The organism is Brucella anthropi ATCC 49188, from assembly GCF_000017405.1.
GTDB classification, from domain to species: Bacteria; Pseudomonadota; Alphaproteobacteria; order Rhizobiales; family Rhizobiaceae; genus Brucella; species Brucella anthropi.
Map to the genome: position 1 here is coordinate 1,832,079 of NC_009668.1, position 57,671 is coordinate 1,889,749.

The following is a 57,671-nucleotide window of genomic DNA, read 5'->3' on the forward strand; positions in this document are numbered from 1 at the left end:
CGAGCGAAATACCGGCAATGAAAGCTCCCTTGATCGAGCCAACGCCGCCGATAACCACGACCACGAAGGTGGCAAGCAGGATTTGCTCGCCCATACCGACCTGAACGGCAAGGATCGGTCCGGTCATGAATCCTGCAAGACCCGCAAAAGCCGCACCAAGCGCAAACACCAGCGTATAGAGCAGACGGATATCCACGCCGAGCGCGCGGACCATATCGCGGTTGGTCGAACCTGCCCGAACCAGCATGCCGATGCGGGTACGGTTGATGAGCAGATAAAGACCACCGGCAACCAGCAGGCCAGCCACAATGATGAGCAGCCGGAACGGCGGATAGCTCAGGCCTGAAAACAGTTCGATCGGCTGCGAGAGCGATGCAGGCAACTGCGTGAAAATCGGTTGGCGGCCAAAGATCAGCACGGTCAGCTCATTGAAAATCAGAATGAGCGAAAAAGTCGCCAGCACCTGATCCAGATGATCGCGCTGATAGAGCTTTCGCATGACGCCAAGCTCGATCACGATACCGGCAATCGTCGCGGCCAGAATGGCTGCGGGCAAGCCCAACCAGAAATTCCCGGTCTGCACGGCCACCCAGGTGCCGATGAAAGCGCCGATCATGTAGAGCGAGCCATGAGCGAGGTTGATGACGCCCATGATCCCGAAGATCAGCGTCAGCCCTGCTGCCAGAAGGAACAACATGACGCCGTAGAGAAGGCCATTCAAAAGTTGCTCGAAGATGAGTGTCATTGGAGGAAACGACCTTCATGAGAAATGAAAAGAAGCGTGGCGCGCACTTTCGCGCGCGCCGAACGGTGGCTGTTAGAGCTTGCACTCTGCAGAATAGGAATCACCGTAATTTTCGATCAGCTTCTTCTTGATCCTGGTGGTCGGGTTGCCGTCCTCGCCCTTGACGACATCAAGGAGATACCAGTCCTGCAACGGATGCTGGTTCGGACCGAAGGCAAAATTGCCACGCACCGACTGGAAGTCAGCCTTCCGCAACGCTTCGCGCACCGCATCGATATCGTCAACGCCGCCGGTCTGCTTCAAGGCAGAAGCAATCAGGCGAGCCACGTCGTAGCCTTGCGTGCCGTAATAGGTCAGAGGCCGGTCAGGATAAGCGGCTTTCCACTTTGCCACGAGTTCCTTGCTCGCGGCATTGTCCATATCCGGGCTCCAGTGGCTGGTGGCCATGATACCGACCGAAGCATCACCCAGTGATTTGAGGATCACCGCATCGCTGGACGGTTCGGAAAGAACCATCGGAATCTTGCCGAGAAGGCCTGCCTGCTGATACTGGCGCATGAACGCAATGCCCATGCCGCCCGGATGAAACTGGAAGACCACATCAGGGTTTGCGGCGCGAATTTGCGCCATCTCAGCCGAATAGTCGGTTTGGTCGAGCTGGGTGTAGATTTCACCGACAACTTCGCCCTTGAACCGGCGCTTGAAGCCAGCCAGCGCATCCTTGCCTGCCTGATAGTTCGGCGCAAGAATGAAGGCGCGCTTGAAACCTTCCTGTTCCGCAGCAATGCCCGATGCCTCGTGGAGCGAGTCATTCTGCCAGGAAACCACGAAGTAATTCGCATCGCAGCCCTTGCCCGCCATGTTTGATGGCGCGGCGTTGGCGCTGATATAGATACTGTCATTATCGATAATATCCGGCACGGTTGCGCCAGCTACATTCGAGAAGATGATGCCGGTAAAAAGCTTGACGCCGTCTTCCGACATGAACCGCTCGGCGATCTGTCGTCCGTTGCCGGGCTTGGCAGCGTCGTCCTCGACCTTCAGTTCAACCGGCACACCGCCGAGTTTGCCGCCTTCGGCATCAATGGCAAGCTTCATGCCATCGCGCACGTCCTGACCGAGATAACCTCCCGGACCTGACAAGGTCGTAATCACGCCGATCTTGACCGGTTCAGCAGCAGCAGCACCAGTCGTCAGCCCCGCCAGCAGGCCGATCATCAGGAGTTTGTTTTTCATTTCATTTCCCCTTGTCTTTTTATGGATGGGCGCCCGGCAGTTCCGCCGGGCATGCCTCATCAGAGCGCAACCCAGCCTTCCGGCGGGTTCTTGCCGGGGTGGACAGTATTGCAATGTGGGCAGGTCCGCAGTTTCTCATCGTTGTAGAAAGCAGCGTAGAGCGGCGGCAGATCGTCGACGATGGATTCCAGATCCACTTCGGCGCGATGAACGAGACCGCTGCATTCGAAGCAATACCATTCGACGGCATCGAGAACGCCTTCAGGACGGGCCGGTTCGATCACCAGACCGATGGAACCTTCTTGCGGGCGCTGCGGCGAATGACGGATATGCGCCGGCAGAAGGAAGATATCGCCTTCGCGGATCGGCACGTCGTAAAATTCGCCAGTCGACGTGTCATGCAGCTTCAGCAGCATGTCGCCCTTGAGCTGATAGAAGAACTCTTCGACCGGATCGTCGTGGTAATCGGTGCGCTTGTTCGGGCCGCCAACGACCGTCACCATCAGGTCCGCATCCTTGAACACCAGCTGATTGCCGACAGGCGGCTTCAGCAGGTGCTTGTGTTCATCGATCCATTTCTGGAAATTGAAAGCGCTGAGTTTTGTCATTCTTGTTCCCCTTTTCGGTTCGATCAGGACAGTTTGAGACCGCAGCTATCAAATGCCTCCCGGATTGCCCGTTTTTCAGCGTCGGTCAGCTCAAGCATCGGCGCACGAACAGGTCCACCAACCTGGCCGAGCAGCTCCTGCCAGTATTTTTGATGCGAAGTGGGCTTTTCAGCCGGTCGCGTCGACTTGAAGACATGACGGACAGGCTCGAGGCTCTGCCAGACGGCGCGCGCCTCGGCCTCTTTTCCCGCAAAGGCCAGGTCGGTATAATCGCGCATGCGGCGATCAACCTTGGTCTGCAGCGTGTAGGGCGGTGAAGAGCAGAGATAGAGCTGCCAGCCCAGTTCGAGAATATTATCCAGCCATTCGTCTTCCGATGCGGTCGAGACCAGAATGCGGTCGCCTGCAAGTTCCGTGAGCTTGCAATACATGTCGCGCGGGACCGAATATTTGATCGCGACAACCGTTTCGATGTCGGCCAGACGATTGCAGAGCTCAGGGCTCATCAGATAACCGCTATCTGGATGCGACCAGAGTGCAAGACCGATATCCACCTTCGAGGCAATGGTTTCATAGTAGCGCAGCAGCGTTTCGTCCTGCGCACGCAGGAAATGCAGAACAGGTGCATGGACGACGATATAGTCCGCGCCGCAGGCCTGCGCATGCTTGGCCAGATCGATAACCACATCCATGTTCTGGTCCGAGCAGGACATGATTGTCTGCGCCTTGTCACCTACTGCCGAGACAGCCAGATCGAACATGCGCTTGCGCTCGTCAACCGACATTGAGAAGAATTCGCCCTGCTTTCCCGCGACGAAAAGTCCGTCAATGCCCAGATCGTTGATCCAATGGTCGACATTCTTGCGAAAGCCGCCTTCATCGATCGATCCGTCCTGATTGAAAGGCGTGTTTGCCGCAGCCCAGATACCGCGCATCGTAGCGCGCGAATGGGCCTTGGCGTTCTGACGGTCATACTTCATCGGAATCCTCGCTTCGGGGCGGGTCACTCCAAACCCGCGTCTCCCTGATCGAGCCTGACTTTCTTTCATTCGAGAAGTCTTGTAAGTAGAATATATTCATAAACAAAAACTCATAAGTGAGCCGATGCGTCCCACTCTCCGCCAGATTGAATGTTTTCAAGCCGTGGTCGAACTGGGAAATTTTTCCCGCGCAGCCGAGCGTGTCAGGACGACCCAGGCCAATCTTTCCCACACGATCCGTGATCTGGAGACGGTGCTGGACGCGCGGCTTTTCGACCGGACAACACGGCGCGTCAGCCTGACGGATGCCGGACGTGCCTTTGCCGAAGGTGCGCTTGCCGGTCTTGCCGAAATTGACCGCGCCGCCGAAGTCGTGCGCGATCTGGGGAAGTTACGGCGCGGTCAGGTCAGCATCGCAGCCCCGCCTTTGCTGTGCACGACGGTGCTTCCGCATCTGGTTCGCCGCGTGGCTGATGAACACCCCAACCTCGTCATCAAGATCGAGGATGTCGGGCCTGAAATCGTCATCGAACAGGTTCGCAACGGGCGTTGCGACCTCGGCGTTGGCACGTTTTCCGGTGAAGATTCCGACGTCGAAAGCCAGATGGCACTGCGCGATCAGCTGATGATTTTCGTGTCGCCCCATCACGATTTCGCCGGGCATGAGCAGGTCCGTTGGGCAGAACTCGACGATCAGCCCATCATTACGCTTACCCAGAAAAGCAATATCCGGCTTTTGACGGAAATCGGCTTCGAACAGGCAAAACTGGCGCTTCGACCGCATATGGAGGTCAACCAGATTCACTCGGTGTTGTCGCTGGTCGAGGTCAATGCCGGTATCGCTGTTCTACCCGCCTATGCCTTTACCGCGCTGCGCGGTCGCGGCATCGTGGCCCGCCCCCTGACGGACCCAGCCATCGTGCGCGAGGTGCGCCTTATCACGCCCCGCGACCGCGAACAGTCTGCAGCCACCGTCGCCGTACGATCCATCCTGCGAAACCTGCTGCGTCAGATGATCCCCGAAATTCCCGGAACCGGCAGCGCCAGTTAAACCGCTTCTACGCATGCCTCCCGAGCCTTTTGAGCTTGCTTCACGAGCCTTTGCGCGTTCAAATGCTGCCGCACCGCTGTTTAGAATCATCTGAAAAAGTCGATACTGAACAACCCGTTGAAGGTCGGTCGCGTCGCAAGCAAGGGAATGCAGCCTCATGAATACATACGGAAAACTATTTTCAGCCGCGCTGGTCGCGGCTGCGCTCAACAGCACGGCGGTCGGACAGGTCTTTGCCAAGACGTTGATCTATTGCTCCGAGGCATCTCCTGAAATGTTCGATGCGGCGCAAACGACATCCGGCGCCGTGTATGATGCGTCGGCGCGCAATGTGTCCAACGGACTTATCAAGATCAAGCGCGGCTCGACGGAACTGGAACCCGGCCTCGCGGAAAGCTGGGACGTTTCTGCCGACGGCAAGGAATATACGTTTCACCTGCGAAAGGGCGTGAAGTTTCACACCACGAGTTTTTTCACTCCGACGCGTGAATTCAATGCAGACGATGTGATCTTCACGTTCGACCGTCAGGGGAACAAGGATAATCCCTACTACAATCAGGGTACATGGCCGCAATTCGGAGCCTATTCCTTCCCGTCGCTGATCGAGAAAATCGAAAAGATCGACGATCACACGGTCAAGTTTGTGCTGGCGCATCCCGAAGCGACGTTTATCTCGACGCTGTCGCTGACATTCGCCGTCATTCAGTCCAAGGAATATGCCGACAAGCTGGTCGCCGAAGGCCGCATTGCGGAGTTCAGCCAGCAGCCAGTCGGAACCGGCCCTTATCAGTTTGTCGCCTATCAGAAGGATAGCGCCATCCGCTATCAGGCCAATCCCGACTACTGGGCGGGCAAGCAGAAGATCGACAATCTCATCTTTGCGATCACGCCGGATGCGGCAGTGCGTTATCAGAAACTGAAGTCGGGCGAGTGCCATGTCATTGCCGCTCCCAATCCCGCCGATATTGCAGAGATGAAGAAAGACCCGGCCGTCGAAATGCTGCACAAGGAAGGTTTGAACCTGTCCTTCCTAGCCTACAACACCCAGCAAAAACCGTTTGACGATGTGCGTGTCCGCAAGGCGCTGAACATGGCAGTCAACAAGGCTGCGATCATCGATGCGGTCTATCTCGGCTCTGCGGTCGCTTCGGTCAATCCGCTCCCGCCCAGTGTCTGGGGCTACAACAAGAACGTCAAGGACGACGCTTACGATCCTGAACAGTCGCGCAAAATGCTCGATGAAGCAGGCGTCAAAGACCTGAAAATGAAGATCTGGGCCATGCCCGTGCAGCGGCCCTATATGCCGAATGCGCGCCGTGCAGCCGAGCTCATTCAGTCCGACTTCGCCAAGGTGGGAGTAACGGCGGAAATCGTCACCTATGACTGGGGCGAATATCTCAAGCGTTCGCTGGATAAGGACCGCGATGGTGCCGTCATGCTTGGCTGGACCGGTGGCATTGCCGATCCCGACAACTTCCTCGCCGCACTTTTGAGCTGTCAGGCCATCGGTAGCGCCAATCGCGCAAACTGGTGCGATCAGGACTTCGAGAAGCTCATTCAGGCGGCCAAGCTGACCACCGATCAGGCCGAGCGCACCAAGCTCTACGAACAGGCGCAGGTCGTGTTCAAGGAACAGGCTCCCTGGCTGACCATTGCTCATCAGATTGTCGAGCAGCCGATCAGCAAGAAAGTCAAAGACTTCCGCATCGATCCCTTTGGCGGCTATCTGTTCGAAGATGTCGACATCGAAGAATAGGCTTCGTCCTCCGCCGGTTTGATGACCGGTGATGAAATTCTGGGTAGCCGGCATAGAGCATAATCCGACCGGAGTGAAACGAGGATCGATAAGATTATGCTTGAAATATAAGAGGTTAGAGCGCCGATCTGATTGAATCAGATCGGCACTCCAAACGCCCGCTATTCTTCTTTGGTTCTCGGATCAAATCCGGGCCGATTCCGACCAATAACCGAGAAAATATAATGGATATCGTAGACCGCTTTCTAGCCTATACCCGCATCAACACGACCGCTGTGCCGAATGCAGGCAACCTCCCGTCGAGCGAGGGACAAACCGATCTCGCAAAGTTGCTCGCCAGCGAAATGCGCGCCATGGGCATGGATGTTGAAGAGCGTGACCACTCGATCGTTGTCGGCACATTGCCTGCCAATGTCTCGAATGCCGATCAGCAGTTTCCGACGATTGCATGGGTCGCCCATCTCGATACGTCCGGCGAATATACGACCGATACCCGTGCTCATGTGGTCGATTATCGGGGCGGAGATATCCTGCTCAACGAAACGACCGGTGCTGTCATGCGGCTTGCCGAGTTCCCGGAGCTGGAACGTTATGTCGGGGACCGGATCATCGTGACGGACGGCACCAGCCTGCTCGGCGCCGATAACAAATCTGCCATTGCCGAGGTCATGCATGCCATGCAGATCCTGACCACGCATCCCGAAATCGAGCACGGCACGGTCAAGGTTGTTTTCGTTCCCGATGAGGAAATCGGATTGCTCGGAGCCAAGGCGCTCGACGTCGCGTCCCTGAACGCCGATTTCGCCTACACGCTCGATTGCTGTGCGGTTGGCGAGATCGTGTATGAGAACTGGAACGCCGGTGAATTCCGCCTCACCTTCAAAGGCCAGCCAGCCCATCCGATGTCGGCCAAGGGCAAGCTGCGCAATGCCATTCTCTACGCCCAGCAATTCATTGCCATGATGCCGGGCGGCGAACGTCCAGAATATACGGAAGGCACCGAAGGCTATTATTGGGCCAAGGGCATTCAAGGAACAGTAGCCGAGACCAGCCTGATCATCGACATCCGCGATTTCACGAAGGACGGTTACGAAACACGTCGTGCATTCATCGAAAACCTCGCCGCAAGTTTCAACCAGCTTCATGGCGAGGGCACGGTTCATGTAGACTACAAGGCTGTCTACCGGAACGCTGCCGAGAGCCTGCAAGGCGAAAATCGCTATCCGGTCGTTCTTGCCCTTCAGGCCATGAAGGCAATAGGCGTGACACCGACACCGCTGCCGATGCGCGGCGGTTATGACGGTGCGGTGCTGTCCGAAAAAGGACTGCCATGCCCGAACCTGTTCTGCGGCGCGCACAACTTCCACTCGATTTACGAATTTCTGCCGGTCGGTTCGCTTAACAAAGCCTCCGAAATGGTCATCGAAATACTAAAGAGCGCACGGATAACCGACAAAAGCATTGGTTGATCCGACACAGACATTGAGGAGACGTGAATTCATCTCGTCTCCTCGCTCTGTCTATGCCTTCGGCCACCGGCAAAGCGGTTCTGTTTTAGAGCATTTCCTGTTTTGATTGAATCATTAGAAATGCTCTATCTGTTTGTTTTTACGCATGTCTCCCGAAACCGGTTCCCGCTTTCGGGAGACATGCTCTAGTATCCTATTGCAGCACCAGCGACGGCACGGCTGTCGATAGCGCCGTAGTAGCGGTTGTCGCCGCCCTTTTCGATTGCTGCCATATCCTTGCCGCCGACAAGAATGCCAGCTGCCTCGCCCCAGACCGGCCAGTCAGCGTCTTCTCCGACCGTATAGCCCATGCCGGTCAGCAACCGGATCGTATCCGGCGAAAGCGCGTTCGCTTCCATATAGACCCGATCCGGCAGCCACTGGTGATGGATGCGCGGGGCATCGATAGCCTCCTGAATGTCCATGCCGTGATCGATGACATTCATGATCGCCTCAAGCGTGATCGTGATGATGCGCGAACCGCCGGGGCTGCCGATGACCATGAACGGCTTACCATCCTTCGATACGATAGTCGGACTCATTGAGGACAACGGTGACTTGCGCGGTTCGATGGCATTGGCTTCGCCTTGTATGAGACCATAGAGATTGGCCACGCCCGGCTTGATGGTGAAGTCGTCCATCTCGTTGTTGAGAAGAATTCCGGTGCCCTCAGCCACCTTGGCCGTGCCGAACGATCCGTTCAGCGTATAGGTCACGGCGACAGCATTGCCGTCCTTGTCCACGATGGAATAATGCGTGGTTTCGTTGGACTCCTTGAATTCAGCTGGCTTCAGCGCCTCGCTGACACCAGCGCGATAAGGGTCGATACGACTGCGAATTTCTGCAGCATAGGCCTTGCTGGTGAGCTTCTCGATCGGATTGTCAACGAAATCAGGGTCGCCCAGCGCCGTGTTGCGGTCCACATAGGCGTGGCGCATCGCTTCCACCATCAAACGCGTGGTTTCCGCGGAACCATAGCCCAGATAGGAAATCGGGTAGCCCTCAAGCACGTTCAGGATTTCACAGATGATCAGTCCGCCGGAAGAAGGCGGCGGCGATGAGACGATGTCATAGCCGCGATAGCTGCACTTGACCGGTTCCAGCTCACGGACCTTGTATTCTTCGAAATCAGCCTTGGCGAGAATGCCGCCATTCTCCTTGCTCGATTTGACAATCAGATTGGCGATATCGCCCTGATAGAAGGCCGATGGCCCCTTTTCCGAAATGGCCGAAAGCGACTTTGCCAGATCCGGCTGGACAAGCTTCTCGCCCAACGGAATCGGTTTTCCGTCTTTCAGGAAGATTTTCGCCGCCGCCGGGTCTTTCGCCAGTCTTTCATTGCCGTCAGCAAAGGAGAGAATATCGCCCAATTCAAGCGTAAAGCCATCCTTGGCAAGTTTCAGTGCCGGGTCGATCAGCTCCTCGCGCTTGCGGGTGCCATATTTTTCGCGTGCTTCCTCAAGGCCAGCCACCGTGCCCGGCACGCCGATGGCGAGATAGGTTTCAGTGCTGGCGCCTTCGACCGGCTTGCCATCCTTGTCCAGATACATGGTCTTGGTGGCGGCGAGCGGCGCACGCTCGCGAAAATCAAGAAAGGTGCTCTTGCCGTCCTTGAAGCGGATCGTCATGAAGCCACCCCCGCCGAGATTACCGGCAGTCGGATAGACAACCGCCAGTGCATAGCCGACAGCGACAGCCGCATCGACGGCATTGCCACCGTTCTTCAGCACATCGATACCGACTTGCGACGCTAGATGCTGGGCCGTAACCACCATGCCGTTCTGGCCTTCTGCCGGCGCTGGTGATGCCGCGTAAGCCGAAGGCAGATGGCCTGCAACGGCAATGACAGCGGCAAGGGAAAGCGATTTCAGTCTGTAATGCTGCATGTCTTTCCTCCCATGTGTTCTCCCGAATGGGAGTCCGACAACAACGTCCGCAATATCTTGCGCAAAAGCAAGCGTGAGAATTTCTATCCAGCCGAACTTGCGAATAGAGCCTGGAGCGATAATAATGTGCAGTATTCGGTTCAGATGCTGCTGGAGTTGCAGCCGAACCCGAAGCCCTAGCCAGTTCCTTCCGGAACACTCTGGCCATTCGGGCTGTATTTCCATTCCATTTCTGATGATGCGATCTCACCATGCAGGAGAAATCCATGATCTATGCTCAATGCGCATGCGGAAATCTGACAGTAACACCCCACGGGCCACCGCAATTAACGGCACTGTGCCACTGCTTCGCCTGTCAGCGGAGAACAGGTTCGCCATTCAGTGCAAATGCCTTCTATGCGATAGGCTGCGTTGAAATTTCAGGCGCATCGACGGAATTCATTCGGACGGCGGAAAGTGGCCGCAAGGTCCGGATGCATTTTTGCCCGGCTTGCGGCTCGACCGTCTATTGGCTGCCTGATGCGGCCCCTTCCGTAATCGGCGTGGCGGTTGGCCTTTTTGCCGATCCGGCTTTTGCCCAGCCCACCCTATCTGTATTCGAGCAATCGAAGCATGAATGGGTGTTCCTTGATGAAACGATGGAGCACTTTCCACGTTTGCCGGAAAACGACTAGAGCATGTCTCTCGAAAGTGGAAACCGGTTTCGGAATAAAGACATGCGTAAAAACAAACGGATAGAGCATTTCCTATGATTCAATCAAAACAGGAAATGCTCTGGCGGTCTGCTTCCGACAGATCGTCAAACTATAACGATCATTCTTCTGGAACTTTACGCACCGGTCGTTGCCAGCGTTCGTAGCAGGGTTGAGAAAGTGAGGGAGCGGTTCGCGTCAGACTGGCTGTCGCTGACGCCGTCGTTTCGCGACAACGACTTGCGGACATTGCTCGGACTGTAGCCAAAATGCTGCGTGAATGCCCGCGTGAAATTGGCTGCCGTATCGAAGCCAAACAGCTGCGCGATGTCGGACACCCTGCGGTTTTCGGATGCATCCGCAAGCATCTCATGTGCTGCAAGCAAACGCTTCTGGCGAATATAGTTGAGTACCCCGCCCGAGCCTTCGAACAGCTGATAGAGATGTGTGCGTGAGATGGCGAGCTCCTTGCTCAGTGCATCGGGCGTGAGTTCACGGGACGTGAGATTTTTCTGGATGAAGCGTCTGGCCTTGGTCATCAACCCCAGAGAAGCCCCGAGAGACGCATTGTGTTCGCTCGCATCGTTTTCCTTTACCAAAGGGGCGATCGTGTCAAATACGATCTGGCGCAGGGCGTCGCGCAGCTCCGGCAGGTCTTCGCTTCTGATATGGTCAAGCCCCGCCTGGATCGTCGATACGAAGTCGATCAGCAGCTTGGCGCGATAGCCTCCGAGCGTCGCATTGTTGCACGCTTCCGGCATACCGCCCAGACCGGCGAAATGATCGACCGGAATGATCAGCAGCACCACGTCCGTTGCCAGCGCACGACCGCGAAACGGATAGCCAAACGAACGGATATTGATCATGCCGGGCTCGTTTTCCGCCACACGATCATCCACCGCCGTCCATGTGCGACCGCTTCGCAGAAAACTGATCTGCCAGTGATCAATCGGGCTGAAACGAACCTTTTCCGCTGTACGTTCATAGCTGAATGGAGGAACAGTCTGTTCTATCAGCAGCATGCCGCGCAGATCCCAGACTTTCTGGGTAACGGCAAAACCGTCTTCGGCGTTCACACCATCCGGCATCCGCACATCATAGAGGGGAGCCACGTGCTGTTGCCATGTGGGAAACTGTGCGCGGGGTTCCAGCTCTTCGGTCGTAAAGACCAGCGGGGTCAGAATATTGGTGCTTCGGGCATCTTCTCCAAGGGGCGCGAGTGGAACGCGCACTGACTGGCGGCGCTCCACAAAATCGGGCTTCAGATCACGCGAGGCCTTGTCGCTCGGGGATGTCACGGCAACTCCCTAAACCAACCCGGAGGCTCGAGGCGCGGTAATGGCGACCCAAGCCCTGCGTTGATAGTAGCATTTGCACGTATAAAAACAAAATAAGCTGGAACACTATCAGCCACGTAACCGTTCAGACCGGTAGCCGACGTTTCCTCTTACGCGCCGACAACCCCGCTTTCCCGGCCTTTTCCCAGATTTGGCCGGAAGTGTCGGAGCGCGCAAAACGGTCTCTGAAATGAGTTGATTGCATCCCATTTGATGAAAATTTTCAGGAAAATCCGGCCAGAATATTAAAACGCGTCCGATAGAAAGCACGGTAATAACAACCGGAGGCAATCGCATGAACAATGTATTTGCATATACTGTGCGCCGCGAAAGCTTGAAATGGGCTGCCGCTATTGTCGTTGGACTGTCCGCTTCATTATGCCTGACGGCAGGCGCCGAAGCCAAGGATGCCCGCAAGCAGAAAAGCGAAACGGTTTCCGTTTACCTCGTCAAGTACAAGGTGAATAGCCAAGCGCGCTACAACAAGCCTGCACCGGCCAAGGTCATCAGGGTTTCCGCCACGCAATATGCGGCCGGTACGCCCTATGTGTGCACGCCGAGCGGTTTCGGGCAGAAATCCCGCTGCTTCATCCGCGATTAGAGCACAATCCGACCGGCGTGAAACTGTTTTCGGAATGCGCTCCATGGCATACCGGCTCGCAAGAACTCCATACAGATCAGCGAGCCGGCATGCTTGCCTGGCGATTATCTCGCCTTGGCTTTCATGATTGCCAGCCCCTTACTGACACGGTCACCGCGCAGCAGCTTGGCGGCCTCATCGGTCGGGCGTGGCGGATTGTTGCGGAAGACATACCAGCTACCGCCCAGTGAGCGCTTCTGATAGATGACGCCATCTTTCTCGCGATGGAGAAAGCAGGTCGTATCGCTGCCGCCGCCCATCTTGTTGACCCAATAGGCCTGCAGGCAAAGCTTGCCGCGATTGGTGGCATACCAGCGCCCCTGCCCGTAAGACCACGCCCTGCCTTTCTGCGACCAGGCGATGAAACGATGTCTGTCGGCAGAGAAATAGCCGCCGCCATCCTTCCATTTCCATGACTTACCGGAATAGAGCGCCTCAAGCGCGTCGGCTGACAGCGGTGCAGCCGCCGCAGCCTTGATGGCGATCGGGTCCTCGGTTTTCTGTTTCGGCGCCGCATCGGCAGCGCCTGCCAGAAGAAGTACGGACAGCGCCGCACTTACGGTTCTCAAACGGATCGAAAACATTGTCGTATTCCTGTTCAGACGTTGGAGCATTTCCAGCAAAAGTGCGAAGCGGTTTTGCGTGAGGTAAATGCGACATCAATCAAGCGGATGGTTCGCAACCCGCCAGTCAGGCCGCCCGACACCCCGTGGCCACGGATAGACTTCGCGGTCGTTGAAGTAGACGGTCGCAGTCAGTTCCGGAAATTCGGGCTGCGGCTTGTTGGTTTCCTGTGCCCAGGCCCGGACATAGGCGTCGCTTCCTTCATAACCGAGCTCAGCGATAACAATCGGCTTCTTGAAGCCTACCACCCGGTCGTATCCCGGTTTTGTCCGTTCAACGAATGTGGACGCATGTCCCAGTTCCAGCATATCGTAAGGTTCGTAGCCGAACACCGACAGGCCGATCACATCGACATAACCATCGCCCGGATAATAGGCCTCAAGCCCCGCATCTCCCTTCGGCGACCACATATACTTGGCATTCGGCAATGACTTGCGGCAGACATTGACCGCATGCTGATAGGCACGGACGTAACCCTGTGCCGACCAGTAGGACCAGGTGAACTGGCCCGTCTTGTCGTCCATTTCCTGCGCCCAGCGAATGGTCACAGGGCTCTTCAGCTTCGAAGCAGCGGAGCAGACGGCAGCCATGTTTGTATCGTAATGCCCCCGCACGATTCCGCTCAGGAGATCATCCGGTGCAACGCGCCAGTCGCGAGCCCACGACCAGGGTTCGACGGTGATCAGCAGTTCGCGGCCCCGTTCCTGCGCATAGGCATCAGCGGTTGACAGGCTCGTCAGGTCCACATCCTCCCACGGAAGGAACAGATGCTCGATGCGGGAATTGGGATCGTTGGTGAAATCCCCGTGCGGATCATAGGCCCCGAACTTGATGGATTGCGGGGTAATGACCGGGCGCTTGTCGTGGAACATGTTGCGGGTGTCGACATTGGCACCCGAAACACCGCTCGCTGCGTAAACAGCGGTTGAAAGCAGCCCACCGCAAAGAATTGCTGTTGCTATTTTATATGAGGTTTTCATCGCCGCCTCCTTTATTGTACGGGCGATTGGGCAACGGGCAACGCCAGATTCAGCGCTTCCGTTTTGGGCGTTATTGTTTCGATGGAGAGGAGCTTGCGCGCCTCGTCATCCTTGTTTCCGCCAGCATGGCGGAAGACGTACCAGACACCGTCCGGCTCACGTTTCTGATAGATCGTCCCATCGGCGATACGGTGAGAGAAGCAGGTCTTGTTCGGGAAGACGCCATGAGCCAGATGCCATTTCGCATCGAAGCACATCTGGCCCGACCAGGTGATCCGCCAGCGGCCTTCAGCCCATGCCTTTCCCTTCTCGCCATCGACACGGGCGGTGAAACGGCGGTTCTGGCTTTCCATCCGGCCAGCGCCGTCAGCCCACTGCCAGTTCTTGTCACGATAGAGTAGGTAAAGCTCGGCAGGCGTCATCACACGGGCGCCGTCGGGCAAACCATCTACCGGAACCGTTGCCGCTCCAGCCGGTCCACTTAGCCCCGCAAGCAGGACAACCAGCGGCAGGACATATCTGCTCCGATCAGTGTTCCGACCAGATCGGGACCGTTGGCCTTCAAACATCACATGTTTCATTTGAACCTCCCACGACCTTCAGGTTGCGCGCACCCGCCAAGGGTTCTTGCGATTGACGGATGCGCGCGTGCGGCAGAACGTTTGTTGGTCTTGTTTCCTGCCGCAGTTGAACAGGACGGCCGATTGTCGAAATCCGGAAGCCCAGATTCTCGGCAACCGCCGGTGAAAAGACATTGCGCAAGTCAACGAGTACGGCGTCCCGCATGACCTGTTTCATCCGAACGAGATCAAGCTTGCGGACACTGTCCCATTCGGTCACGACCACTGCCGCATCGGCAGTGCTCAGGCACTCGTAAGGGTCGTCGTAAAACTCGACGTCGCTGAGAAGACGGCGCGCATTCTCCATTCCGGCCGGATCGTAGGCCCGGATGCTGGCACCGAAGCGCTGCAAGGTTTCGATAAGCGGGATGGACGGCGCATCGCGCATATCATCCGTATCGGGTTTGAACGTCAGGCCGAGGACGGCAATCGTCCGGCCTTCGACGCTGCCGCCGAGCGCATCCAGCACCTTCAGCGCCATGCGACGCTTGCGCGCTTCATTGACGGTAACCGTTTCCTCGACCAGCCGCAGGGCGACCCCGTGATCCTGCGCGGTGCGCAAAAGCGCTATCGTATCCTTCGGAAAACAGGAGCCACCATATCCCGGCCCCGCATTGAGAAAACTGGTGCCGATACGCTTGTCCAGCCCCATGCCGAGCGCCAGCTCGGTGACATCGCTGCCGACTTCCTCACACAGATCCGCCAGTTCATTGATGAAGGTGATCTTGGTGGCGAGAAAAGCGTTGGCCGCATATTTGATCAGTTCCGATGTCCGGCGCTGCGTGATCACGATTGGCGTCTTTGCGGCCTCAAGCGGTGGAGCGTAAAGGGCGACGAGCGCAGAACGAGCGCGCTCATCTTCCACGCCGATGACGACGCGATCGGGCTCCAGAAAATCGCGGATCGCAACACCCTCACGCAGAAACTCCGGATTGGAAGCAACAGAGAATGTGCCGGGTCGGCGCACCGAGCCGATGATCTTCTGCACCACATCGCCTGTGCCGACCGGAACGGTGGACTTGACCACGACGACGCTATGGTCTTCGATCAGCGGCGCAAGCTCGCGAGCGGCCATATAGACGAAGGACAGATCGGCATCGCCGTGCCCCGCCCGTGCCGGTGTGCCGACGGCAATGAAGACAAGCTCCGCACCCTTGACGGCTTCCGCCAGATTGGTCGTGAAGCTGAGCCGGCCAAAGGCGAAATTGCGTTCCACCAGTTCATCCAGCCCCGGCTCGTAGATCGGCACGATGCCGCGCTCCAGCCGGACAATCTTCTGGGCATCCTTGTCGACGCAGACGACCTCGTGTCCCCATGCCGCGAAGCACGTGCCACTGACCAATCCGACATATCCCGTACCGATGACAGCGATCTTCATAATCGTCGCGCCTTTCCCGCTAGTTCGTTCCACTGGCGGTATTCGTGCGCCAGCGTGGATTGAAAATTGTCCTGTGGACGTCGCGTCCGCCTACACCGGCACCGGCAACCGAGAAGCGGTCGTCAAATACCGTGAAGCTTTTCGTGCCCCAGCTCAGTGCCTCGATGCCGTCGCGTCCGCGCTCGACAGTGGTAAAGCCGGTCAGCGCGACCAGCGCCGTAAAACTGCATGCCATTGCCGGTCGATAGAGGCGGCTCGTCATCCGCACGTGATTTTCGCGTGTGTGCTGGATCACGATCATCGCCATCAGGAACAGGTAGAAACACGCATTGATGATGGCGAAGATGAAGAAGCCTCGTGTCTGATCAGCACCGCTGACCAGGAGGACCGGCAGAATGGACAGACCGGAGATCAGCGCATAGGGCGCGATCACCCGCAGTGGCACCGGATCGACCTCGGATGAGCCTTTCGGCGTGACACGAAAATCGACAAAGGAACCGGTCAGCCAGTCACGGAAAGCTGCGAAGGTTCCAGCCAGAACCCAGGGCCACCGCGCCAGCAGGAACAGCATCGCTTCCCAGCTGAAAATCCTGCCGTCGACAGGGCGGAACGTCTTGCTCGACCGCCACCAGAATGCCAGCGCCAAAATCACGAGCGATTGCGGCATGAAGTGCATCAGGAAAGCGGGATAGGTAACGCTGACGAAATTATCACCATAAGCCAGAATGGCTATCGGCAGAACGAATGTCAGTGCCAGAAAGAAAGCATAGAGAGGATACCAGAGCTGCGAGAACAGAAACTGGATCTTCAGGCGCAGCGGCAACCGTCCGATCAGCTTCGGCGTATATTGCAACAGGATCATCACGAGGCTGCGCGACCACTGGAATTCCTGCGTCACAAGATCGGCGAAGGTGCGCGGACCGTCGCCATGGGCGATGGCATCCAGCGCGTGAACACCCCGCCAGCCATGCGCGTTCATGAACAGGGTCGTGGAATGATCCTCGGCCAGTTCCGGCCCAAGACCGCCGATCTCCTTCAGCGCTGCCGTGCGTACCGCATAATGAGAGCCGATGCAGACTGGGGCAAAGCCGCCGTTGTAACCGGCCTGCAGCGAGCCATGCATGCTGGCTTCCACATAGAGACGCCCGCGGGCCGACCAGCTTTCATGCGCATTGCGATCACAAATGCTTGGCGCGGAAACATAACCGACAGCGGGATCAGCGAAGGGCCGCAGCATATTGAAGAGATAACCCGGCTCAGGCACATGGTCGGCATCGAGCTGCGAGACGAAATCATAGCGCTCATAGCCATAGTGATCGTAGAAGAAGGCGAGATTGCCTTCCTTGCACCGGGTACGGCGCGGCCAGGTCTGCCGATGATAGTCGGCACGGCCCTTGCGTGTGGAAACGAACACGCCATGCTCACGGCACCAGGCAAGTGTCGAGGGTGAAGGGTCCTCATCGGCAAGCCATGTATCGTGCGGCACATCCTGCGCCAGCATGGCGCGCAATGTTTCAGCCACCACCTCGAAAGGCTCAGACGGAGCCTTGGTGACGACCATGGCGACGCGGCTTCCGGCGGGGATGCGAAGCGGGCCGGTCGGGCGCGCTGCGTGGAAGAAAATAGTGATGAAATAAAGCGGCAGGATCGTGATCCAGGCCAGCAGCGCGGTCACCAGAATGGAGCCGAGCAGATGATTGTGCTTCGCGCTGATGAACCACCATTGCCAGAAATAGGTGATGGCGAGCGCCCACAGGATGATGCCCACCACATATTCCACCCGCTTGCGGCCAGTGAAGATGGGCGCCAGCAATGGTTCCCTTTCGCCGTTGTCGCCGTCAATGGCCGGATGAAATTCGCGCCGTGTCATGTCCGCATCTCCAGACCAAAGAAGGGCGCAGCCGTGCGGATGATCGTGTCGAGATCGGAATGGAGCGTGCGAAACCCAAGCTTCGCTGCCGCTTCAGCCGGGTCGGCATAAAGCACCGGCGGATCGCCCGCCCGGCGCGCGCGCATTTCGACAGGCACCTTGCGTCCGGTAAGCCGGTCTATCGCATCCACGATTTCCTTGATGGATGTTCCGCGCCCGGTTCCCAGATTAAGGACCAGATTGCCGCCGCCATTCAGCAGATGCTCGACCGCAAGCACATGCGCCCGTGCCAGATCGACCACGTGAATATAATCGCGAATGCAGGTGCCATCCGGCGTATCGTAATCATCGCCGTAAATTTCGAGGCAATCTGCGGTTCCAGCGGCAGCCAGCATGGCGCGCGGTATCAAATGAGTTTCGGGATCGTGCTTTTCGCCCAGTTCGCCATCCAGATCAGCGCCGCAGGCATTGAAGTAGCGCAGTGCCGCATAGGGCATGCCATAGGCTGCCGAATAATCGGCCAGCATATGTTCCGCAATCAGCTTTGTGCGTCCGTAAGGGTTGATCGGATTCTGCATTTCGCCTTCGCGGATCGGCAGCACATCCGGAATGCCATAGGTGGCGCAGCTCGACGAGAAAATGACCGGGCGTTCACCTGTCAGGCGGCTGGCCTCCAGAACGGACTGGATGCCGCCGACATTGTTGCGATAATATTTTGCGGGGTCCGTGACGGATTCACCCACATAGGCCGAAGCCGCAAAGTGGATGATGGCAGCCGGATCGAAGGTCCTGATAGCAGCGATAAGCTGTTCCTGCGAAAGCGTGTCGCCCTCGACAAACTTGCCCCAGCGCACGGAAGACCGGTGACCCGTCGACAGGTTGTCATAGACGACCGGCGAGAATCCGCTCTTGTGCAGAAGCTTGGCGGTATGGCTGCCAATGAAGCCAGCACCACCGGTGACGAGTATATTTTGCCGGGTCATCTCGCCACCTCGAAGAGCTCGCCCGATGGTCTGACCAGCTGGCGTTCAAAATAGGCGATCGTCTGCTTCAGCCCTTCGACAAGTGCAATCTGTGGTTCCCAGCCAAGTTCACGCTTGGCGAGCATGATGTCCGGGCGCCGCTGGCGCGGATCATCAGTTGGCAGCGGGCGATAGACGATGCGCGAGGACGAATTTGTCAGCGCAATGATCTGCTCGGCCAGCTCACGCACAGTGAATTCGCCCGGATTGCCGAGATTGACGGGCTTCTGAACCTGACTGCTCATCAAGCGGCTGAAGCCTTCGATCAGGTCATCGACATAGCAGAAGGAACGGGTCTGCGAGCCGTCGCCATAGATGGTGATATCTTCGCGCTCGAGGGCCTGAACGATGAAGTTCGACACGACACGACCATCGTCGGGTCGCATGCGCGGGCCATAGGTGTTGAAGATGCGCACGATACGGATGTCGACGCCATACTGCTTGTGAAAATCGTAGAACAGCGTTTCGGCCGAGCGCTTGCCTTCGTCATAGCAGGACCGGGGGCCGAAAGAGTTCACATTGCCCCAATAGGCTTCCGGCTGCGGATGTGTTTGCGGATCGCCATACACTTCCGACGTTGAAGCCTGAAAAATCCGAGCCTGATAATGCGCGGCAAGTTCGAGCAGATTGAGCGAGCCAATGACGCTCGTCTTCATCGTGTGCACCGGATCGGCCTGATAATGTGGCGGCGATGCGGGGCATGCGAGATTGTAAATCTCATCCACCGGCAGATCGATCGGGTTGACAATATCGTGACGCACGAAGCTGAACGTGTCGTAGCGCAGGAGATTGCGCAGGTTCTCAAGCCGCCCTGTCGAAAAATTATCGACGCAGATGACGAAGTTTCCTTCGTTCAAAAGACGTTCGCAAAGATGAGAACCGAGAAATCCGGCACCGCCTGCTACAAGAATGCGCCGTGTTGACATGCGCTCTGCAGATATACCCGATGATCTGAAGTTTATACTCACGAGAACCTCCAACGCTACTTCTTCACTTGCGTGATCCGGCAAAAAGCAAAGAATTTCCCTCAACGCACCCGAATAGAAGCGCGCCGGTCGGTGTTTTTCGATTGCTTTACTAGATGATTGAAGATAGCCGGGCTGAAGTCTTGAGTCGTTAGCGTAGAATCCGGAATCTTATCCTTGCGTCCATTTTTGAAATGGAGCGATTTCTGTTATCCGGTGCTTTCGTGCTGCTGTGAATGCGCTATTTCGCGCCATATTCCAGAGCATGTCACCCATAAGGGAAACCGCTTTGGGGAGACATGTTCTAGAGCATAATCCGACCGGAGTGAAACGAGGATCGATAAGATTATGCTTAAAATATAATAGGTTAGAGCGCAGGCCTGATTGAATCAAATCTGCGCTCTAACGCAGAATATCGGACAGACGCTTCTGTTCTTTTTCGACACGCTCGAGATTGAGGCCCGCCAGAAGATCAAGAATATGGGTCTTCATCAGGGCCGCAGCGTCGTCGCTCCTGTGCTCTTCGATGGCATCGACCAGCGCATGATGCGCGTCGCTCTGGCAGGTCGTCTCGCGCCGTTCCCAATAGAGCGAAATGATGAGCGAGGAACGCGGCAGCAGATCGCCGACAAAACCCGCCAGGATCGAGTGTCCCGAAATTTCGGCCAGATGCGTATGGAAAAGCGCCGACAGCATGATCGCCTCGCTGTCGCGTCCGGCATGAAGTGCTTCATGCTCGTCATGGAGATGCTGGCGCAGCTGCTTGACCTGCTGGGGCTTGATGACCTTCGCTGCAAGCGAAGCCACCTCCGGCTCGATCAGCAAGCGCGCCTCGAACACTTCGCGCGCTTCCTCGCGCGAGGGTTCGGCAACGAAGGCACCGCGATTGGGTTCCAGACGCACCAGCCTGTCATGCGCCAGCGCCTGCAGGGCGGAGCGAACAAAGGCACGGCTGACGGAATAGATCGTCGCCAGCTCGTCCTCCGGCAACTTGGTGCCGGGAAGCAGACGATGGCTGACGACCGCCTCGCGCAAGCCGTTATAGACCGGAAGCCAACGCACATTCCCGCCGTTTTGGTCTGTCATGTTCGTCGCAGCCAGGTTCATCATCATCCAGTAGAAGCTGTTCAAATGGCAGATGCAATCGGTCGATACTGCATCCGCAAATCCTCTATCAATTTCCTTACATATCGAACACAGGTCCGGCGAGTGTCAACAATGTCGCGAGTTTTGATGCACAAACCCGGCTGAAATCATCTGAACGTCAATTCTGGGGCGAAAAAGGTTCAAAAATACCTTGAAAATCCTTCATTCGCGGCAGCTGATAGCCACCCAGTTTCGATGTTTTCAAGCCGAGACCGACAAGGCTTTCACACAGTTTCACCGCACAGGTCACGCCGTCGATGACCGGCAGCCCATGCTCCCTGGACAGAGAAGCAGCAAGGTCGGCCATGCCCGCACAACCAAGCACAATCGCTTCGGCATGGTCTTCCCGGATCGCCTTCGCGATCTCGTTCGAGACCTTGTTGCGCGCGTCTGATCCCGGAATTTCGAGGTCAAGTACGGCCACGTCGCTGGCCCGAACACGGGCGCAACGCGACATGAGACCATAGCGGGACAGGTTATGCTCGATTGCAGGCACCGAACGCGACAATGTGGTGACAACGCTGAACTTTCCGGCAATCAGGCTTGCCATGTGAAAAGCCGCCTCGCCGATGCCGATCACCGGCATGGTTCCGGCACAGCGCGCTGCATCAAGGCCGGTATCGTCGAAACAGGCAATGACGCAGGCATCGGCGGTCGGGCGCTTCTGCATTTCCCCGATCATGCCGGGAATGGCAAAAACCTCGTCGAAATATCCTTCGATGCTCGGCGGACCGTCGGCGGGATTGCTTGCGATGATTGTCGTGCCGGCACCTGCCACGCTGCGTGCAGCCTCGCCGATCTTGTGCGTCATCGATGCAGTTGTATTGGGGTTGATGACAAGTATTTCCATTTTCCTCGAACCATCGAAATATTTGTTTTCGTTCTGGATGGTCCAGAGCGTCTTTCGGACGCTCTGCCTAGTCTGCAATACCGGCGGTCAGATTTCCCCGCCCAGATAGAGTTTCGCGACGCGATCATCCGTCGCCAGTTCTTCCGAATTACCGGACAGGACGATCTTTCCGGTCGTCAGGGCATAGGCGCGCTGCGAGATGCGGAGCGCCATCCGTGAATTCTGCTCGACCAGAAGAACGCTCACCTTTTCGTCGCGGTTGATGGCGACGATGGAGCGGGCGATATCCTGCACCAGTTTGGGTGCGACCCCGAGAGATGGCTCGTCCAGCAGCAAAAGCTTCGGTTTGGCCATGAGCGCACGCCCAATGACCAGCATCTGCTGCTCGCCGCCGCTCATTGTGCCTGCGGCCTGCGAATAGCGTTCCTTCAGGCGCGGGAACCGCCCCAGAACCATCTCCAGCGTGTTGGCGATATCCGCCTTGCTGGAACGGGTAAACGCCCCCATCATCAGATTGTCGCGCACGCTCATATAGGGAAAGACGCGGCGGCCTTCCGGTACCATGGCAATCCCCATCTTGACGATCTCGTCCGACCGGGTGCCGTCGATCCGGCGGCCCTCATAATGGATTTCGCCCTTGCGGATCTTTTTCAGCCCCGTGATCGCCCGCAGGATCGAGGATTTGCCCGCACCATTTGCGCCGATCAGCGCGACTGTCTCTCCCTCCTGAACGCTCAGCGAAACGCCTTTCAGCGCATAGACGTGATCGTAATAGAGTTCGGCATCGGAAACTTTGAGAAGCTCTGCCATGGTCAATATCCAATCGTTTCGTCTTCTGCGCCGAGATAGGCTTCGATCACCTTCTCGTTTTCCTGGATCTGTTTCGGCGTTCCTTCCGCGATCTTCTGGCCGAAATTGATGACGACGATCCGGTCGGAAATATTCATCACCGCCGGCATGTCATGTTCCACCAGCAGCACCGTGACACCCCGGTCACGGACCGCCCGCACCATTTCCACCGCCTTGACGGTTTCGTCATGGTTCATCCCGGCAAAGGGTTCATCCAGAAGCAGGATTTTCGGCTCCGTGGCGAGACCGATGGCAATGCCAAGCGCCCGCAAGTGACCATGCGGCAGGTTCTGCGCAACCTCGTCCCGCTGCTTCCACAGGCCGAGAAACTGCAGGATTTCATCGGCGGAGCGTCCGAATTCCTCCTGATCCCGGCGAGCAAGGCTTGACCCCACATAACAGCCGAGGAAACTCGCCTTGGCGCGCAGATGGTGGCCGACAATCACATTGTCGCGCACCGTCATGCCCTTGAAGATCGTCGTTTCCTGAAAGGTGCGCACCACGCCCTTTCGCGCCACGATATGCGGTGCCAGACCGGAAATGCGTTCGCCCTTGAAGCGGACTTCCCCGGAGGTGGGCGTGAGAAATGAGGCGATCAGCTTGAACAGCGTGGATTTGCCCGCGCCATTCGGCCCGATGACCGACAGGATTTCCTTTTCACGCACCGAAAAGGAGACATCGTTGACCGCCACCAGACCGCCGAAACGTTTGGTAACGCTTTTGACTTCCAGAAGATCGCTCATGATCCTGCTCCCTTCTTTCCGGTCAGTCTGAGGCTGAGAAGCCCGTTAGGCAGGAACAGCATCAGGATGATGAGAACGCTGGAGAAGATCAGAAGCTGGAACTTGCCGGTCTGGAACAGGAAGTCCCAACCGAAATAGAGGACGAAGGTTCCAATGATCGGACCGAAGACATAGCCAAGCCCGCCCAGGAAGCAGTTGAGCATGAAATTGACCGAGTCCGTGACGGTGAAGCTCGACGGATAGATCGACTGCGAGATCGCCACGAACATCGCACCGCCAAGCCCGCCAAGGAAGGACGAGATCGCATAAGCCAGCACGCGCAGATTGGTGATGTTGACGCCAATCGACGAGGCAAGCTCCTCATTTTGCTGCAACGACTGGCAAAGACCACCGATGCGCGAATTGATGAGGCGATAAAGCCCCGCGAAGCACAGCACCATCAGCACAATGGATACGAAATAGAAGGCCGCGCGCGGGTTCTGCAATGTTGCGAAATCCGGCAGGATGGTCAGGCCGAAAAGCGATATGCCACCCGGCATCGGAATGCTGACCATGCCCTTGGCGCCATTGGTGATGGGCAGCGCCATCGCCAGAAGACGGGCAACTTCGGTCAGAACCAGCGTGACCATGGCGAAATAGACGCCGCGAAGCCGCAGGATCGGAATGCCGATCAGGATGCTGGCGAAAGCGCAGAACAGCCCGGCCAGAGGAAGCGTCAGCCAGAAGGAGACGCCATATTTCACCATCAGGATCGCCGACACATAGCCGCCCATAAGAGCATAGGCACCCTGGCCGATATTGATGCGACCGATATAGAAGGTGAGCCACACCCCGCCACTAACAATGGAGAGAAGCGCCACCGAAGTGAGCGTATAATAGAGGTCGTGCCTTCCGGTAGTCTCGATCAGCACCGGAATACCGATGAAGATCAGAGCCAGAAAGGCAGCAACGCCGATAAGCTTTGTTGTCTTTGTCATGATTGCCCCCTCAACCCCACGGCTTGCCCATGAGCCCGTTCGGACGGATGCTCAGGAACACCATCAATGCGGCGAAGATGACGAGATAGGTGATGTCGCCATAGGAGCGCAGCACCGTCAGCCCGACGGATTCCATCATACCGAGGATAAAGCCGCCAGCAATGGCACCGCTCACGACGCCTGCGCCGCCGATCATCACCATCATGAAAGCCTTGATGGAGATGGCGCCGCCGATGCCGGAATTGACGCCGGTAATCGCGACCAGCAACCCGCCCACCAGACCTGCAAGCATTGCCCCCAGCGCGAAGCCGATCATTGAATAACGATCGACATTCACACCCATCAACTGCGCGGCCACGCGGTCCTGGGCAAGTGCGCGCATGGCGCGACCGGGTTTGGTGTATTGCATGAAAAGAACGAAAGCTGCGATGAAGACCACGGCAAGCACTCCGATCAGAATGCGGTCATAAGGCATGATCAGGCTGTCGGAGACGAACACGCCATTGACGATCTTCGGCACGCCGCGCTGCTTTTCACCGAACAGAAGCAGGATCACCGCATCCAGAAAGAAAGCGACGGCCGCAGCAAGCAGCATCGTGCTTTCATCGCGCAGACTTCGCTTGATGACCGGCCGGAAGAGAAATTTTTCGATCAGCGCACCAACGATCATCAAAGTGACCGCGGAAGCCAGAAGAGCGACAACAAACGGCAGGCCAAGCTGTCCGTAAACCGTATAGGTGACAAAACCGCCCAGCACATACATCTGGCCGTGCGCGAAATTGAGGACGTTCATGAGCGCGAAGATCAGCGTCAGTCCCAACGCGATCAGTGCATATTGCGCACCCAGATATAGCCCATTGGCTATCACTTGTTCCATGAAGGCAGACTCCCTCGTGTGAAGTGCCGGGTAAACTGCAAGGCAGGCCCAAAACTCCGTGACAGTTCCTGGAGCATTTCCCGTTTGGCATGAGCCATTGGAAACGCTCTAACTGTTTGTTTTAACGCGCATCTTATTCCGAAAACCGCTTTGCACTTTTCGGGATGCGCTCTAGCGATTGGGAGGCCCGAAGCAGAAGTACCCCTCTTCCGCTTCGGGCTTTTCACAGGCCTATCGGTTAATCGACCTGGCCGACGAAAAGCGTTTCAAACTTGCCGTCCTTGTATTCTGTCACAACCATCGGAATACCGAGCTGGCGCTTCTGCGTGAAGGAGGAGGTGCCGACATAGGTCAGCTTGGAACCGTCGCCATCGCCCTTGACGAAAGGATTGGGCGCGGAGAACGTGTCCACCGTCTTCTTGAATTCCTCGACATTGTCGACCGCAGCCGGGTTGGCCTTCAGCGTCTCGACAATGTATTCGAGCGCATAGACCTTGGTGTTGGACTCGTCATTATATTCGCCATAGGCCTTGGTATAACGGTCAACGAATTCCTTCATCACGTCGGATGCGATTTCAGGCGTGGAAGCGCCACCCACCGAGATGAAGCCATTGGCGAGTTCGCCTGCACCTTCTTCCAGAACCTTGGCGTCCTGCGCGGTTTCGGTGGAAATGAAGCCCTGATAACCAAGCTCACGCGCAGCGCGGATCAGCAACGGCGCATTGCCCGGCGCAACGCCCGACAGAACCAGCAGATCCGGCTTCTGCATGACAATCGGCGTCAGAACAGGCGTGAAGTCGCGCGTATCGTTCTGATAGGCATCGTTGGTGGAGACGACTTCAAGACCGAGCGCCTTGGCTGCCTCGATGCCGCTGTCGCGCTGGCTGAGCGGATCGGATTCATTGGCCGCCACAAAGGCCACCGTCTTGATGCCCTTGTTTTCCTTCAGATATTTATAGATCGCCGGGCCGGACTGATAGTTGGCGATCATGCCGAGAACAGCATTGGACGCTGGTGGCGTATAAAGTTCCTTCGGGAAGGAATAAGGGAAATAGATGATGCCCTTGGCTTCCGCCACCGGACGGACGGCAGCGGCGCCGTCATCCACATTCGGACCCACGACGTAGTGAATGCCTTCCTGTGCCATCTTTTCCATGCCGGCGATGGCGCGCTTCGGGTCTTTCTGATCATCGAAGGTGACGACTTTGATCTTGTAGGTATCGTCGCCGATCTTCACGCCGCCCTGCTCGTTGAGCCAGTCGGCACGAACCTGCATCGAGCGAACATTGGATGTGCCCCAGGCCGCCGCAGGGCCGCTGGTGACACCGACGAAACCGATCTTCAGCTCCTTGTCCGCTGCCTGGGAGGCCGACGCGGACATGAGCGCAAATATAGAAACGGCGCCTAGCGCCGCAGTCTTAACAACTGCGCGTCTATTGATCATTTTAGTTCCCCTTACTTAGCTTTACCTTTCCCTCATTTGGCGGAGAAAGGATATTCAAGCTAAACACGCGTTCGAAATATTGTCAACAATCTGAATATTTTTAGAGCGTTTCCCTGCCTGATTGAATCAGCAGGCTTTGCAAATCAGTTACTTTCTGATTCAAGCTATCTGCCGATGGAGGTCGGCAGATATGTCGCGAGCCCTTTCCATTGATCTTCGAATACGTGTAGTTGCTGCCGTTGATGGCGGTGCATCGCATCGAGAGGCTGCTGAGCGTTTCGGTGTAAGCGCAGCCAGCGTTAGCCGTTGGCGTAACCTTCAACTCCAGCAGGGAAATGTTCGACCCGGTCCACTGGGCGGCGACCGCAATTCTCACAAGACAGAAGCTCATGCTGATCAGATCATGATCTGGCTCGCCGAACACAGGGACGGTACTCTCTTCGAACTTCGCAGTGATTTGGCCGCCCAAGGCATCATAATCAGCAAGTCGGCACTGCACCGCTTTCTTGTCCGGCACGAACAAACGCGTAAAAAAAGACTGGCCATGCTGTAGAGCAAAGCCGTCCAGACGTTCTGGAAAAGCGGCAATGCTGGTTCGAGGAGCAACTTGATCTCGATCCAGAGCGGCTCGTGTTCATCGATGAGACCTGGACAGCGACCAATATGGCCCGTAGTCATGGGCGGTGCCGCAAGGGTGAGCGGTTGCGAATGGGTTTTCCTCACGGCCATCGCAAAACGACCACGTTGGTTGCGGGGCTGCGCAATACGGGAATGGTCGCGCCACTTGTCATCGACGGCCCCATCAACGGTGATTGGTTCGAGGCGTATGTCGCTCAGGTGTTGGTTCCAACATTGAAACCAGGTGATATTGTCATCCTCGATAATCTGTCCAGCCACAAACGACCGGCAGCAAGAGAATTGATCGAGGCGGTCGGCGCGACAATGATGTTCCTTCCACCTTACAGTCCAGACTTCAACCCGATCGAAAAGGCCTTCTCCAAGCTGAAGGCGCTTTTACGAAAGGCTGCCGAGAGAACAGTCAATGGGCTTTGGGATCGCATCGGTCAGATGGTTGAACTCATCGAACCGCAAGAGGCTCAGAATTACTTCAACTCGTGCGGATATGATCCAACTTGAAAGGGAAACGCTCTAATGAACGATCTTGGAACGACGCGTCATCAATTCCAGAAAATTTCTGAACGGAAAAAGGCGCGTCGGTTTCCGACGCGCCTATTGAAATGACAAACTGGGAACAGACTAGCTCCGCGCCTGCAACTGCGCGAAATGGGCGAGCATCCGGTTCGGGTCAGCCTTGATGCCACTGAAGAGTTCAAACGCGCCGACCGCCTGAAACACAGCCATGCCGCCACCGTCGAGTACGCGGCATCCGCGCTCCCTGGCAAGCCGGACAAGCGCCGTCTGCAGAGGAAAATAAACAATGTCCGAAACCCAGAGGTGCGGCTGCACCAGCTCAGGCGCAAGCGGCAGACCCGGATGCGCGTCCATGCCCGTTGGTGTTGCATGGACCAGACCCGAAGCCTGTGCCAGTGTCTCCTCCAGATCGGCCCCGGCAATGAAACTGCATTGCGGCTGCACCGAAACAAGCTTGCCAATTACCGCATCGACCTTCGTGGCATCGAGGTCGAAGATGTGGACCTCCCTTGCACCCATTTCCGCCAGCGCATAGGCAACGGCAACGCCCGCCCCGCCCGCACCGAGCAACACGACACGCTCCAACGACGCATCCGGCAGGCCGCGGCGAAACCCTTCAGCGTAGCCCCACCAGTCGGTATTGTGACCGATGCGCCTGCCGTCGGAAAACACCATCGTGTTGATTGATTGCAGGGCCAAGGCATGGGGCGAAAGTTCATCGACCAGCGCCACCGCAGCCTGCTTGCAGGGATGGGTGATATTGAGCCCGGCAAATCCTGCAGCTTCGGCCTCCGCGACAAGGGCTGGCAGATCGCGTTCCGAACGCCCGTTCTCGGCGATGTCGATAATGTCGTAGCGATAGGCCAGCCCGGCGGCCTCGCCTTCCCGCATATGCATTGCCGGCGAAAGCGAACGTTGAATGTTTGCGCCGATCAGACCCACATGCACACGACGTTTGGTCACTTCACTTATCAATTCTCATCTCCGCAGGATCGGACGATATGTCGATCCTCGTTATTCCGGGCTTTTCAAAAGAGCGATGATCGTATCGCTGATCAGGCGGCGATGCCGCGCCTTCACGTCGGACGCCATCAGGTCGGTGCCGAAAATCGCGCCGAACGTATGTCTGTTGGACACACGAAAGAAGCATTGCGCACTGATCAGCATGTGAAGGTCGAGCGCGGAAATGCGCCGTTGAAAGATGCCCTGCTCGCGCCCGCGCTCCAGAATTTTCTCGATCGTCTCCAGAATGGTTACATTCTGGCGCGACAGAACATCCGAGCGTTCCATATGTTCGGCGCGGTGAATATTTTCCACCGCGACGAGCCGCACGAAATCCGGATTGGCATCGTCATGGTCGAAAGTGCTTTCCACCAGACTGCGCATGGCGGATTCCGGGTCCTGATCGTCGAGCGACAGTGAGCTTTCAAGCGTGCGTATCTTGCCATAGGCCCGTTCCAGCACGGCGAGATAAAGCCCATCCTTGCTGCCGAAGTAATAGTAGATCATGCGCTTGGACGTGCGGGTCTGCGCCGCGATTTCATCCACGCGCGCGCCGGAGAAACCCGATGCCACGAACTCCCGCGCCGCGACATCGAGAATATTCTCGCGCGTTGCGTCAGGATCGTTCTTGCGCGGCTGCGCCTTGGCGAGTGCCTTTGCCATAGTCCTCCCCCTTCAGCGTTCAGAGTGCCACAGCACTTTTTGGCATGCCCGCCGGACGCATGTATCGCCGCAGCGCCGCAATGCGGAAGATCGCATTGGCTGCGCCATATCCCTTGTAGCCTCGCCTCTGCACGACTTCGAAAAAGAAGCCCTGATCGTCGGTCGGGCTGTAAAGCTGGAAATATTCCCCACTCTCATCGCGATCATAAAGCACGTTCGCGGCCTTGAGCCGGTCGGTGAATTCCGGATCGAGACCGAGACGCGCTTCCAGATCGTCGTAATAATTCGGCGAGATTTCCAGCGTATGGAAGCCGTTGTCGCGCAAAGCCGCAGCCGTCGCGAAGATATCATCCGTCGCAAAGGCCAGATGCTGGATGCCCGACCCGAAGGTCTCGGCAATGAAGCGACCGGCCAGCGTGCGACGGTTTTCCGCGCCGTTGAGCGTGATGCGCAGCGTTCCCTCATCGTTTTCCACCACCTGACTGCGCACGACGCCGCCCGGATCAACGATGTCGACCATGGGCGACTTCCGCGATTCCGTAAGCGAAGTATAGAAAAGCAGCCAGGTCAGAAGTTCATCGAACTTCATCGTCTGGGCAACGTGATCGATATGGGTGAGACCGACACTGGTCCCTGTATCATTGCCTGCGACCGGCTCGAACTCGATATCAAAGATACGGCCGAGATCGGTCTTCTCATCGAGGAAATAGACCAGCCCGCCGCCAACGCCACGAATGGCAGGCATACCGATTTCGCCCGGATCGAGCGGTTGCTCAAAACTTTCCGCGCCCATGGCCACTGCGCGGGCATGGGCCTCAGCCGCATCGTCCACGACAAGCCCCATGGCATAAGCAGCAGTGCCGTGTACTGCATAGGCCGAGCTGGCGAAGCCGCGCGTATCCGTATTGATGACGAGGTTGATGTCGCCCTGCCGGTAGAGCGCAACGTCCTTCGTGCGATGCTTGCCAGCGAGTTTGAAGCCCAGCGCACCAACTGCGGAAACCAGCCGTTCGGCATCATCGGCATGGGTGGCAAACTCGACAAAGCCGACACGGTGCACCTTTGCGCGGGGCGGCATGGCAGCAACCGTCAGCTTGTTGTCCGGCTCGACCCGGCGAACCTGATCGCCAAGATAGATCAGCGAACGGCGTCCGTCGGCGGCGATGGTGGCTGGCGATCCGCCACGGAACTGATCGTTGAAGATTTCGAGCGAGAAATAACCGTCATAGCCGGTCGCAGCCACCGCACGCATGAAATCCAGCACCGGTAGGTCGCCCTCGCCCGGCATGTTGCGATAATGGCGGCTCCAGTAAAGCAGATCCATATCGATCAGTGGCGCGTCGGCCATCTGGATGATGAAAAGCTTGTCCTTCGGAATGGAGCGGATCGAGTTCACGTCGATCTTGCGCGCCAGAGTATGAAAACTGTCGAGGATTAGGCCGACATTGGGATGATCGGCGCGGCGCACAATCTCCCATGCATCGCGATGGTCGCTGATATGGCGACCCCAGGCGAGAGCCTCATAACCGACACGCAGATTGCGCCGTGCCGCTCTTTCGCCAAGTTCGCGAAAATCGTCCGCCGCGCGGTCGATGCCACCAATGGCAGCTGGCGACACGTTGGAACAGACCAGAACGAGATCGGTGCCCAGCTCCTGCATGAGGTCGAACTTGCGTTCCGCCCGATCGAAAGTGCGGCTGCGCAAAGGCTCCGGCATACCTTCAAAATCACGGAATGGCTGGAAAAGTGTGATCTCCAGGCCAAGATCGCGCGCCATCTGGCCCACCTGACGCGGGCTTTCGTCAAAGGTGAGAAAATCGTTCTCGAAAATCTCAACCCCGTCGAAACCGGCTTTGGCGATGGCCCCCAGTTTCTGCTGGAGATCTCCGCTGATGGAGACGGTTGCTATCGAAGTCTTCATGTCACACTCCTGTCTCCGGCCAGACCGGAGTCCACGGGCGGTTCCGGACAAATCGGCCCGGAACCATCTAGTTCAGTATCGGCAAGATATTCAGCCGTACTGTTTTAGTTTTCGCCGCGTACCTTCTTCAATTCGGCGAAGAGTTCATCGACCGTTTCTGCACCGATTTCGGCGGTAAACTTGTCGATGATCGGCTTTACCGCATCGCGCAGGCGCGTGGTTTCTTCCGGCGTAAGCTCGGTAACCTGCATGCCGGTCTTCTTGATCTCGTCCAGCGCCGTCGCATCCTGCTCGCGCGAAACCTTGCGCTGATAATCGCGCGCCTCGACAGCGGCCTGCTCGATCACCGCTTTTTCCTCATCGTTAAGGCGATCCCAGAACTTCTTGCTGATCATGACGATCTGCGGATTATACTGGTGGCGGGTCAGCGTCAGATATTTCTGCACTTCATAGAATTTGGCATTGATGATGTTGGCATTGGGATTTTCCTGCCCATCCACCGTACCGGTTTCAAGCGCCGTATAAAGCTCGGTATAGGGCAGCGGCACCGCATTGGCGCCAAGTGCATTGAACAAGGCAACCGGAACCGGCGATTGCAGGGTGCGGATCTTCAACCCGGCAATGTCCTCCAGCTTTGCGACCGGATGACGGTTGTTGGTCAGATTGCGGAAACCGAGTTCCCAATAGGCAAGCCCGATCAGACCCGTATCGGGCAGGCGTTTCATCAGATTGGTACCGAAGGGGCCATCCATGACCTTGTCGGCTTCCTCGCCGCTGTTGAACAGGAATGGCAAATCAACCGCTTCGAATGCCTTGACGGTGCTGGACAGGATGCCCGCATTCATCACCGTCATTTCCACGACGCCGCCCTGCAAGCCGGAAAGTGTCTGCGGATCGCTGCCCAGAACACCGCCGGGAAACAGTTTCACATTGATCTGCCCGCCGCTCTTTTCCTTCACCAGCTCGGCAAATTTCTCCATGCCCGTGACCTGCGGATGGCCCTTGCTGTTGGCGGCAGCAAACTTGATCGTCTGCGAACGGATTTCAGCCATGGCGGTGGTCGTCATCAGTGCCAGCGGCAGCACCACGCCCAGTGCCATTGTCTTCAGTATTTTCTTCATGTCTTCCTCCCACTCAAAAATTCTGTCTCTGTTTTTACGCATGTCTCCCGAAACCGGTTTCCACTTTCGGGAGACATGCTCTGATTTAATGGAACCAGTTCATCGGGACCGTCACCAGTTGCGGGAACAGTACCATCAGGAAAAGCACCACCAGCTGCGCAATCAGAAACGGCAGCACGCCCGTCATCACCTTCTCAAACGGCAGGCGCGCGACGCCGCACACCACATTCAGCACCGTGCCGACAGGCGGGGTGATGAGGCCGATGGAATTGTTGATGATGAACAGCACACCGAAATAGACCGGATCGATGCCCGCCTCCTTGATGATCGGCATCAGCACCGGCGTCAGGATCAGGATTGTCGGGGTCATGTCCATCGCCATGCCGACGAGAACAACCAAGAGCATGATGGCAAGCAGCAGCAGCGTCTGGTTATCCATCAAAGGCCGCACCAGTTCGGCCAGTTCACCCGGCACATCGGCAACCGTAATCATCCAGGCCGAAACGCTGGCGCTGGCAACGAGGAACATCACCACGGCGGTCGTCTTCGCCGCATCGACCATTGCCGGATAGAGTCTTGAAAGCGGCAATTCCCGATAGATCACGGTTGCGACGAACAGCGAATAGACAGCGGCAACCACGCCCGCTTCCGTCGGCGTGAACACACCGAAGCGAAGGCCGACAATGATGATGACCGGCAGCATCAAGGCCCAGATACTGTCGAGGAAAGCCCGCATCCGTGCACTGGGTTCAGCTTTCTTCGGCAGTTCGAACTGTTCGCGGCGCGCGAGGATGAACCAGGTCACGCACAGCGCAACGGCAATCATCAGGCCGGGGAAAATCCCCGCCAGGAACAGTTTGGTGATCGAAACGCCGCCAACCACGCCAAACAGGATGAAACCGATGGAGGGCGGGATGACCGGGGCAATGATCGATGCCGAGGCGATCAGCCCGGCGGCGCGACCCGGCTCGTGTCCGGCATTGCGCATCATCGGAAACAGCAATGCGCCGAGCGCTGCCGCATCGGCAACCGCCGAACCCGAAAGGCTTGCGATCACACAGGCTGCAAAGATCGCGACGAAACCGAGACCGCCGCGCACATGCCCCACCATGACCAGCGCCAGATTGACGATGCGACGCGACAAGCCGCCCGCATTCATGATTTCCCCGGCAAGCAGGAAGAACGGAACGGCCATCAGCGGAAAACTGTCGGCGCCGTTCAGCACGTTCTGCGCCACGATCTGGGCGTCGAACAAATCCATATACATCATCAGCGCCGCACCGCTGATGATGAGCGCGAAGGCAACAGGGACGCCAAGCGCCATCGGAACCAGAAGGGCGGCAAGAAAGATGAGCAAGGTCATGGTCGGCGCGCCCTACTTGCGATTTTCATCGGTCGAGACGGGCGTGACATGCTCCTCGCTATCCGTCACGAAATGCGTCCCGGCGACATCGATCCGCCCGGTTGCGATGCCGAAACCGTTCCACGCAATGATCAGGAGTGCGGGGACTGCGAAGGCCAGCCCTGCGCCATAAAACCAACCCATCGACATGCCTGTCGCCGGGGCCAGCGTCGGAATATTGATGAGTGTCTGCGTCCAGCTTCCCGAAAGAACCAGCCATGTCGCGCCGAACATCATGATATGGCCGGCGACCAGCGCAATGCGCGCGCCCCTAGGCGACAGGCGGCGCACCAGCGAATCCACACCCAGATGCGCATGGTCGCGCATGGCGACCACTGCGCCAAGAAAGGTGAGCCAGATGAAGAAGATGCGCGACAGTTCTTCTGAAACCGTTATGCCCTGATTGAAGGCATAGCGCAGCACCACATTGCCGAACACGAGCACGACCATGCAACCAAGAAGGCAGGCAATGGCGAACCGCGCCGCGGTAAAATAGAAATCGACTAAAGCTTTCATGTTCCTCCTCCCGGCGCATTACTTACAGACTGCCGCCCCTTTTCGGGTTTCGGGTGAAAGCGACGCGGCATCACCGGCAGGATGTCCCATACATCCCGAGGCGAAACATCGCTTTCCCCACAGTCCTTGACCGATTCCGGGCCGACCATCGCAACGAAAGCCCTGCCAGAAAACCATTCCGGTCTCCGGCATGCGCCTCATCGTGACCAGCAATCCATCCTCCTCAGCCATCCCGCTTCAGAACGGAATCGCATCGGTCAGCTGCGCCATTTCTCTAAAATGTACTAACTGGTTAGGAAGTCAATCGGTTCTGTTTGAACAAACGCATAGAAGCCTTTATTCCAAGGATATCAGAAATGTTCCATCTGGTTCAAAAGAGCGGATTTCTGTGCGAAGCACAGGCTATTGACGAAAAATCAGCCACCGTTCACCAGCGCCAGAATAAGCTGATGGACATTGCCGCCATTGCCCATCTCGACCTTGTCGAAGGCGCGGCCCTGAGCTCGCTGGACGTCCACCATATCGGTGATTTCCTTGATCAGCACCTTGCGGATTTTCTGGCATTTCGGATCGTTTGGAACCGACAGGCCAACGGTCCGGCGCACAATCTCGCGCGTCATGTCCTTGGCATGGTCGCCATGCACAAGCTCATGCTTGCGGATGCCTTCGGAGAAAGTTTCCCAGTGTTCTTTCACCGGGGAATTGAGCTTCTGCGAGGGCTTCGGCAGCGTATAGGTGATCTTCAGCTTCGGCGTGGCGGACAGGATCGTGCAGGCATTGTTGGAGCGGTCGAACTTCCGGTCCCAGGTCAGCACATAGCTGGTATGGGCTATGACACGGGTTTTGCCGCCGCCGATCTTCGGGCCACGCTCACCGATGGATTCATAAAGTTCAGGACCGGTTTTCCCGGCAATGGCGTAGGTCTTGATTTCCTCGACAGCTTTCCAATTGTCTTCTGCCAGTGCAGGTGCCGCCACCAGAATTCCAAGGAATGCGAATGCTGCCGCTTTTTTCACGCTTGCCCCGATCCATCGATTTGCCCGGATGATTTGCGGGCAAGCTACAATATCGGCGGGCGATGCGTAAGCGGCTTTCCAGCAAAAAGCCCGCCCGGGTTTCCCGAGGCGAGCTTCTCAGATCATATATTGATCTTACTTTTCGATAGTACGGTTCCAGCGGCTGTTGAGCTGCTGACGACCTTCATTGACGGCATCCCAGTCGAGCGTATTGGCTGTTTTCATGTAACCGTTGAAAGCGTCGAGCTTGGCCTGCGCATCGGGCGTACCGGCCTTCGCCTTCTGGTTCGACGGAATGAGGTTGCCATGGTCGAGCGCCTTGCTCTGTGCATCGGCGGAAAGCAGATAGTGAGCAAGCTTCTGGCTCAGTTCCGGTTCGTTATTGCCTGCGAGCACGCATTCGGTCACAGCGAGGACGACAGAGCCTTCCTTTGGCTGTGCATATTCAACCGGAATTCCCTTGGCCTTCAGGTTGTTGACGCCCGTCGGCGTCAGCGGGAAGATCGCTGCCTCGCCGGTCTGCACCATTTCCGAAATCTTGGCCGATGACGGAATGTATTCCAGAACGTTCTTGCCGATTGTGTCCGGGAATTTTTCGAAGCCCGGCTCGAGGTTCTTTTCATCACCGCCCTGAATGCGGTTGAACATCAGGAAGGCGTGGAGGCCGAAAGTCGAAGCGGAAGCCGACTGGAACACCACGGCGTTCGCATATTTTTCGTCGGCAAAGTCCATCCACGAGGTCGGTGCTGCCCAGCCCTTTTCGTCGAAAAGCTTCTTGTTATAGGCAATGCCGGTCATGCCCATATCGATGCCGATGGCCATGTCGTCCTTGAGGCGTGCGGCAGGCTGAATGTCAGCCAGAACCGGATCATCCGAAATCTTCTGGCACAGGCCGGAACTGATCGCGCGCACCATGACGCCGTCGTCGAGCAGCATGACATGCATCTGCGGATTGTCTTTCTGCGCGGTTGCCTTGGCGAGAATATCCGCCGAAGTGCCCGGCACGACAACGACCTTCACGTCATTGGCCTTTTCGAATTCCGGCAGAACGTGCTCGGTATAGGCCTTCTCCATATTGCCGCCATTCATGCCGATATAGAGCGTCTTGGTTTCAGCCGATGCGGCGGAAGCAAAGGCGACCGACAGGCCGAGCGCCAACAGGGCGGACTTGGTGATGGCCTTGTTAGTGAATTGAGTTTTCATGCTACTCCCCTTTGTGGTTTGAGTTTTTATCGAACCGGTCGATGCGGAATGCATCGATCGGTGTTTCCGTCTCGCCTTTGACGGCGAGATCGCAAAGAACGGCACCCACAGCCGGACCGGTCTGGAAACCGGCGCCGCAAAATCCGAAGGCGTGAAAGAGGTTTTTGACCCGGCTGCTTGGCCCGATCACCGGATTGTCGTCCGGCATTTCCGATTCAGTGCCAGACCAGAAACGGATAACCTGGGCGTTTTTCAGATGCGGAAAAAGTTCGATGGCGCGCAGCATCACCGATGAAGCCGCATTGACCGAAGGCCGTGAAAAATCCGGGTTTTCAAGCGGCGTGCCGCGTCCGCCACCCATAACATAATTGCCGCGCGTGACCTGACGGCCGTAGAAGCCGCCGCCCTCTTCGCCAAGGCTCATCGGCAGGCGAAACGGCATTGGCTCGGTTACAACCATCGATGGATAGATGCGCTGGAGCGGCACCGGCTCGCCAAATGAAGCAGCAAACTGATCCGACCATGCACCGGCGCAATTGAACAAGAGACGCGAGCGGATTTCGATGCCGTTTCCCGCCAGAATGGCAAAACCATCGCCGGTTTCACGCGCTTCGATGACCGGGGTGTTTTCCAGCACCGTGGCACCGGCAGCAAGTGCTGCGCGGGCAAAGGCAGGCGCGACCAGACGCGGATTGGCGTGGCCATCTTCCGCGCAGAGCGAAGCGCCCGCGACGTTGCCCGGAAGCCATGGGAAACGCTCTCGCACGGCATTGCCACCGATCAGCTCGACATCGAGCCCAAGCGGCTGCACTGTAGCCGCATAGGCTTCAAGCTTCGCAAAATGCGCTTCCGTGCGGGCAAGCTTCAAATGGCCGCTGCGGATATATTCGCCATCGATGCCGATAAGTTCCGGCAGACGCGCCCACAATGCGTGCGAACGCTGTGCGAGCGGCAGCTGTTCCGGCGCCCGACCCTGCCTGCGAACGCCACCGTAATTCACGCCGCTTGCCTGCGCCCCGCAAAAGCCCTTGTCGAGCAGAATCACCGACAACCCGGCCTGACGCATGAAAAGCGCCGCCGAACCGCCAACAATCCCGCCGCCAATAATGACCACATCGGCCTGAAGATGCTTTGTCATGACGAAGCGCCTTCTCTGGCCGGGGCGCCAAACCCAAGCGGGATCGGCTTGACTGGTGCCTGGGCGCGGATGCGGCCCGCTTCTTCGGGCGCCTTGTCCTGCATCGACGCCAGAAGTTCTGCGGCGGCAGCGGTACACATGCGCCCCTGACAGCGCCCCATCCCCACACGGGTAAGCGCCTTGAGCCGGTTGATCTCGCGCACATCACCCTTGCCGATAACCGCCTTGGCATCACGCACCGCGATTTCTTCGCAACGGCAAAGCGTGACATCGCCTGCGATTGTATCGAACCAGTCGCGCGGGAACGGGAAAGCTTTTTCGACGATCAGGCGCTCGCGATAGATATGATCGAGCTTTGCGAGAAGGCCGCGTTCGGTGCCTTCGTCAAACGGCAGGCCCCTGTCGCGCAGCAAGGCCATCGCGGCCAATGACCCACGAATTTCAGCAGCATCCGCACCCGCGATGCCCGCGCCATCGCCCGCCACGTAAACACCTTCGCGGCTTGAACGGCCGAGCTTGTCGGCAGCAGGAAGCCAGGCGCGGTCACGTTCTTCAAAGCGGAATTCGCAACCGGCGAGATCGGCAAGCTGGGTTTCAGGACGCAGCGCAAAACCATAGGCCAGCGCATCGCATTCAACCTCGCGAACACGCTTGCCCGTGCGATAGCGAATGGCTTCGACATGGCCCTCGCCCAGAACTTCATCTGGTCGCACATTATAGTGGATCGGTACGCCACCAAGCTTCAGCCGCAGGCCGTAATAAGCGCCGAGAGCGACAATGCGCGGTGCATAGAGCGCCAGATGTGCCAGATGAAACTTTGAAGCGAAGGGCGCTGTGTCGAGCACGGCTGCAACCTTCGCACCGGCATGATGATATTGCCAGGCGACCAGATAAAGCAGCGGCCCCGAACCCATGAACACCACGCGTTCGCCAACCGTGCAGCCTTGCGCCTTGAGTGCGGTCTGTGATGCACCAAGCGTATAGACGCCGGGCTTGGTCCAGGCTTTGAACGGCAGAACCCGATCAGTCGCACCCGTCGCCAGAATGAGATGGCTGTAAGGCAGCTGACTATGCACACCCTTGGTCAGGAGATCGAGACGATCACCCTCACCGCGCGTGATATTCCAGACCAGTGTTTCCGGACGATAGTCGATTACGCTACGCAACGCGTCGAATGTCTTGTGCAGCGCTTCGGCCTTATGCGCTTCCGACCCGTAACGGCTTCGATAGCTGCGCCCGTCATCGAGCGGCGGGCGACGATAGATCTGACCACCGGAACGAAAACCTTCGTCGAGCACGATAGGCTTGAGACCCGCCTTGACCAGCGTTTCGGTGGCGCGAATGCCCGCAGGACCAGCGCCCACAATGACCGGATTGGGAACCGCACTCATATCGCGGGCTCCGTCACAAAGGCCATGCCGTCTTCCAGAAGCGTGGTGCAGGCACGAAGCTTGTGGCCCTCAGCCGTCATGACGTGGCAATCCTGACATGCGCCGATCAGGCAGAAGCCCGCCCGCGGTTCGCCGGTAAATTCGGTATGACGCAGCTTTCCCTGCACGGAGAGAATGGCGGTCAACACGGTATCGCCACGGCGTCCCTCGAAGGAAACGCCGTCAAGCGCGAAGCTGATCGGCTGCTCAGTCAGCCGATACCGTCTGCGGAACTGAGCCGCTGAAGGGGAAACCGGGATCGTCATGATCTGCCTGCTCAGCCCTTGCCCACCAGCAGCCGGTCGAGGCCGAACATGCGATCGATGATAATCATGGTCACGGTGGCGACGAGGATCATCAGGGCCGAAACCGCTGCCATCATCGGGTCGATGGATTCGCTGGCATACATATACATGCGGACCGGCAGCGTGACCGTGGACGGCGAGGTCACGAAGATCGACATGGTGAGTTCGTCGAACGAATTGATGAAGGCAAGCAGCCAGCCGCCCGACAGACCCGGCACAAGCAATGGCAAGGTGACGCGACGGAACACGGTCCATTCACCGGCGCCCAGCGTGCGCGCCGCATTTTCCGCATTGCGATCCATGCTGCCAAGCGAAGCAAGGATAAGGCGCAGCGCATAGGGCGTGACGACAATCGAATGTGCCGCAACCAGCCAGACGAAGGAACCGGTAAAGCCCATCAGCGAGAACAGGCGCAGGAATGCAACGCCCAGAACCAGATGCGGAATGATGAGCGGCGACAGGAAAAGCGCGTTCAACGCATCGCGACCACGGAAATTATACTGCGCAATCGCGAGCCCCGATGGCACGGCCAGAAGCGTCGAAATGGATGCCGAGAAGAAGGCGAGCTGCACACTGTTATAGAACGAAGTCATGAAATCATTGTGCGCAAACACGGCAGCGAACCAGCGCAGTGAAAGGCCGTTCCACGGCATTGTCAGCGTGTTTTCCGGCGTGAAGGCCACCAGACACACCACAACCATCGGCGCCAGCATGAAGATGACGATCAGCGTGTGGAAGAAAAGAGCGAAAGGACCGTTCTTTGTCATGGCGGTTACCCCAGCTTCTTTCTCGCTTGCCCTTCGAGCATGCGATTATAGGCAATCATGATCACGAGATTGGCGACCAGAACGATGATGGCGATGGCAGCACCCAGCGGCCAGTTCAGCTCGATCAGGAACTCGTCATAGACAACCGTTGCCGCCATCTTGAGACGACGCCCGCCGAGCAGGCCCGGAATGGCAAAGGAGCTGGCCGAAAGCGCAAACACGATGAGGCTGCCCGACAGGATGCCAAGCACTGCCTGCGGAAACACCACACGGCGAAGTGCTGTCAGGCGCGATGCGCCGAGCGTCAGCGCTGCGGCTTCCACCGACGGATCGAGCTTTTGCAGCACGGTCCAGACCGGGATCACCATGAATGGCAGCATGATATGCACCAGACCGATGACGATGGCTGTCTCGCTGTAGAGGATTTGCGTCGTCGGCAGGCCCACCATGTCGAGCGCGCTGTTCACGAGGCCATTGCGCCCCAGCAACATGCTCCAGCCAAATGTGCGGACCACGACCGAAACCAGAAGCGGGCCGATGATGACCAAAAGGAAGATCGAGCGCCATGGCTTGCGCATATTGGAAAGAATATAGGCCTCGGGCACACCGATCAGCACCGTGATGACGGTTGTGATCAGCGCCAGCTTGAGCGTGCGCCAGAAGATCGAGAGGTAATAGGGGTCTTTGAGAACCTGCGTATAATTGGCAAGCGTGTAGACGTTCTCGATGCCTTTGTCATAGCTGTAGCTGTTGAATGAAAGCAGCACGGTGAGACCGAGCGGCAACAGCACCAGCGCGAAGAACAGAAGCGTCGACGGCCCGACCAGAAAGAGCGGCGTCAGATCGCGCTGCCCTTTGGGCGCGGCGGATGTATCCTGTGAGGTGACGACCGACATGTTCAGTTCACCCCTGCGGTGAGGATACGGCAATCCTCATGGTTCCAGCTGAGGCCGACCGATGTGCCTTCCGATGGCGGTGGGTTGCCAAGATTGGGCAGGGCCACCGAAAGCTGGCCCGCAGGCGTGGTCACGCCGAGCAGCCACTGCGCACCCATGAAGTAGCGCGTCGTCACTTCACCGGCGACATGCCCCTCACCCGCTGCAACGAGCTGCACCTTTTCAGGACGGATGAAGACAGAAAGCTCGCCGGAAACCTGTTTGCCATTTGCAGGGAAGCGGATTGTCGTTTCGGCCAGCGCGATCATATCGCCTTCAGCGCGCGCCTTCAGGAAGTTCGACTTGCCGACGAAGTTGGAAATGAAGTGGTTATGCGGATGCTCATAGAGCTTGTAGGGCGCATCGACCTGCGTGATGACGCCCTTTTCCATAACCACGATGCGATCGCTGATCGAAAGCGCTTCGGCCTGATCATGCGTCACCATGATGGTGGTAATGCCGACAGTACGCTGGATGCGACGCAGCTCGAACTGCATTTCTTCACGCAGCTGCGCATCCAGATTGGAAAGCGGCTCGTCGAGCAGCAAGACCGGCGGATTGATGACCAACGCACGGGCAATGGCCACACGCTGGCGCTGACCGCCCGACATTTCACGCGGATAACGATCGGCAAGTGCGCTGAGATGCACCAGTTCCAGCACGTCGCGAACGCGCTTTTCGCGCTCTGCCTTTGGCACTTTGCGCATTTCAAGGCCGAAGCTCACATTCTGCGCAACCGTCATATGTGGAAACAGCGCATAGCTCTGGAAGACAACGCCGAGTTCGCGCTTGGCCGGAGCAAGGCGCGTGATTTCACGTCCGTCAAGCGTGATGGAACCTGCCGTCGGCGTCACCAGCCCGGCGATCATCTGCAAGGTCGTGGTCTTGCCGCAGCCGGAAGGACCGAGAAGCGAAATGAACTCGCCCTTTTCAATCGCCAAGTTGAAATTGTCGACAGCCGCGAACTTGCCGTAGTGGCGGGAAATTCCGGAAAGGGTCAAAAAGCTCATTGCATCTCCCTCTCGGCCCAATCTCCCCCTGAATGACAGGGAGCAGAAACGCCGTGATATTGTCTCACGTCGCCTCTTCATCGGGGCTGGCTGGCGGGAGCGGCTTGATCGCGCATTTTCTGCGCTGACCGGACCTTGGGTCTTTTGAACGCGTGATTATCCAGCCGCTAACGCAGCCGCAGCGTTCCCCATTGCGTCGAGTTAAAACCGCCGACCCGCTTACAGCATTGGTTGCAATACCTTGCCGGACCTTCCCATTGGCGACGGTTCCAGTTGGCGGAAAATCCCGCAGGAATGCAAATTATAATTTCCATATTCGGAAGAAATTATATATTTCTTTCAAAATACAGAATTTGGAAGCAATCTTATGGATGATATATCTGAGAATCCGAAATCCGGCGCCGCACTTAACTCAAGTTTGGTGAAGGCAATCCATATTTTGAAAGGTCTGGCATCCAGCACCGAGGATGGCGTGCGGCTGATCGATCTGGCGCGGGACCTCGAACTCAGCCAGCCATCGACCCATCGCCTGCTGAAGACGCTGATTGCGGAAAATCTTGTCGAACAGCTTCCCGACAAGAAGGCCTATCGCCTGTCGCTGGAGTTTTTCGCAATGGCGGCGCAGGCGCGCCAGCGCGACGGCATATTGAACATTGCGCGCCCGTCACTGCTGCGGCTTTCGACCACGTTCAACGATACGGTCTTCCTGCTGGTGCGCAGCAACTTCGATGCGGTCTGCCTCGACCGTGTGGAAGGCCCGTTTCCCATCCGCTCCTTTACCGGTGATATTGGCGGCAAAGTGCCACTCGGCATCGGTCAGGGCAGCCTCGCCATCCTCTCCTTCCTGCCTGAAGAAGAGCGCGAGGCGATCATACGCTTCAACATGCCCCGCATTCTGGACAAATCGTCAGTGGACGAGGTCGACCTGCGCATCATGATCGAGGAAGTGCGCAAGAGCGGTGCGGCAACCTTCAACTTCAACATGATCGACGGTATGGCGGGTCTCGGCGTACCAATTTTGAACGGCGACGGTGAAGCCGTGGCAGCGCTCAGCATCGGCACGCTTGCCGCGCGCCTCACCGAAAAGCGCCAGCAGACGGTGACGGAACTGCTGCGCAAGGAAGCGGCGATCATCTCGCAAAAGCTCAATCCATTCGACCCGACACTACGGCATCCAAATCAGGCTTTGTTGAAATAATCGAAAGCTTTAGCCCCGTTGCGCGCAACAGACTTGCTTTGTCCACAGCGGGCAAAAAGTTTGGCGATTGACTCACACACGCCGTCAGCGTTTGATCGCTGTCAGGTGTGGGGGTTCTGTGGGCGGAGGCAAATTATCCAAAGCAGAAAATCCATCTCTATAACGCTACAGTATTGGAGTTCTGTTGTGATCAAATCCACCAGACGGGGAATAATCCACCTTGCCTTTGCTCTCGCCGCATCGACGGCGATGGGCACGTTTGCCACCACGGCAGCACAGGCTCAGGACAAGATCCTGCTCATCATCAATGGCGCGCTCGGCGACAAGTCGTTCTTCGACAGCGCTGCCAAGGGCATGAAGATGATCAAGGACAAGTATGGCGACGACGTCGAGACCAAGATTCTCGAAATCGGCGACGATCCGACGAAATGGGAGCCGGTGTTCCTCGATGCGTCCGAACAGGACTGGGACCTGATCATCGGCGGCACCTACCAGATGTCGGAAACCGTTGGCTCGGTCGCACAGCAATATCCGGACAAGAAATATATCCTCTATGATGCAAGTGTGCCTTATGAAGAAGGCGGCTACGACAACGTCTATTCCATCCAGTACAAGCAAAACGAAGGTTCTTATCTCGGCGGCATGCTGGCAGCTTCGCTCCTGAAGGAAGGCAAGCTCGGCGATACCGGCAAGAATCTCGGCTTCCTCGGCGGCATGGACATTCCGGTCATCAACGACTTCCTCGTCGGCTACATTGCCGGTGCGCAGTCCGTGATGCCTGATGCCAAGATCGCGATTTCCTATGCCGGTTCCTTCATGGATGCCGCAAAGGGCAAGGAACTCGGTCTCGCGCAATATCGCTCCGACGTGTCGCTCGGCTTCGTCGTCGCCTCGCAGACCGGCCTCGGCCAGCTTTCGGCTGCCAAGGAAACCGGTAAATATGTTCTGGGCGTCGATTCCGATCAGGAAGCGATCTTCAAGGACAGCGATCCGGCTATCGCCAAGCAGGTTGTCAGCTCCGTTCTGAAGAATGTCGATGTCAGCCTTCTGCAAGCTTATGAACGTTTCAAGGCAGGCGACCTGCCGTTCGGCAAGGCGGAAGCGCTTGGCCTCAAGGAAGGCGCTGTCGGCATCGTGCAGGACGGCAACATGGCTTCCATGGCCACGCAGGAAATGAAGGATGCCATCAAGAAGGCTTCCGACGAGATTTCCGAAGGCAAGATCACGGTTCCGACCGCATTCGGCATGAGCACCGAGGATCTTAACGCGATCCGCAACAAGGTTCGTCCCTGATCGTGGAAAATCCAGCTGAAAATATTGAAGGCGGCGATGCTATCGTCGCCTTCCGCCCAATCGTCGCCTTCCGCGATGTGAGCAAGGTCTATCCGAACGGCACGCAAGCGCTTCGCGACGTGTCTTTTTCGATCCGCGCAGGCTCCATCCACGCCATTTGCGGCGAGAACGGTGCGGGCAAATCCACGCTCATGAAAATCCTGTTCGGCATCGAAAATGCCACGGCAGGCGAAATCATCGTCGATGGACAGCACATTGCGTCCTGGTCGCCGGAAGATGCCGCGGCCAAGGGCATTGGCATGGTGCACCAGCATTTCTCGCTCGTGCCGACCCTGACAGTTACCGAAAACATCATTCTCGGCCATGAGCCGGTGAAGGCAGGGCTGATCGACCGTGTGAGCGCGCGCAAAATGGTCGAAGCGCTGATGCAGCAATATGATCTGCACGCTGACCCCGAAGCGATCACGGGCGCACTTTCCGTCGCCGCCCAGCAGAAGGTTGAAATCCTGAAAGCGCTGGCGCGCCGCACGAGGCTCCTGATCCTCGACGAGCCGACCGCTGTTCTCTCTCCGCCGGAGATCGAGGAGCTGATGCGCAAGCTGAAGGCGCTGCGCGACGAAGGCATTACCATCCTCTTCATTTCCCACAAGCTGAACGAAGTGCGCGAACTGGCTGAAAGCGTGACCGTATTGCGTGCAGGCGCGGTTGCGGGCACGGAAAAGCTTGCCGACGTGCCGGACGATGCCATCATGCAGATGGTGATGGGCCATGCGGTCGACATTCCGCAACGCGCCCACAAGCACGGCACAATGAAAACCGTTCTCGACATGAAGGGCGTTACGACAAAAGCAGCCGACCCGGCAGACCGCATCAAGGATGTGAACCTGACCGTCGGTGCAGGCGAGATCGTCGGCGTCGCCGGTGTCGATGGCAGCGGCCAGCGCGGCCTCGTATCGGTGCTTTCCGGCCTTGCCGAAGCGGCCAGCGGCACGATCAGCCTCAACGGTGAGGATATGCTGCGCGCCGACACGGCAAGCTGGCGCAGACAAGGTCTCGCTCATCTGCCAGCCGACCGCTTTTCGCAAGGTGGCGCACCCGGCCTGTCTCTCGCCGAAAACGCGATCGCCGGAACTGGATCGATTACCGCCGACAAGCAGATCTTCTGGGGGCCGTTCCTGCGCTGGAATGCGATCAAGGCCCGTGTCAGCGGAATGATAAAGCAATATTCGGTGCGCGCAGGCGCAATCACCGAACGGCTCGATTCCCTTTCCGGCGGCAATGCGCAAAAGCTCATCGCCGCGCGCGAACTTGCCACCAATCCGAAATTCCTGATCGCCGACCAGCCAACACGCGGCATCGACGTTTCGGCGGCAGCCTTCCTGCACCGCCGCATCGACGAAGTGGCGCAGGGCGGCTGCGCCGTGCTGCTCGTCAGCGCCGATCTCGATGAATTGCTGCGCCTGAGCGACCGCATCGTCGTTCTCTTCAACGGACGTATCGTTGCCGTTCTGGAAAACGGACCAGACATCACACCGGCTGTCCTTGGACCTTATATGCTGGGGACACGAGCATGATCCCAAAAAGTGTAACGTGGTTTTTGGATGAGATCATGCTCAAGCAGAGAGTTGCAGCGTAATGCGCAGACTGATTTCCTATCTCATTCCATTCTTCCTGACCGTGCTTGTCATCGCCGTCATCATGGCGGTGCTTCTGGTGCCGCTGGCGCTGATGCAGGACAATCCCATCGGGGTTCTCAAGACGTTTTTCCTCGGACCATTCGGCAGCATTCGCCATATGGGCAATGTGGTGGAAGCGGCAACGCCGATCATGCTGACCGGCCTTGCGATCACCATCATGTTCCGCTCCGGCCTGTTCAATCTCGGCGCGGAAAGCGGCTTCTTCCTCGGCGCGCTCGGCGCTGTGGCGGGCGCTGTTCTGCTCCCTTCGCTCGGCTGGTTCTCGCTGCCGGTCGCCATTTTGTGCGGTGCGGTTGCGGGCAGTTTCGCTTGCACCATCCCGGCAGCGCTGCGGCTGCGTTTCGGCGCATCGGAAATGGTGACGTCGCTCGTCCTGAACTATGCCTTCCTGTTTCTCGGCCTGTTCGTCCTCAACTATGTCATCCGCGACCCGGCTGCGGGCGGAATGATGTCGCTCAGGATTCCGCCGGATGCCAAGCTTGACCGTCTGCTCGCCGGTACGCGTCTCAACAGCGGTTCGATCATTGCCATTCTGGCCTGTATCGCTGGCGGCATCTGGCTTTACTGGACGCGCTCGGGTCTCAATATCCGTATCGCAGGCTCCAGTCCTGGCTTTGCCAATCATCTTGGCCTGCCGCTCAAGGGCATCATCATGCGTGCCCAGATTGTCGGAGGACTGGTGGCGGGCATGGCCGGTGCGCTGGAAGTGCTCGGCCTTCACGCCCGCTTTGCCTGGCTCGATCTGCCCGGCTATGGCTGGACCGGCCTTGTCGTCGCCATTCTGGCACGCGAAAATCCGTTCCTGCTTATTCCGTCCGCACTTTTCCTTGGCTTCGTGCAGATCGGCGGCGATCTTCTGGCCCGCAACATGAACATCCCGACCGAAGTGGTGGGGCTTGTGACCGCCGCCATCATGGTGGGCGCGACGGCAAGCGTCATTCACAATCATCCGACCGTATTGCGGCTGATCCGCAACCTTCGCAATCGCGAAGGAGAACAAGCGGTAGTGCAGGCCGGAGTACAACCATGAGCATGGTTCTCGCACAAATTCTCGACCCATCCTTCATCGGCACCATCCTGCGCGTGGCAACACCTTTGCTGCTGGCAGCACTCGGCGTGATGATTTCCGACCGGGCAGGCGTCCTCAATATCGGCATGGAAGGGATGATGTTGTCGGCGGCGCTCATTGCCGTTCTGGCCAGTGCCGCTACCGGCAGCCCGGCTGTCGGCCTGCTGGCCGCGCTCATCACAGGTGCAGCTCTCGGCTGGCTGATGTCGCTTTCGGTCAACCGGCTTGGCACTGATCTCATCATGACCGGCATTGCACTCAACATCGCGGCTGCAGCGGCAACGACGCTCGGGCTTTTTCTTGCAACGGGCGACAAGGGCATGTCGGGCGCGTTGAAAAGCGGCGCTCTGCCAAGCCTTCCCGTGCCTTTCATCGGCAATATCCACATATTGACCTTTGCCGCCCTTCTCGCTGTCCCGGCGGTCAGCCTCCTGATGATGCGCACACGCTTCGGCCTGCATCTGCGCGCCACCGGCGTTGATCCCAAATCGGCGCGTGCCGCCGGTATCCATACAGGCCGGGTGCAGATGATGGCGCTTGTCCTGTCCGGTCTCTTCGGCGGTGCAGCCGGTGCCTATCTGTCGCTCGGCTATGTCACATGGTTTGCCCAGAACATGACTGCAGGTCGCGGTTTCATCGCGATTGCAGCCGAAGTTATGGGGCAAGGAACCGCATGGGGCACGCTTGTGGCAAGCCTGGTTCTCGCGGCGGCTGAATCTTTCGCCATCACGCTTCAGAGCCTCGGCCTGCCGTTCGAACTGATGCAGATGATCCCTTATCTCGTCCCGGTCGTTGTGCTGACGATCCACGCGGCACGCCGTCAGCGGCGCGCAAAGCAACTGAAAAACTCCTGAAATGCATAAGAATGAGAATGAAATGAAAGCTTGGGAATTGACCCGCGATCTGCTGCGCGACACGAAACCGGTGGTGCGCACAGCGGAAGAACAGACCTGGGATGCAAGCGCCGTCATGAAGGCGCAGGACGATCTCATGGCCATGTTCTGGAAAAGCAACGTGCCGGGATCGGCAGCACCTGAATGCCTAATGGCCGGTGCGCTGCAATCGCTGGAAAACAAGGGCTTCGTTCTTGCTCCCTATGAGGAGCTTCTTCGCGACGGGCTGACCGCACTTGAGCGCGGTGACTTTGAAACACTGTATCGCATCGACATGCGCCTGCGTGTCCTGATGCGCGCGGCACGGCCCGATCCGAACCATCCGTCGCAAAAGACTGTGCGTTACGGATCGTGGGACGAATTCGACGCCGCCGTTCAATGGCCTGACGATGTGCTCTATGCCGTCCAGTCCGATGATTTCCGCGACCGCACCGCAGCCGCCTGGATGGCGCAGCTTGTCGGAGCTGCGGCTGGTACGGCGCTCGAAGGTTATACGGCAGAAAACATCGCCGAGGTCTTCGGACCGATCCGCGATTATGTGCGCGAGCCAAACACCTATAATGACGACATCACCTTCGAGATCGCATTTCTCGAAGCCTTCGGCGACAAGGGTTCTGCCGTGACCAGCGCGGACATTGCCGAGCGCTGGACCTCGCTGATCCCGCTTGGCTGGTCGGCGGAGGCGATCGCGCTTTCCAATATGCGGCGCGGCCTCATCGCGCCCGAAACCGGCACGTCCGACAATCCGTTCGATGAATGGATCGGCGCACAGATGCGCGGCACAATCTGCGGCATGGTCGTGCCGGGTCGCGCTCGCGAAGCTGCCCGCCTCGCATGGATGGACGCGGAAATCTCCCATGCCGGAAACGGTATTTTGGGCGAAGTCTTCAATGCTGTCATGGCGGCGCGCGCCTTTGCAATTGGCGACACGCGCGAATTGCTGGTCTCGACGGCAGCGCTTTTCCCGACCGAAACCGAATATGGTGCGGTTCTGGCCTTCGCGCTCGATGCCTGCCGTTCTGCCGGCAACTGGCAGGACGCATGGGCGAAATGCGATGCGGAATATGCCGAATATAACTGGATTCATGTCTATCCGAATGCAGCCGCGCAAGTGATTGCACTGTGGTTCGGCGAAGGCGATTTCGACCGCACGCTCGAAATCGTCTGCGGCATCGGCCACGACGTAGACTGCAACGCCGCCCAGATTCTGAGCATGATCGCCATCCAGCGCGGGTCCGGCATCATCGCCGAACGGTGGTCGAAGCCGCTGCTGGCCGACGACATCGTCACCTATATGCGCCGCCCGGCGAAAATCTCCTTCGACGCACTTGTCGACCAGACGGTCGATGCGGCGCGCAATGCTCTCTAAATCCCCTCATCAGGAAACCATCATGGCCCGTAAAATCATTATCGATACCGATCCCGGTCAGGACGATGCCGTCGCCATTCTTCTGGCCTTGGCAAGCCCGGAACTCGACATTCTCGGCATCACCGCAGTGGCAGGCAACGGCCCGCTGGCGCGCACCGAAATCAACGCCCGCACAATCTGTGAAGTGGCCAAAAAGCCGGAAACCAAGGTTTTTGCAGGCTCCATCCGTCCTCTGGTACGCCCGCTTGTGACGGCTGAAAACGTCCACGGCAAGACCGGTCTCGACGGTTACGACCTGCCCAAGCCGACCATGCCGCTGCAGGCGCAGCACGGCGTCGATTTCATCATCGAAACGCTGATGAAAGAGGAGCCGGGCACCGTCACGCTTTGCCCGCTCGGACCGCTGACCAACATCGCATCCGCACTGATCCGCGAGCCGAAGATTGCTGAGCGCGTCAAGGAAATCGTGCTGATGGGCGGCGGCTATTTCGAGGGCGGCAACATCACACCGTCGGCGGAATTCAACATCTATGTCGATCCGCACGCCGCTGCGGTCGTGTTCAAATCCGGCATCAAGATCACCATGATGCCGCTCGATGTGACACACAAGGTTCTGACCACCGAAAAGCGCATCGCCGCCATTCGCGGCATCGGCACCCATGTTGGCGAAGTAGTCGCCGCATGGCTCGAATTCTTCGAGCGCTATGACGAAGCCAAATACGGCACCGACGGCGGCCCGCTGCACGATCCAAACGTCATCGCCTATCTCATCAAGCCGGAACTCTATTCCGGACGCGAGTGCAATGTGGAAATCGAAATCAATTCGGAACTGACGATCGGCGAAACGGTCGTCGACTGGTGGGAAGTGACCGACCGTCCGAAGAACGCGCTCTTCATCAAGGATGTGGATGCAGACGGCTTCTTCAGCCTGCTGACCGAACGTCTCGCAACGCTCTGATTTTTTCTGAGCATGATCCCGAAAACCGGAAGTTCACTTTTCGGGATCATGCCATAAACCACATTTTTGCCACAAAAAAGCCGCGAGCACCTTATTCTCGCGGCTTCTTCGCCATGTTTGACAAGAGGTTTTTGCGCAGTTTTCTGCTCAAAATGAGCGAAACTGGCGCAAAATGCCCCGAGTTTTCATTCGGCCTTAATTTGCAGAAGTGCCGCCACTTCCCCGGCGGTCGGTGCAGCCGCTCCCGCGCCCGCTCTTGTGACTGCAATCGCACCCGCTGCCGAGCCATACCGCACGCAATCATGCAAGGGTTGGCCCTGCGAGAAAGCGACCGCAAAACCGCCGTTGAAACTGTCACCGGCGGCAACCGTATCCACCACCTTGACCTTGAACGGCGCGAAGTGTTTGACCTCGTCCGCTGTCACCAGCAATGCGCCACGGCTTCCAAGCTTGACGATGACCGTCTTCGGCCCGCGCTCCAGAAGATTGCGCGCGGCAGCTTCCGCCGAAGCAAGATCGGTCGGCTCGATACCGGTAATTTCAGCAGCTTCTGTTTCGTTGGGAGAGATGATGTCGCTCAATGAAATCAGGTCCGCCATGCGGCTTGCATCGCCGACCGGTGCCGGGTCAAGCAAAACACTGCCGCCAGCCGCACGCGCGGCTTTTGCCACGGCAAGATTGGCTTCATGCGGAACTTCGCGTTGCAACAGCGTAATCTTCGCCCTGGCAATATCGGCAGTATAGGCATTGACGTCGGCAGCCGACCAGTGCGCATTGGCTCCGGCACAAACAGCAATCGTGTTCTGTCCGGCTTCCTCAACCTGAATGATCGCCATGCCCGTATCGACACCGTCAATCACGCGCACGCTTCCGGTGTTGAGGCCAAATTCCTGCATCTGCTTCAAGGCCAGTTCGCCGAAGGCATCGTTGCCGACAGCACCGACGAAGCGGACATCACCGCCCATCTTGGCGACCGCAACCGCCTGATTGGCACCCTTGCCACCGAGGCCGATACCATAGCCCGATGCATTCACGGTCTGCCCCGGACGCGGCAGCGCGGCCATCCGGGCGCTGACATCCACATTCACACTGCCGAAAATAAAAATCTTCAACGGTTTTCTCCATCGCTTTGCTGCCGCACCATAGCTGCGCCGAAACAAAACTTCCACGCCGGGCTTGCCACCATGCACAGAGAGAAAAAAGCCGCGGATTTCTCCGCGGCTTCATCATAGGACCTGTTCAGAGGCTTATTCGGCCTTCAGGAACTCACCCACTTCCAGCAGCACGAATTCATTGTCATCCACCTTGTCGAGGAAACGACCAGCTGAGAACGGCAGATTGTTGTCGTTGCCGACCACAATATGCGTGTCGTCCACACGATCCACATTCTCGATGGTCAGGAACGGCATATCGTAAATGCCTTCACGTCCACCTTGACGGCGCTTGTTTTCCGGGTCGGCGATGGCGAGCAGATCGATATAGCCGATCTTGCGCACTTCCTTGCCGTCATTGCTGTCGTCGAAAGCGATCTTGTAGATGCGCTTGACCTTCGACGGCACATCGAAGCAATCGGCCTGCGGCTTCTTCGGATCGGCGCAGGCCTTGTCCGCCGTGCCGACGCCGTTGTCACGCTCGATGACCAGCGCTGTGGTTTCATCCAGCATGTTGAAATCGCCGATGGCTTCGCCACCCTCGGCCAGCGGATAGAGCCAGGAGCGGCCCGTCCACTTCTTGTCGGCAACGTTGAATTCGATGACCCGCAGCCCGGTCTTGCCGCTTTCGGTCTTTTCCGGCGCGCCATCGACAAAAAGCGGACCTTCCAGAAGACCGTAGAGCTTCGAGCCGTCCTTCGACATCGCCAGCCCCTCGAAGCCTCCCGAGCGCTTCAGATTGTAAGTCGGGAGCTTGAGGCTCGGATTGGCGGGCAGAGCGATTTTCGGATTGTCCGGCGACAACACTTCCGTCTCGCCGACGAAAGTCGGGAACACATCGGTCAGCTTGCCGTCCATGTCGAATTTCAACAGGAAAGGACCGAATTCCTCGCCTACCCAGAAGCCATCCGCAACGGGCTGGATAGATTCCACATCGAAATCGGCGCCGGTCAGATAGCGCTTTTCAGCGCCTTCCATGACGATGGGAAACGGAGCCTTCTTGTCCGGATCGCTGAGGAACACGGTCTTCACGCGCTCCACCGTACCCTTGTCCCAGTCGAACTTGACATTGTGCAGCATCAGCATGGCATCCGGCGAGTTAAGCTTGGAGCCGAAGCCATTGTCGGACAGTGACCAGAAGCTGCCGTCTTCCATGGTCTTGATGCCGGAAAAGCCCTGCACCGGCTGGCCGTCGAACGGCAAAGACAGGCCGGTCTTGCGCACGCCGTCCTTGCCTTCAACAGTGCCGATGCCCTCAGCACGCTTGCGGTCGGCGGTGGTGAACTTGCCCGACGTCTTCAGGTGATCCGCCGCGTCTTCCGGTGCAGCGATGATCGTGTTCGCGGGCAGGATGGCATGGGCCTTGAGCGTTGCAGGAAAAGCCTTTTCTTCAGCGGAGGCCGGAAAAGCCAATGCGACGGCACCGGCAAGCATGGTCGAAGCGACGAGACGCGATATCATGATAAGTCCCCGTTGGAATTCAAATACAGGGACGCAATTAGGCTGGCTTTGTATCGCTGGCTTGACGCTTCCATGAAGCTTTGACGAAGGCCCCCAACTTTCACCGGGGGCCAACTGTCTCATCAAGTCATTACACCGCGATCTTGCCGCCGCCCTGCTTGGTGATTGCCACCACGGCAGGCCGAACCGGCATATCGTCCTTGAAATCCGGCCAGCGGGTGGACAGGTCCTCGTAATAGGACGGACGGCCATGACCGTCCCAATCCTCGCCGCCGTCGCCCGGATGCTGCACGGCGACGAAAGCCGTCTCATCGTCGGGTGCGAACAGCGGACCGCACATTTCTGCACCCACCGGCACGCGGTAGAACAGTTTCGAGGTCGCGCGCGCATCGCCTTCCGTATCGACCGCCCAAAGTCCGTCCGTGCGACCGGTACCCTTGTTGCTGTTGCCATCGGTTGCGACCCAAAGCCGACCGGCACTGTCGACGGCGGCGTTGTCCGGCATACCGAACCAGCCATTGCGCGTCGTATCGGTGGAAAAGCTGGCACCGACTTCTGCCACAGAAGGATCGCCGCATTTCAACAGCACCTCCCACTTGCCCGTCGTGGCGGCAAAATCCTGACCATCTTCCTCGATCTCGATGATATGGCCGAAGGCGTTCTTGGCGCGCGGATTGGCGGCATCCACCTGATCGTCCTTGCGCTTGGTATTGTTGGTGAGCATGACATAAACACGGCCATTGACCGGGTTCGGCTGCACGTCCTCGGGGCGATCCATCTTGGTCGCGCCGAGAAGATCACCGGCACGCCGGGTTTCGATCAGCACATCGGCCTGACTTTTGAAGCCGTTCTGCTCGGTCAGCGGACCCTGACCGAATACCAGCGGCATCCACTCAACCTTGCCATCTTCATGGAATTTGGCCACGTGAAGCGTGCCTTCATCCAGCAGATCCATATTGGCAGCGCGATCATCCGGGTTGAACTTGCCCGCCGTCACGAACTTGTAGACATAGTCGAAGCGTTCGTCGTCGCCCAGATAGAAGACCACGCGCCCGTCCTTGTTGACGATGGATTCGGCGCCCTCATGCTTGAAACGGCCAAGCGCGGTCCGCTTCTTCGGCACGGAGTTCGGATCGGACACATCGACCTCGACGATCCAGCCGAAACGGTTCGGTTCGTTCGGTTCCTTGGAAACATCGAAACGGTCGTAGAAACGTCCCCATTCGTATGAACCTTCGGGAATGCCCATGCGCTTGTAATTGGCCGTCTCCGCGTGACCTTCCGGCAGTTCGCCGATGAAATAGCCATGGATGTTTTCCTCGGCCATGATGTAGGTGCCCCAGGGTGTGACGCCGCCTGCACAATTGTTGACCGTGCCGAAAACCTTGGTGCCGGAAGGATCGGCATTGGTCTTGACGCGATCATGACCGGCGGCGGGACCGCTCAGCGCCATCTCGGTATTGGAGGTGATGCGGCGGTTGTTTGCACCGTCGAGCACCGGTTGCCACTTGCCGTCCTGCTTGCGGATTTCGACAATCGTGCCGCCATGGGCGGCCATTTCGATATCCACCTGTTCCTTCGAGAGCGGAGCCTGCTCCACCTTGCCGTCGACTATCTTGACGAGGCCGGGGAACATCAGGTGCGGATTGGTATATTCGTGATTGACCACGAGGAAGCCATGTTCCGGCGATCCCTCAATAGCGATATAGCCGACATAATCATTGTTGTAGCCGAACTGGCGCGCCTGCGCCTCGGCAGACTGTTTGGTCGGATCGAACTCCGGCGCATCGGCGAAAAGCCTGTCACCCCAGCGCAAAAGCACATCGGCATCATAGCCTTCCGCGACATGGTGATGGGCATCCACACCGGCCTCGACCTCCTTGAAGGAAAAGGCCGAACCGGATGCAGCGCGCGCATCACCGGCGCTCATCAGGGCGAGCGGGCTGACCGTTGCCGCAATGGCCGAGACAGCAAGCGATCCACGCAGAAATCCACGGCGGGAAAAGCGCCGGCTGATGATTTCGCCCATGGTTGGATTATCGGACGGATTGCGCGGATCGGCATCTGCTTCTTCCAACTGGCTGGTCTTGAACAGACTTTGCTGGGAAAGATTCTCTGACATTGCTGGCTCCCTATCGAATTGTGGAGTTGCAAATTAGAAGCACTAGATGACAGCCGGACGACATCGAGCTGTCCAAATTGGATTCCCACATGCATCGCGGGCCTGCATGGTTGCGTCTCTGTTGTCCGCTCAGGTTTTGTATGAGTGAAGACGCGCTCGCTGATGCGATAATTATTCAAACTGATAGACCAGCAGCCCAACTCTGCCTACTCTGTCAGTATAATTTCATTCCAGATTTGAGATATATTCGCTCTTCAACAAGTATATAGGTGAAGAATGGCTATCGAAATCTCGTTGAAACCCGGATTCTTGGTCATGAATGGCGATGATCACGAGTATGTTTTGGTGACACTAACCAATAACGGACAAGGTTTTTCCGGAGAGGTAAATATATATTCCGATAATTCGATAGAGCTTTTAACTGCGCAGTTCGGTATTGACGAAAGCATTATAGTTACAAAGCCGGATGGCACATATGAAGCTGGCTTCTCAACAGATTATGTTGGGCGATCAAAACCGCCACATAGCGGCCCTCTGCCCACGATGAATGGTACAATTTACTTTCAATACGCTGACGATCATGGCGTCAATACCGCCTGCAATGTCTCTATCGGAGCACTGGACGAATAATATTATGGGCTAATTGCCAAATATCCTCTTAAACCCGGATGCGTCGTCACATCCATCTCATCGTTTGAAACGGAATAGCTGACCCGGCCAGAAAATGTTCTAACCAGCTGTAGAATAATTTTGCCGGTAAATGCGCTTTCAGATAAAACCATCCCGGTTTATCGATTGAGGGGTTGATTATGACCGACGCGACGGCTGCACGACGCAATATTGTTATCCTGACAATTGCACAGGCACTGGGCGCTTCCAGCCCGCCTATCGTGATTTCGCTTGGCGGTCTGGTGGGCCAGAAACTGTCTTCCGATCCAGCACTCGTCACGCTGCCCGTCAGCCTGTTCAATCTCGGCCTTGCGCTTGGCACACTGCCTGCCGCTTTCTTCATGCGCCAGTTCGGACGCCGCAATGCCTATATGCTGGGCGCGCTTGTCGGCGCTGCGGCAGGTGTGATCGCAGCCGCAGGTATTTTTGCCGCCTCCTTCCTCATCTTCTGTCTCGGAACGCTGACTGCCGGTTTCTACGCCTCTTATGTCCAGAGCTATCGCTTTGCCGCGACCGATGCGGCAACGGGCGACATGAAGGCGCGCGCCATATCATGGGTCATGGTGGGTGGGCTCGTTGCGGCAATCGTCGGGCCACAGCTCGTCATCTGGACACGCGATACCATTCCGGATGCGATGTTTGCTGGCAGTTTCCTCAGCCAGGCTGTTCTTGGGCTTCTCGCCCTCCCCGTCCTTTTCATGCTGCGCGCACCGAAGGTCCGGAAAGATCCGAACGCTATCCATGATACAGGCCGCCCGCTGGGCGAAATTCTCCGTTCACCGCGCTTCATCCTTTCCGTGGCTGCTGGCGTCTGTTCCTATGCGCTGATGACTTTCGTGATGACGGCAGCGCCCATCGCCATGGTCGGCCATGGCCATTCCGTCGATCATGCGGCCCTTGGCATCCAGTGGCATGTGCTTGCCATGTTCGCGCCAAGCTTCTTCACCGGAAAGCTCATCACCCGTTTCGGCAAGGAAAAGATCACCGCGCTCGGTCTGGTTTTGATCGCGTTCTCCGCCATTATTGCATTGGGCGGCTTTGATGTCGGTCATTTCTGGGGTGCGCTGATCTTCCTCGGTATCGGCTGGAATTTCGGCTTTATTGGCGCGACTGCCATGGTGACCGACTGCCACACGCCGGCTGAACGCGGCAAGGCGCAGGGCGCCAATGATTTCATCATGTTTGGTACAGTGGCCTGCGCTTCGTTCTTTGCAGGGTCGCTGCTGCATTCGTCAGGCTGGGAAACCATCAACTGGCTGGTCTTCCCGATCGTCGCTCTTGTTCTGGTTCCGCTTATCCTGCGCCTGAAGCCGAAAGGGGCAGCAGCCGAAGCCTGACCGATTAAAAACCCTGCTCTTTCATCCAGAGCCTGCCGCCTTCGGACACCGCGTCATAAACCGCACCACCGGGGGCGGCGCCGATATCC

At 57.6% G+C, this 57,671-nt stretch carries 53 protein-coding genes (2 of these 53 cut by a window edge); 15 read left to right on the top strand and 38 right to left on the bottom strand.

The features are described from left to right. The 4 genes from OANT_RS22690 to OANT_RS22705 all read right to left on the bottom strand — a co-directional run. A protein-coding gene (locus OANT_RS22690) for a branched-chain amino acid ABC transporter permease (protein WP_010660592.1) crosses the window boundary here: on the bottom strand, positions 1-745 show its 5' portion. Its footprint begins 170 nt before the window's first position; 745 of the gene's 915 nt are visible here — the first part of the coding sequence; the start codon lies at positions 743-745; its stop codon lies beyond the left edge, outside the window. A 72-nt stretch (positions 746-817) separates the two neighbouring features. Further along, complete coding sequence (locus tag OANT_RS22695; RefSeq protein ID WP_010660591.1) at positions 818-1,981, bottom strand: ABC transporter substrate-binding protein; 1,164 nt, start codon at positions 1,979-1,981, stop codon at positions 818-820. A gap of 59 nt (positions 1,982-2,040) precedes the next feature. Beyond that, entirely contained in the window at positions 2,041-2,589 is a 549-nt protein-coding gene (locus tag OANT_RS22700; protein ID WP_010660590.1) for a 3-hydroxyanthranilate 3,4-dioxygenase, read from the bottom strand. 23 nt (positions 2,590-2,612) lie between these two features. Further along, a complete protein-coding gene (locus tag OANT_RS22705) occupies positions 2,613-3,569 on the bottom strand; it encodes a dihydrodipicolinate synthase family protein (RefSeq protein WP_012093680.1) in 957 nt (318 codons plus the stop codon). A gap of 124 nt (positions 3,570-3,693) precedes the next feature. Between OANT_RS22705 and OANT_RS22710 the strand changes: the two genes are divergently transcribed. The 3 genes from OANT_RS22710 to pepT all read left to right on the top strand — a co-directional run bounded on the left by OANT_RS22710 (position 3,694) and on the right by pepT (position 7,845). Next, entirely contained in the window at positions 3,694-4,620 is a 927-nt protein-coding gene (locus OANT_RS22710) for a LysR family transcriptional regulator (protein WP_010660588.1), read from the top strand. Between the two features lie 157 nt (positions 4,621-4,777). Next, the gene (locus OANT_RS22715) at positions 4,778-6,376 is read left to right on the top strand and encodes an ABC transporter substrate-binding protein (RefSeq protein WP_010660587.1); all 1,599 of its coding nucleotides are present in this window, start codon (positions 4,778-4,780) and stop codon (positions 6,374-6,376) included. A 224-nt stretch (positions 6,377-6,600) separates the two neighbouring features. Then, positions 6,601-7,845, top strand: coding sequence for a peptidase T (pepT, locus tag OANT_RS22720; RefSeq protein WP_012093681.1), 1,245 nt, complete (start codon positions 6,601-6,603; stop codon positions 7,843-7,845). Positions 7,846-8,030: 185 nt separating this feature from the next. Here the strand turns inward: pepT and ggt are convergent, their stop codons facing one another. Then, a complete protein-coding gene (gene ggt / locus OANT_RS22725) occupies positions 8,031-9,770 on the bottom strand; it encodes a gamma-glutamyltransferase (protein WP_012093682.1) in 1,740 nt (579 codons plus the stop codon). A gap of 266 nt (positions 9,771-10,036) precedes the next feature. On the opposite strand from ggt, the gene OANT_RS22735 reads away from it, so the two are divergent. Beyond that, positions 10,037-10,444, top strand: a complete 408-nt coding sequence (locus OANT_RS22735) for a GFA family protein (protein ID WP_012093683.1) — start codon at positions 10,037-10,039, stop codon at positions 10,442-10,444. A gap of 155 nt (positions 10,445-10,599) precedes the next feature. Here OANT_RS22735 and OANT_RS22740 read toward each other — a convergent pair whose 3' ends face one another. Continuing rightward, positions 10,600-11,760 carry a helix-turn-helix domain-containing protein gene (locus OANT_RS22740; protein ID WP_012093684.1) on the bottom strand — a complete coding sequence of 387 codons (1,161 nt, stop codon included), beginning with the start codon at positions 11,758-11,760 and terminating at the stop codon, positions 10,600-10,602. A gap of 334 nt (positions 11,761-12,094) precedes the next feature. Between OANT_RS22740 and OANT_RS22745 the strand changes: the two genes are divergently transcribed. Next, the gene (locus tag OANT_RS22745) at positions 12,095-12,400 is read left to right on the top strand and encodes a hypothetical protein (RefSeq protein WP_012093685.1); all 306 of its coding nucleotides are present in this window, start codon (positions 12,095-12,097) and stop codon (positions 12,398-12,400) included. A gap of 104 nt (positions 12,401-12,504) precedes the next feature. Here the strand turns inward: OANT_RS22745 and OANT_RS22750 are convergent, their stop codons facing one another. The 14 genes from OANT_RS22750 to OANT_RS22815 form a co-directional block, all read right to left on the bottom strand. Next, complete coding sequence (locus OANT_RS22750) at positions 12,505-13,023, bottom strand: DUF995 domain-containing protein (RefSeq protein WP_012093686.1); 519 nt, start codon at positions 13,021-13,023, stop codon at positions 12,505-12,507. A 75-nt stretch (positions 13,024-13,098) separates the two neighbouring features. Next, positions 13,099-14,043 carry a glycoside hydrolase family 26 protein gene (locus OANT_RS22755; RefSeq protein WP_010660580.1) on the bottom strand — a complete coding sequence of 315 codons (945 nt, stop codon included), beginning with the start codon at positions 14,041-14,043 and terminating at the stop codon, positions 13,099-13,101. Between the two features lie 11 nt (positions 14,044-14,054). After that, complete coding sequence (locus tag OANT_RS22760) at positions 14,055-14,612, bottom strand: DUF995 domain-containing protein (RefSeq protein ID WP_115179318.1); 558 nt, start codon at positions 14,610-14,612, stop codon at positions 14,055-14,057. After that, positions 14,605-16,041: a UDP-glucose dehydrogenase family protein gene (locus OANT_RS22765; RefSeq protein ID WP_010660578.1), complete on the bottom strand. Its 1,437-nt coding sequence runs from the start codon at positions 16,039-16,041 to the stop codon at positions 14,605-14,607. The genes OANT_RS22760 and OANT_RS22765 overlap by 8 nt, the downstream gene beginning before the upstream one ends. Before the next feature lie 19 nt (positions 16,042-16,060). After that, positions 16,061-17,911 (bottom strand): glycosyltransferase family 2 protein, encoded by a 1,851-nt coding sequence (locus OANT_RS22770; RefSeq protein WP_010660577.1) that lies wholly within the window; start codon positions 17,909-17,911, stop codon positions 16,061-16,063. Beyond that, a complete protein-coding gene (gene galE / locus OANT_RS22775; RefSeq protein ID WP_012093688.1) occupies positions 17,908-18,894 on the bottom strand; it encodes a UDP-glucose 4-epimerase GalE in 987 nt (328 codons plus the stop codon). Before galE ends, OANT_RS22770 begins: the two co-directional genes overlap by 4 nt. Beyond that, a complete protein-coding gene (locus tag OANT_RS22780; RefSeq protein ID WP_080514364.1) occupies positions 18,891-19,859 on the bottom strand; it encodes a UDP-glucuronic acid decarboxylase family protein in 969 nt (322 codons plus the stop codon). Before OANT_RS22780 ends, galE begins: the two co-directional genes overlap by 4 nt. Positions 19,860-20,300: 441 nt before the next feature. Next, positions 20,301-21,005: a GntR family transcriptional regulator gene (locus tag OANT_RS22785; RefSeq protein WP_029928696.1), complete on the bottom strand. Its 705-nt coding sequence runs from the start codon at positions 21,003-21,005 to the stop codon at positions 20,301-20,303. A gap of 157 nt (positions 21,006-21,162) precedes the next feature. Continuing rightward, entirely contained in the window at positions 21,163-21,894 is a 732-nt protein-coding gene (locus OANT_RS22790) for an aspartate/glutamate racemase family protein (RefSeq protein WP_012093691.1), read from the bottom strand. Between the two features lie 87 nt (positions 21,895-21,981). After that, positions 21,982-22,704 (bottom strand): ABC transporter ATP-binding protein, encoded by a 723-nt coding sequence (locus tag OANT_RS22795; RefSeq protein ID WP_010660572.1) that lies wholly within the window; start codon positions 22,702-22,704, stop codon positions 21,982-21,984. 2 nt (positions 22,705-22,706) lie between these two features. Beyond that, positions 22,707-23,486, bottom strand: coding sequence for an ABC transporter ATP-binding protein (locus OANT_RS22800; RefSeq protein WP_012093692.1), 780 nt, complete (start codon positions 23,484-23,486; stop codon positions 22,707-22,709). Further along, on the bottom strand, positions 23,483-24,463 hold the full coding sequence (locus OANT_RS22805; protein WP_012093693.1) for a branched-chain amino acid ABC transporter permease: 981 nt from the start codon (positions 24,461-24,463) through the stop codon (positions 23,483-23,485). Before OANT_RS22805 ends, OANT_RS22800 begins: the two co-directional genes overlap by 4 nt. A gap of 10 nt (positions 24,464-24,473) precedes the next feature. Then, the gene (locus OANT_RS22810; RefSeq protein WP_010660569.1) at positions 24,474-25,340 is read right to left on the bottom strand and encodes a branched-chain amino acid ABC transporter permease; all 867 of its coding nucleotides are present in this window, start codon (positions 25,338-25,340) and stop codon (positions 24,474-24,476) included. A 238-nt stretch (positions 25,341-25,578) separates the two neighbouring features. Continuing rightward, entirely contained in the window at positions 25,579-26,784 is a 1,206-nt protein-coding gene (locus tag OANT_RS22815) for an ABC transporter substrate-binding protein (RefSeq protein ID WP_010660568.1), read from the bottom strand. Between the two features lie 190 nt (positions 26,785-26,974). On the opposite strand from OANT_RS22815, the gene OANT_RS25915 reads away from it, so the two are divergent. After that, positions 26,975-27,921, top strand: a protein-coding gene (locus OANT_RS25915) for an IS630 family transposase (protein WP_011982578.1) whose coding sequence is annotated in 2 segments (ribosomal slippage) — positions 26,975-27,314 and positions 27,314-27,921 — 948 coding nt in all. Because the reading frame shifts where the segments join, the coding sequence is not laid out codon by codon here. A gap of 120 nt (positions 27,922-28,041) precedes the next feature. On the opposite strand, the gene OANT_RS22830 is transcribed toward OANT_RS25915, so the two are convergent. The 14 genes from OANT_RS22830 to OANT_RS22895 form a co-directional block, all read right to left on the bottom strand. Beyond that, the gene (locus OANT_RS22830; protein ID WP_012093694.1) at positions 28,042-28,911 is read right to left on the bottom strand and encodes a shikimate dehydrogenase; all 870 of its coding nucleotides are present in this window, start codon (positions 28,909-28,911) and stop codon (positions 28,042-28,044) included. 39 nt (positions 28,912-28,950) lie between these two features. Then, positions 28,951-29,601 (bottom strand): TetR/AcrR family transcriptional regulator, encoded by a 651-nt coding sequence (locus OANT_RS22835; protein ID WP_010660566.1) that lies wholly within the window; start codon positions 29,599-29,601, stop codon positions 28,951-28,953. A 19-nt stretch (positions 29,602-29,620) separates the two neighbouring features. After that, positions 29,621-31,522, bottom strand: a complete 1,902-nt coding sequence (locus OANT_RS22840) for a bifunctional sugar phosphate isomerase/epimerase/4-hydroxyphenylpyruvate dioxygenase family protein (protein ID WP_012093695.1) — start codon at positions 31,520-31,522, stop codon at positions 29,621-29,623. Between the two features lie 104 nt (positions 31,523-31,626). Beyond that, positions 31,627-32,643, bottom strand: coding sequence for a TRAP transporter substrate-binding protein (locus OANT_RS22845; RefSeq protein WP_010660564.1), 1,017 nt, complete (start codon positions 32,641-32,643; stop codon positions 31,627-31,629). A gap of 85 nt (positions 32,644-32,728) precedes the next feature. After that, positions 32,729-34,006 (bottom strand): TRAP transporter large permease subunit, encoded by a 1,278-nt coding sequence (locus OANT_RS22850; RefSeq protein ID WP_012093696.1) that lies wholly within the window; start codon positions 34,004-34,006, stop codon positions 32,729-32,731. Between the two features lie 12 nt (positions 34,007-34,018). Beyond that, positions 34,019-34,561, bottom strand: coding sequence for a TRAP transporter small permease (locus OANT_RS22855; protein WP_012093697.1), 543 nt, complete (start codon positions 34,559-34,561; stop codon positions 34,019-34,021). A gap of 416 nt (positions 34,562-34,977) precedes the next feature. Then, on the bottom strand, positions 34,978-35,577 hold the full coding sequence (locus OANT_RS22860; RefSeq protein WP_010660561.1) for a DUF922 domain-containing Zn-dependent protease: 600 nt from the start codon (positions 35,575-35,577) through the stop codon (positions 34,978-34,980). Positions 35,578-35,712: 135 nt separating this feature from the next. Continuing rightward, complete coding sequence (locus OANT_RS22865) at positions 35,713-36,780, bottom strand: ABC transporter substrate-binding protein (RefSeq protein ID WP_012093698.1); 1,068 nt, start codon at positions 36,778-36,780, stop codon at positions 35,713-35,715. Position 36,781: 1 nt separating this feature from the next. Next, positions 36,782-37,918 (bottom strand): NAD(P)/FAD-dependent oxidoreductase, encoded by a 1,137-nt coding sequence (locus tag OANT_RS22870; protein WP_012093699.1) that lies wholly within the window; start codon positions 37,916-37,918, stop codon positions 36,782-36,784. Beyond that, positions 37,915-39,309: an FAD/NAD(P)-dependent oxidoreductase gene (locus tag OANT_RS22875; RefSeq protein WP_012093700.1), complete on the bottom strand. Its 1,395-nt coding sequence runs from the start codon at positions 39,307-39,309 to the stop codon at positions 37,915-37,917. Before OANT_RS22875 ends, OANT_RS22870 begins: the two co-directional genes overlap by 4 nt. Next, positions 39,306-39,614, bottom strand: a complete 309-nt coding sequence (locus OANT_RS22880) for a (2Fe-2S)-binding protein (RefSeq protein WP_012093701.1) — start codon at positions 39,612-39,614, stop codon at positions 39,306-39,308. The genes OANT_RS22875 and OANT_RS22880 overlap by 4 nt, the downstream gene beginning before the upstream one ends. Positions 39,615-39,625: 11 nt before the next feature. Next, complete coding sequence (locus tag OANT_RS22885) at positions 39,626-40,420, bottom strand: ABC transporter permease (protein ID WP_010660556.1); 795 nt, start codon at positions 40,418-40,420, stop codon at positions 39,626-39,628. A 5-nt stretch (positions 40,421-40,425) separates the two neighbouring features. Next, the gene (locus OANT_RS22890) at positions 40,426-41,316 is read right to left on the bottom strand and encodes an ABC transporter permease (RefSeq protein WP_012093702.1); all 891 of its coding nucleotides are present in this window, start codon (positions 41,314-41,316) and stop codon (positions 40,426-40,428) included. 2 nt (positions 41,317-41,318) lie between these two features. Then, on the bottom strand, positions 41,319-42,365 hold the full coding sequence (locus tag OANT_RS22895; protein WP_012093703.1) for an ABC transporter ATP-binding protein: 1,047 nt from the start codon (positions 42,363-42,365) through the stop codon (positions 41,319-41,321). Between the two features lie 367 nt (positions 42,366-42,732). Between OANT_RS22895 and OANT_RS22900 the strand changes: the two genes are divergently transcribed. From OANT_RS22900 to OANT_RS22930, 7 genes are all read left to right on the top strand, one after another. Next, the gene (locus tag OANT_RS22900) at positions 42,733-43,563 is read left to right on the top strand and encodes an IclR family transcriptional regulator (protein WP_012093704.1); all 831 of its coding nucleotides are present in this window, start codon (positions 42,733-42,735) and stop codon (positions 43,561-43,563) included. A gap of 186 nt (positions 43,564-43,749) precedes the next feature. Continuing rightward, entirely contained in the window at positions 43,750-44,856 is a 1,107-nt protein-coding gene (locus OANT_RS22905; RefSeq protein WP_010660552.1) for a BMP family ABC transporter substrate-binding protein, read from the top strand. Between the two features lie 2 nt (positions 44,857-44,858). Continuing rightward, positions 44,859-46,430 (top strand): ABC transporter ATP-binding protein, encoded by a 1,572-nt coding sequence (locus OANT_RS22910; RefSeq protein WP_012093705.1) that lies wholly within the window; start codon positions 44,859-44,861, stop codon positions 46,428-46,430. A gap of 61 nt (positions 46,431-46,491) precedes the next feature. Continuing rightward, complete coding sequence (locus OANT_RS22915; protein WP_012093706.1) at positions 46,492-47,583, top strand: ABC transporter permease; 1,092 nt, start codon at positions 46,492-46,494, stop codon at positions 47,581-47,583. Then, positions 47,580-48,476, top strand: coding sequence for an ABC transporter permease (locus OANT_RS22920; protein ID WP_012093707.1), 897 nt, complete (start codon positions 47,580-47,582; stop codon positions 48,474-48,476). The genes OANT_RS22915 and OANT_RS22920 overlap by 4 nt, the downstream gene beginning before the upstream one ends. Positions 48,477-48,498: 22 nt before the next feature. Next, entirely contained in the window at positions 48,499-49,884 is a 1,386-nt protein-coding gene (locus OANT_RS22925; protein WP_040128793.1) for an ADP-ribosylglycohydrolase family protein, read from the top strand. Positions 49,885-49,906: 22 nt separating this feature from the next. Beyond that, entirely contained in the window at positions 49,907-50,842 is a 936-nt protein-coding gene (locus OANT_RS22930) for a nucleoside hydrolase (protein WP_012093709.1), read from the top strand. A 185-nt stretch (positions 50,843-51,027) separates the two neighbouring features. On the opposite strand, the gene rbsK is transcribed toward OANT_RS22930, so the two are convergent. From rbsK to OANT_RS22945, 3 genes are all read right to left on the bottom strand, one after another. Next, on the bottom strand, positions 51,028-51,906 hold the full coding sequence (gene rbsK, locus OANT_RS22935; protein ID WP_235823044.1) for a ribokinase: 879 nt from the start codon (positions 51,904-51,906) through the stop codon (positions 51,028-51,030). Positions 51,907-52,089: 183 nt separating this feature from the next. Further along, positions 52,090-53,454 (bottom strand): esterase-like activity of phytase family protein, encoded by a 1,365-nt coding sequence (locus tag OANT_RS22940; protein ID WP_012093711.1) that lies wholly within the window; start codon positions 53,452-53,454, stop codon positions 52,090-52,092. A gap of 130 nt (positions 53,455-53,584) precedes the next feature. Next, the gene (locus OANT_RS22945; RefSeq protein WP_012093712.1) at positions 53,585-55,576 is read right to left on the bottom strand and encodes a PhoX family protein; all 1,992 of its coding nucleotides are present in this window, start codon (positions 55,574-55,576) and stop codon (positions 53,585-53,587) included. A gap of 276 nt (positions 55,577-55,852) precedes the next feature. Here OANT_RS22945 and OANT_RS22950 point away from each other — a divergent pair, with 276 nt between their 5' ends. Together OANT_RS22950 and OANT_RS22955 are read left to right on the top strand one after the other, a co-directional pair. Further along, positions 55,853-56,206, top strand: a complete 354-nt coding sequence (locus OANT_RS22950) for a hypothetical protein (RefSeq protein ID WP_012093713.1) — start codon at positions 55,853-55,855, stop codon at positions 56,204-56,206. A gap of 179 nt (positions 56,207-56,385) precedes the next feature. Beyond that, positions 56,386-57,582: an MFS transporter gene (locus OANT_RS22955; protein ID WP_010660541.1), complete on the top strand. Its 1,197-nt coding sequence runs from the start codon at positions 56,386-56,388 to the stop codon at positions 57,580-57,582. A 4-nt stretch (positions 57,583-57,586) separates the two neighbouring features. Here OANT_RS22955 and OANT_RS22960 read toward each other — a convergent pair whose 3' ends face one another. Continuing rightward, positions 57,587-57,671 carry the final stretch of an adenosylcobinamide amidohydrolase gene (locus OANT_RS22960; RefSeq protein WP_012093714.1) on the bottom strand. 575 nt of this gene lie beyond the right edge of the window, so the window shows 85 of its 660 coding nt (coding positions 576-660); its start codon lies off the right edge, out of view — the gene reads right to left on this strand; the stop codon is at positions 57,587-57,589.

Coding starts and splice junctions, on each gene's coding strand:
- OANT_RS22695 (WP_010660591.1), bottom strand. CDS start 1,981: ATGAAAAACAAACTCCTGATGATCGGCCTGCTGGCGGGGCTGACGACT.
- OANT_RS22700 (WP_010660590.1), bottom strand. CDS start 2,589: ATGACAAAACTCAGCGCTTTCAATTTCCAGAAATGGATCGATGAACAC.
- OANT_RS22705 (WP_012093680.1), bottom strand. CDS start 3,569: ATGAAGTATGACCGTCAGAACGCCAAGGCCCATTCGCGCGCTACGATG.
- OANT_RS22710 (WP_010660588.1), top strand. CDS start 3,694: ATGCGTCCCACTCTCCGCCAGATTGAATGTTTTCAAGCCGTGGTCGAA.
- OANT_RS22715 (WP_010660587.1), top strand. CDS start 4,778: ATGAATACATACGGAAAACTATTTTCAGCCGCGCTGGTCGCGGCTGCG.
- pepT (WP_012093681.1), top strand. CDS start 6,601: ATGGATATCGTAGACCGCTTTCTAGCCTATACCCGCATCAACACGACC.
- ggt (WP_012093682.1), bottom strand. CDS start 9,770: ATGCAGCATTACAGACTGAAATCGCTTTCCCTTGCCGCTGTCATTGCC.
- OANT_RS22735 (WP_012093683.1), top strand. CDS start 10,037: ATGATCTATGCTCAATGCGCATGCGGAAATCTGACAGTAACACCCCAC.
- OANT_RS22745 (WP_012093685.1), top strand. CDS start 12,095: ATGAACAATGTATTTGCATATACTGTGCGCCGCGAAAGCTTGAAATGG.
- OANT_RS22750 (WP_012093686.1), bottom strand. CDS start 13,023: ATGTTTTCGATCCGTTTGAGAACCGTAAGTGCGGCGCTGTCCGTACTT.
- OANT_RS22755 (WP_010660580.1), bottom strand. CDS start 14,043: ATGAAAACCTCATATAAAATAGCAACAGCAATTCTTTGCGGTGGGCTG.
- OANT_RS22760 (WP_115179318.1), bottom strand. CDS start 14,612: ATGTTTGAAGGCCAACGGTCCCGATCTGGTCGGAACACTGATCGGAGC.
- OANT_RS22765 (WP_010660578.1), bottom strand. CDS start 16,041: ATGAAGATCGCTGTCATCGGTACGGGATATGTCGGATTGGTCAGTGGC.
- OANT_RS22770 (WP_010660577.1), bottom strand. CDS start 17,911: ATGACACGGCGCGAATTTCATCCGGCCATTGACGGCGACAACGGCGAA.
- galE (WP_012093688.1), bottom strand. CDS start 18,894: ATGACCCGGCAAAATATACTCGTCACCGGTGGTGCTGGCTTCATTGGC.
- OANT_RS22780 (WP_080514364.1), bottom strand. CDS start 19,859: ATGTCAACACGGCGCATTCTTGTAGCAGGCGGTGCCGGATTTCTCGGT.
- OANT_RS22785 (WP_029928696.1), bottom strand. CDS start 21,005: ATGAACCTGGCTGCGACGAACATGACAGACCAAAACGGCGGGAATGTG.
- OANT_RS22790 (WP_012093691.1), bottom strand. CDS start 21,894: ATGGAAATACTTGTCATCAACCCCAATACAACTGCATCGATGACGCAC.
- OANT_RS22795 (WP_010660572.1), bottom strand. CDS start 22,704: ATGGCAGAGCTTCTCAAAGTTTCCGATGCCGAACTCTATTACGATCAC.
- OANT_RS22800 (WP_012093692.1), bottom strand. CDS start 23,486: ATGAGCGATCTTCTGGAAGTCAAAAGCGTTACCAAACGTTTCGGCGGT.
- OANT_RS22805 (WP_012093693.1), bottom strand. CDS start 24,463: ATGACAAAGACAACAAAGCTTATCGGCGTTGCTGCCTTTCTGGCTCTG.
- OANT_RS22810 (WP_010660569.1), bottom strand. CDS start 25,340: ATGGAACAAGTGATAGCCAATGGGCTATATCTGGGTGCGCAATATGCA.
- OANT_RS22815 (WP_010660568.1), bottom strand. CDS start 26,784: ATGATCAATAGACGCGCAGTTGTTAAGACTGCGGCGCTAGGCGCCGTT.
- OANT_RS22835 (WP_010660566.1), bottom strand. CDS start 29,601: ATGGCAAAGGCACTCGCCAAGGCGCAGCCGCGCAAGAACGATCCTGAC.
- OANT_RS22840 (WP_012093695.1), bottom strand. CDS start 31,522: ATGAAGACTTCGATAGCAACCGTCTCCATCAGCGGAGATCTCCAGCAG.
- OANT_RS22845 (WP_010660564.1), bottom strand. CDS start 32,643: ATGAAGAAAATACTGAAGACAATGGCACTGGGCGTGGTGCTGCCGCTG.
- OANT_RS22850 (WP_012093696.1), bottom strand. CDS start 34,006: ATGACCTTGCTCATCTTTCTTGCCGCCCTTCTGGTTCCGATGGCGCTT.
- OANT_RS22855 (WP_012093697.1), bottom strand. CDS start 34,561: ATGAAAGCTTTAGTCGATTTCTATTTTACCGCGGCGCGGTTCGCCATT.
- OANT_RS22865 (WP_012093698.1), bottom strand. CDS start 36,780: ATGAAAACTCAATTCACTAACAAGGCCATCACCAAGTCCGCCCTGTTG.
- OANT_RS22870 (WP_012093699.1), bottom strand. CDS start 37,918: ATGACAAAGCATCTTCAGGCCGATGTGGTCATTATTGGCGGCGGGATT.
- OANT_RS22875 (WP_012093700.1), bottom strand. CDS start 39,309: ATGAGTGCGGTTCCCAATCCGGTCATTGTGGGCGCTGGTCCTGCGGGC.
- OANT_RS22880 (WP_012093701.1), bottom strand. CDS start 39,614: ATGACGATCCCGGTTTCCCCTTCAGCGGCTCAGTTCCGCAGACGGTAT.
- OANT_RS22885 (WP_010660556.1), bottom strand. CDS start 40,420: ATGACAAAGAACGGTCCTTTCGCTCTTTTCTTCCACACGCTGATCGTC.
- OANT_RS22890 (WP_012093702.1), bottom strand. CDS start 41,316: ATGTCGGTCGTCACCTCACAGGATACATCCGCCGCGCCCAAAGGGCAG.
- OANT_RS22895 (WP_012093703.1), bottom strand. CDS start 42,365: ATGAGCTTTTTGACCCTTTCCGGAATTTCCCGCCACTACGGCAAGTTC.
- OANT_RS22900 (WP_012093704.1), top strand. CDS start 42,733: ATGGATGATATATCTGAGAATCCGAAATCCGGCGCCGCACTTAACTCA.
- OANT_RS22915 (WP_012093706.1), top strand. CDS start 46,492: ATGCGCAGACTGATTTCCTATCTCATTCCATTCTTCCTGACCGTGCTT.
- OANT_RS22920 (WP_012093707.1), top strand. CDS start 47,580: ATGAGCATGGTTCTCGCACAAATTCTCGACCCATCCTTCATCGGCACC.
- OANT_RS22925 (WP_040128793.1), top strand. CDS start 48,499: ATGAAAGCTTGGGAATTGACCCGCGATCTGCTGCGCGACACGAAACCG.
- OANT_RS22930 (WP_012093709.1), top strand. CDS start 49,907: ATGGCCCGTAAAATCATTATCGATACCGATCCCGGTCAGGACGATGCC.
- rbsK (WP_235823044.1), bottom strand. CDS start 51,906: ATGGCCGCGCTGCCGCGTCCGGGGCAGACCGTGAATGCATCGGGCTAT.
- OANT_RS22940 (WP_012093711.1), bottom strand. CDS start 53,454: ATGATATCGCGTCTCGTCGCTTCGACCATGCTTGCCGGTGCCGTCGCA.
- OANT_RS22945 (WP_012093712.1), bottom strand. CDS start 55,576: ATGTCAGAGAATCTTTCCCAGCAAAGTCTGTTCAAGACCAGCCAGTTG.
- OANT_RS22950 (WP_012093713.1), top strand. CDS start 55,853: ATGGCTATCGAAATCTCGTTGAAACCCGGATTCTTGGTCATGAATGGC.
- OANT_RS22955 (WP_010660541.1), top strand. CDS start 56,386: ATGACCGACGCGACGGCTGCACGACGCAATATTGTTATCCTGACAATT.